The following is a 51,720-nucleotide window of genomic DNA, read 5'->3' as shown; positions in this document are numbered from 1 at the left end:
TGCTCATGTTGCTCTTGCCACTCACGATCTGGACTGCTTCCTCCGGGACTCAACCGTCCCAGTATCAGGCTGTCCAGTTCAGCGGGGGAACTTCACCGCGACTCGACTCCTTCGCCGGTTCCCGTCACGCGGACGACGACCGGCAGCCCCATGCGTAACCCGGCCACTTCGACCCGTCCGGCCACTGCGGGATCCGGGCATCCGGTCCTGCCGGGCCGAGAGTTCGCGCCCGGTCCACCAGATGCGTGCGAGGCCCGGCCGCTGGCGGGTGGGTTCCCAGGCTGAGGGATCCGCCGTGTCCGGCCCCGTGCCGGAATCAGCAGATGCTGTTCCTGTTCCTGTTCCTGTTCCTGTTCCTGCTCCCGCGGCCCGCGGCCGGACGCCGACGCCTCTGCGGGCAGTGGCCGGCCGAGACCGCGGCCCGGTTGACGGTCCGTCGCGACCCTGGCCAGGGCTGACTGACGCGCCGTCGTCACCGTCACCGCCACCGCCAAGCCCCGCGCCGGGTCGCGGCCGTGGAGACCCCGGCGGGTCCCCGCGCAAGATCGCTGATAACCAACATTTGCATGTTATTTGCCCGCCACGCCGGACGAAGATGTGTTGGTGGCGCAGGCCCGGCGGATTGCGGCGACCGGTCGTTCTTTGAAACCGGCCGGCGCGAAATGGAGATTCGCCCGCATGCCGCATACCTGGGCGAAGCTGATCGTCGTTGATGCGGGTGTGACTACGACAACTTCGTTCCCCGCGTCCGCAGACTTTCGGTTCACCGACGCCGACGACCGGTTCCGAGTGGAGGAGGGGGATCCGCTGGGAGGTTCAAGTGATTTTCTGGGTGCCGGAGAGATCTTCCTCGAGTACGGCGCGGAGCGGGTTCGTCTCCGGCACTGCTCCGAACTGTGGGTGGACTTTCTGTGGACGGTGCAGGAGATCGAATCCGATGCCATGGGGCGCTTCGGCGTTCTGCTGGGAGCGCCGGCCCTGAGCTAACTGGGTGAATCGTTCCTCCAGTCGATACCAACGGCATGCTTGCCGCGTTATCTGCCGCGTGAGAGTGGAAGTGTCAACCGGACCGGCATTCGCCGATGGCCAGCCATGGCAGGGGCATAATGCCTATGCGACGTCGTTTTACGAACTCGGGACCTACCAGGGATTCCAGGGTGCCACGGGGATAATCTCCGTCCCCCGTGACCCCGGCTGGTACTACGGAAATTTCGCAGGCCAAGACCCGCACTGTCCGGAAAGCATTGGCGCGGGCGAGGTCGGGTGGGATCCCCCACCGGATTTCACCCGGATCCAGTTCTCCGCGGAGGACGCCGGTCCCGTGCCGGACGTCGGGCAGATGCCGGACGCCGGCCGGGCCGCCGAGCGCCGGGCCATCCGTCGCCGGCGCCCCCGCGTATCCAGGATGCGGCAGTGGCCCCAGGCGCTCAGCACCGTGTTCGCAGCTCTCGCCGCTCTGACCGTCGCCACGGTGAGCGTCCTCGGATGGGTGCTCTCCTATAACCCGCTGCAGGACCTGGCATCGCTTCGCGTTTCACGGAACCTGGCGGAGCTGTGGCCCCTGGTTGTCTACGGCCCTTGGCTCGTCGCCTCGCTGTCGATCCTGCGCGCCACCCTCACGCGGCACCGCGCCACGTATTCGTGGGTCGTGGTGGTCCTCTTTTCGGCTGTCGCCACCGGCCTGTGCGTCATTCACGCCTCCAGGACATTTCCCGGCGTGGTCGTCGCCGCGCTCCCTCCACTCACCGCCGTCGTCTCGTTCCACCAACTCGTACGCCAGATCATCCTGCCCCCGCGGGCGCGGCCTGCTGCGTCCGGCCGAGAGCCCACGCACAGGGCCCGTGGATGACCGACTTCACCGCGTACGGATCGGAGCCGGGTCTGCCAGGCGGTTCCTCGGGCCCGGGCGCGACGCTCGACCGTGGAGCCGGACCGGCAAGGCCCGCAGGCGACTTGAGCGCAGGCACAACCGCCGGCCCGGCGGGATGACTGCGGATATCGGCTGCCGGGGCCGACGTTGACTCCGCCGGGCAATGGGGCAACGGAGCCTGAAGTCTGTAGTGCGGACGGGTGAAGCTGGGCACGCTTCCGAACCTTTGCCAGGTGCCGTCGTTAGCCAGGTGTCCGCGGAATGTGCGGGTAGATCCCATGTGGAGGCTCTTATGATCATTGGTAAGAAGGCGGCGTTCCTCACGGCGGCTGCGGGTGCGCTGATTCTCGCCGGTGCGAGCGGCGCCAGCGCCTGTGGCCCGGACGGCGGCCACCCCAGCCACCCCAGCCACCACGTCGGCGGCTCCGTCGAGCAGAGCAACACCTGCTCCACGGCCCCGGGTGTCCTCGCCCTGACGGGCCTCGCCCCCGACATCGAGTACGACACCAACTGCCTCAACGTCGACGCCAGCGGTGGCGGCGCCTCGGAGCAGAGCAACAACTGCTCCACGGCGCCGCAGGCCGCCACCCTCACCGGGCTGCTCGCCCCGGCGCCCGAGATCGAGTACAACACCAACTGCACCAACGTCGCCTTCTAGGCGCCGAGCGCGGCCACGGCTCCGGCCACTTGGACCGCAGAGCGCCCTCTCTGTCCACTCCCTCTGTCCGCTCGGGGGGATAGGGACGGGGGCGAAGCGCCAGCCCTGGTCAAGAGCGGAGTCGGTCCCCGGAAGCACGGCCTCCGGGGACCGAGTCCGTTTACGGGCCCACGAGCCGGCCGGCCCTCTGGCAGCTCACCAGGATCGGCATCGTCTGCCAGCACGGCTGACGGCCCCCCTGCTGCCTAGCCGCCGCCCCCACCCGGACGGCGGCGGGACCCGTCAGCGGGTACGGCCGCTCCGTCGGCAGCGGTGCGTGGTCCCTGGTGCGCCGGACTTCGCCGGCCACCTCCGTGACGTCGGTGACCGGGCGGATCCACTCGTCCGCGGACCGCCGCACCGCCTCGCCGCGCAGCCCGGCCCGGCCCGCTCGCCAGGCCGGCGGCTGGAGGTGGATCCCGCGCTCAGGGTCCCACCGGACCCGTACCGGGCTGCGGCGCAGCTCGCGCTGCCAGTCGGCCTTTGGCCGTGTGCACCCGGCCGGCACGCTGCTGCACCCCGGCGCCGTACTGGCCCGGCTGGTCACCCGCCGCCCGCTCACCGCCCCGGACGGCCGCACCCTCAGCGCCGGGGGCCGCGAGCTGGTCGACGCCCTGCACCGGCTCTACTCCTTCGGGGTGTCCGGCGCGGAAGGTTGACGCGGGCGCTCGAACCCCCGTGCCGTAGGCTCGCTCGGCGGCGCGATCGTGGCGGCGCCGATCACGAGCGGGGGCGGGAGTCCAGAGCTGATGAGCACGGCATCGAGTACATCGAGCACGGAACCGGCGAGCGCGGAGCCGCCCGGTACCGGGGCGGCTCCGGGCGACGCCGAGCGACAGGGGCGCTTCGGCGCCGCCGTGGACCGTTTCGCGCCCGCGCTCGGCGCGTACGCGGTGGTGAAGGCCACCGGCCTGACCGTCTTCCTGCTGCTGCTCTCGCACACCGGCGACTTCCTGAGGAAGGACCCGGGCCGAGGCGGCGGTGCCCAGCCCTGGGACGTGCTCGGCACCTGGGACGGCATCTGGTACCAGCGGATCGCCGAGAACGGCTACGACCCCCAGCTGATCCCGCTGCACGGCTACCCGCTCGCCACCTACTACGAGAACTCGGCCGCCTTCTTCCCGCTCTACCCGTGGCTGATGCGCCTGGTCGGCGCCGTCACCGGCCTCGGCCCCTACGGCTCGGGCATCGCGGTCTCGGTGTTGGCCTCGTTCGTCGCGGCGGCCGGCATCTTCGCCGTCGCGGAGCGGCTCGGCGGCTTCCGGGCCGGTGTGACCGCCGCGGTGATCTGGGGTCTCTTCCCGGGCTCGGGGGCCGAGTGGGCGGTCTACTCGGACTCGCTGTTCGTCGCGATCTCCGCCTGGGCCTGCTACTGCGTGATGACGCACCGCTGGCTCGCGGCCGGCCTGCTCGCCTTCGCGGCCGGCCTCAACCGGCCCACCGCCGCCGCCCTGATCGCGGCCGTCTCGATCGCCGCGCTGGTGGCCCTGGTCCGGCGGACGGACGGCGTGGCGCGACCGCTGACCGCGATGCTGATCACCCCGTGGGGCCTGCTCGGGTACGTCGCCTGGGTGGGCTACCGGATGGGCGACTGGGGCGGCTACTTCAAGCTCCAGCGCGGCGCCTGGAACCGCTACTTCGACTGGGGCGCCTCCACCTCGCGCACCTTCCTGGACGTGATCACCGGGCACTGGGACTTCTGGCAGTCCAATCCGGCGCCCGACCTCATCGCGGTGGCCCTGCTGCTCGCCCTGCCCGGGCTGCTGGTGCTGCTGCTGCGCACCCGGCCGCCGCTGGTGCTGGTGATCTACACGCTGCTGACCGTCTTCACCGCGCTGAGCAGCAACCAGATCTTCGGCAACATCTCGCGCTACCTGCTGCCCGCCTTCCCGCTCTTCATCGGCCTGGCGATCGCGCTGCGCCGGGTCCGGGTGTCCACGATGGTGGGTCTGTTCGCGATGCCGACGCTCGCGGCGGGCTGGTACGCCGGGTACGCGCTGTTCGAGCTGGGCATTCCGTAGGCCCTGCCCGCACCCACGCGGTGGCCCGGCTCCCCGGAACTATTGGTTGCGCACGGGATCATCTGCCGATAGACGGCTTTGCTACGCTCGGACGCATGACGACGACCCCGCCCGTGCGCCAGATCCGCGACCTCTCCGGCCTGCTGGACCACGCCAGCCATGTGCTGGCGACCCGGATGGCGGCCGCCTTCACCGAGCTCGGGATCACCCCGCGCGCCTACTGCGTGCTGTTCCACGCGCTGGAGACCGAGCGCACCCAGATCCAGCTGGCCGAGCTGTCGGACCTGGACAAGACCACCATGGTGGTCACCGTGGACGAGCTGGAGAAGGCGGGCCTGGCGGAGCGCCGCCCGTCCGCCACCGACCGCCGGGCCCGGATCATCTCGGTGACCGAGGCGGGCGAACGGGCCGTCGAGCAGGGCACCGCGATCGCGGACCGGGTACACCGCGAGGTTCTGGAGTCGCTGCCCGAGCCCGAGCGGACGGCCTTCGTCTCGGCGCTGACGCACCTGGTGGGCGGGCACCTGGCGGAGCCGGTGGAGAGCGACCGGACGGTTCGGCGGGCCCGCCGCTCCCGGAGCTGAGTATCCCGAAGGGGACCTTCCCGAGAAAGATAGTCCCGAACAAAACTATCTGTTAGTGTCATACCCGGTACTCGACGAACCGGGGGAGACCCGCCATGACCACGCACGCCCCGAGCGCATCCGTCCCGCTCGCACCCGCCACGACCCGGGCGGCAGCCGCCCGCCCCCGTGCCCTCGCCCTGGCGGTGCTCTGCGCGGGGATGCTGATGATCATCCTGGACGGCTCCATCGTCACCGTGGCCCTGCCGGCCATCCAGTCCGACCTCGGCTTCTCGTCCGCCGACCTGACCTGGACGGTCAACGCCTACCTGATCGCCTTCGGCGGCCTGCTCCTGCTGGCCGGCCGGCTCGGCGACCTGATCGGCCGCAAGCGGGTCTTCGTCGCGGGACTCGCCCTCTTCACCGCCGCTTCGCTGCTCTGCGCGGTCGCCACCGGCCAGGGCATGCTGATCGCCGCCCGCTTCCTCCAGGGTGTCGGCGGCGCGATGGCCTCCGCGGTCAGCCTCGGCATGATCGTCACGCTCTTCCCCGAGCCGGGTGAGCGAGGCCGGGCGATCGGCACCTTCAGCTTCGTCGGCGCGGCCGGCGCCTCGATCGGCCAGGTCCTCGGCGGCGTCCTCACCCAGGCCCTCAACTGGCACTGGATCTTCCTGATCAACCTGCCGCTCGGCCTGGCCGCCATCGTGCTCGCGGTGCGGGTGCTCGAAGCCGACCGCGGCCCGGGCCTGCGGGCCGGCGCCGACGCCCTCGGTGCGGTGCTGATCACCGCCGCCCTGATGCTCGGCATCTACACCATCGTCGGTACCGGCGAGCACGGTTGGGCCTCCGCCCGGACCCTCGGCCTCGGCGTGCTCGCCGCCCTGCTGCTGGCCGGCTTCCTGCTGCGCCAGGCCCGCGCCGCCCAGCCGCTGCTGCCGCTGCGGATGCTCCGCTCCCGTACCGTCGCCGGCGCCAACCTGGTGCAGGTCCTCGCGATCTCCGGGCTGTTCGGCTTCCAGATCCTGCTCGCGCTCTACCTGCAGGCCGTCCTCGGCTACGGCGCGGCCGCGACCGGTCTCGCGATGCTCCCGGCGGCGCTCTCCATCGGAGCGGTGTCGCTGTTCCTCTCCGCCCGGCTGAACGCCCGCTTCGGCGAGCGCAACGTCCTGCTGGCCGGTCTGGCCCTGCTGGTCGCCGCGCTGGGGCTGCTCGTCCGGCTGCCGGCCGACGCCGACTACCTCGTCCACCTGCTGCCGACCATGCTGCTGATCGGCGGTGGCGGTCTGGTGCTCTCCGGTCTGACCGCGCTGGGCATGTCGGGTGCCGGGGCGGCCGACGCGGGTACCGCCTCCGGTCTCTTCAACACCACCCAGCAGGTCGGTGCGGCTCTCGGCGTCGCCGTCCTGACCACCCTCGCGGCCACCCGGACCGAGGCGCTGACCGGCGCCGGTCACCCCGCCGCGGAGGCTCTCACCGGCGGGTTCCGGCTCGCGTTCACGGTCGCCGCCGCGCTGCTGGGACTGGCCCTGCTGGTCACGGCCGTCGTCCTGAAGCCCGCCCGGAGCACGAACTCCGCCGAGCCGCCCGCCGTGCCGGTGCTCTGACCTGCCATATCGCAGCGGGCCACCGGGGCTACCACCCCGGTGGCCCGCTGCGTTGTCACGGCGCGAACGGTGGCCGGCTGTCAAGGATTCGGAAGGGATTCCGGGGCATTTCTCATGTCCCGTTCGGGACATGTCGGCTATGCCGGTCTTCGCGGACTTGTGCCTCGGAACGAAGTGGCCGGAGATCCTCCGGATATGGGTATTAGGTGTGATCATCGCCAAATTCAGGACGGAATCCGTAGCCGTGTGGAAAGGCGGTTCGGCCTCGTCCCGTCCCGGTGCTCGCCGGAGCGCGGAGCGGGACCGGGGGGTGACGGACGAGCACGGAAGAGCACGAAAGGGCACGGGGGAGCCGCGCGGGAGGGCAGCGCGGGAGGGCAGCGCCGCAGTACCGGAGGGCAGCGCGAGGCGGCCGACGGCGAGGAGCGGCGGCGGCGAAGGAGGCGGGGGCTGCGCGGGCGGCGGCCGGCGGGGTCGGCACAACGGCCACCGAGGGGCGCGGTGCGCGAGTGCTGGGCCGGGTTCTCCGGCCGGGGGGCACTCCGCGTCGCGGCGTTCGAGCGGGCCCGTCCTCCGCCGGTCGGTCGGGATCGGTTGCCGACGGTGACCGGGGGTGGGCCGAGCCGGGTCAGGCGGCGCGTTCGGCCTGGGCCAGCGTGACGGCGAGGGAGCGCCAGACCTCGGAGGCGAGGTCGATGTTGGCCGCGTCCTGGGCCTGTTGGGCGAGTTGTTCCAGCTCCCGGATCGCGACGTCGCGCTCACCGTTCAGGATGCGCAGCTGGTTGCGCAGCATGAGGTGCCGGACGCGGTCCCGAAAGGACAGGTGCTCGGGGTGGTCGCCGAGCCGTTCGCAGAGTTCCCGGGCGGCCGGGCGATCGTCCTGGTGGAAGGCCAGGTGGGCCTGGAGGGTGAGGAACTCCTGCTGGTGGACCGGCAGGTTGAGCAGCTCGACGGCCGGGGCGGCCTCGCGGAGCCGGCGTTCGGCCTGGTCGGTGCGGCGCGGGTCCATCCGCAGGTAGAGCGAGGCGGCGGCGAGTCTCAGCCGCATCCAGAGCAGCAGTTCCTCGTTGCCGGTGCCCAGCAGGTCCATGGCCTGTTCCAGCAGCGCGGCGGCGTCGGCGTGCCGGCCCTGGCGGATGCGGATGCTGCCGGCCGTCCAGAAGGACTCGGCGCGCAGGGCGACGGGGAGTTCGTCGGCGAGCCGGAGCACCTGGTCGGTGTGGTCCACGGCCTCGACCAGCCGGCCGGTCTCCGCCTCGACGGAGATCAGGACGAGCAGGGTGCGGGTCAGGTCGCTGCGGGAGAGCTGGTGCTCGGTCGCGAGGGCGTAGGCCTCGGTGGCCATCCGGTGGGCGGCGGGGACGTCGCCGGTGGTCCTCTGACATCGCGCCAGCTGGACCCGGGCTCTGACCTGCAGATGGGGGTGCTCGATCTGGTCGCTCAGCTCGGTGAGCGACTGCAGGGTGCGCTGCTGGTCCTGGCGGGCGCCGCTCTTGCGCTGGTTCTCGGCCAGCATCCAGAGGGACTGCCAGCGCAGTGCGGGGTGGGTGGGGGCGCCCTGCCGCACGGTGTCCAGCAGCATGCGGGTGGCGTCCTCGGTGTCACTCCCGGAGACCACCATGGCGAGCGTCTCGGCGGTGCGGTCGGTCGGCTCGGCCTGGAACGAGGAGAGCGGCAGGTCCAGCTTGTCGCAGAGGTAGGCCACCGCGCGGTCGGTCGGCGGGCGGCTGCCCGACTCCAGACGGGAGAGGTAGGCGGCGGACATGCCGGGCCCTGTCAGCTGGGCCTGCGAGATGCCTCGGTTCTGCCGGATCGTCCGTAGCCGGATCCCGAAGTAGGGCTGTGGCAGGGTTTGGATGGACGTCTGGAGCATGGCGACGACACTGCCACAGCGCCACCGGCATTTGTCAAGCCCGCACCGGGGCCCCGGCAATTCTGTCAAACCGGGGCCCGGTACGCGGTGGATCAGGGCTGGTCGGAGCCGCTCACGGCCACTCGATGTCGCCCTCCTTGCCGTCGGGTACGACGATCGTGATGCCACTTCCCGCCGTGGTCGTGGAGGCGGGGTGGCCGGACAGCGTATGGAGGCTCTGGACTGCGCCGAATGCGAGGACCACCGCCAGTCCGGTGAGCGCGAGCGTGCGGCGGAGTGTGTTCATCGTGCATTCCCTAGGGTTGTTCAGCAGTGAATCCTGGCGGCGGTACGGGCCGGCTTCCCCCCGATCACTCCGCAGCGGCAAGGTAGCTCACCTCGGGTTCTTTGACAAGCATCTGCCAAAGAGATTGACAAACTTGGCAAGCGATCGAAGGGTGCTGTCTTATGAGGCGGTAGCGGAGAAGGGGGTGGGGGCAGTGACGGGGGCTGTCACGTCCGAGGTCAACAGCGTGCCGATCGCGGAGTTGAGGCCGGCCGACTCGCCGCGGCTCGCGGGCGAGGACAGCGGACATGTCGAGACGCTTGCACAGAGCGGGACGGCCTTCGACCCGATCCTGGTGCACCGGGCCACCCGGCGGGTGGTCGACGGCATGCACCGGTTGCGCGCCGCAGCCCTGCGGGGCGAGCGCCAGATCAGGGTGCGTTACCTGGACGGGCCGGAGGAGGAGATCTTCATCCGCTCGGTCGAGGCCAACGTGGCGCACGGCCTCCCGCTGACCCTGGGGGACCGCCGGGCGGCGGCCACCCGCATCCTCGGCTCCCACCCGGGCTGGTCGGACCGGGCGATCGCCCGCACCACCGGGCTGTCGCCGAAGACCGTGGGGGCGATCAGGCGGCGTTCGAGCGAGGAAAATCCTCAGTCGAGCGCCCGGGTCGGCCAGGACGGGCGGATCCGTCCGGTGGATCCCGTCGAGGGCCGCCGAGCCGCGGTCGCGCTGCTGACCGAACGGCCCGAGGCGACCCTGCGGGAGATCTCGCAGGCCGTGGGCATCTCGTCCAGCACCGCGCACGAGGTGCGCCGACTGCTGCGGCAGGGGGAGGACCCGCTCCGGCTGGCCGGCCGGTTCCCGAAGCAGGACCGTCGCGCACTCCCGGCCCGGCCCGGCCAGGGTGCGCGGTCGCGGACCCCGGAGCCCGACCGGTCGGGCATCCTGGAGCGGCTCGCGAAGGACCCGTCGCTGCGCTTCACCGAGTCCGGGCGGCTGCTGCTGCGCTGGCTGGGCACCCATGACTTCGACGCGCGGACCGGCCAGGAGCTGATCGCCGCCGTGCCGCCGCACTGCGCCGCCGCGGTGGCCGACCTCGCGAGCAGCTTCGCGCGCGAGTGGAGCCGCTTCGCCGAGGAGCTGGCCCAGCGGGCCGACCTCCCGGACGGTGGCCGCCCCAAGGCTTCTTGACGCTCGATCACGAGCGTTGCGAGGATCGACGCGCTGCTGCCGTGAGTGCGACGAGAGCCACCGGCGTGGTGGCTCTCCGCGCGTTCGTCCCGCCTTCCTCCGTGCTCGGCGCCCGCAGCGCGTCGACACCGCAGGCTCCGGACCCCGAGCCTGCGCCCTGGCCGGCCGGACCGCGACCATCCCTGCTTCCGAACACCAAAGGAGACGGCCGTGGCGCCAGCCACCGAGTCCACTGTCGACATCGCCATCGTCGGAGCCGGCCCCGCGGGCCTGTACGGCGCGTACTACGCCGGGTTCCGCGGTCTGACCAGTGCGGTCATCGACGCGCTGGAGCAGCCGGGCGGCCAGGTGGCCGCGCTCTACCCCGAGAAGCGGCTGTACGACGTGGCCGGCCATGTCGCGGTCAAGGGGCGGGAGTTGATCGACAACCTGCTGGAGCAGGCCGCGACCTTCGAGCCCCGCTACCTGCTCGGGCAGACCGCGACGACCCTCGTGCCGAACGGCACCGGGTGGGAGCTCACCACCGACGCGGGCAGCCGGATCCTCGCCGGGGCGGTGGTGATCTCCGCCGGCATCGGCCGCGTGGTGCCCCGCACCCTGCCGTGCTCGCTGCCCTACGAGGGCCGGGGCGTCGCCTACCACGTGCCCCGGCTGGAGGAGCACCGCGACCGCGACGTGGTGATCGTCGGCGGCGGCGACAGCGCGGTGGACTGGGCGCTGGCCCTGGCTCCGATCGCCCGGTCGGTCACCGTCGTCCACCGGCGCGGCAGCTTCCGGGCCCACGAGCACAGCGTGAAGCAGCTGTACGCCGCCCCGGTCCGGGTCGTCACCGACGCCCAGGTCACCGCCTGCCACGGCGCGGACCGGCTGGAGGGCGTGACCGTCGGGACCCCGGAGGGCGAACTGGCGCTGCCCGCCCAGGCCCTGGTCGCCGCACTCGGCTTCTCCTCCCAACTGGGCCCGATCGCCGACTGGGGCCTGGCGCTGGAGAACCGCCAGATCCTGGTCGACGCGGCGATGCGGACCAGCCTGCCGCAGGTGTACGCGGTCGGGGACGGCTGCACGTACGAGGGCCGGGTCCCGCTGATCTCGGTCGGCTTCGGCGAGGCCGCCACCGCGGTGAACCACGCGGCCGTGGCGCTGCGCCCCGGTGCCCAGCTGGCCCCGGAGCACTCGTCCGACTTTCCGCAGTCCGGTCCGGCCTGAGCCGACGACCGCCCCGACGCGCTCCGGCGCGTGCCGCCACACCGATGAGAGGAAGCCAATGATGACGACACCTCAGATTGAATCGGGCCAGTTCAGTGACGTGATCCCCGGAGTGGTCGACGGGACGGTCACCGCCACGCTCGACGCGGAGGGCAACGTCTCCCTCCACGTCCTGGTCGGCCGGCACGGCCGGAACTCCGAGCGGTGCGACCACATCGAGTTCATCCTCACCGAGGAGAACGCCCGGCAGCTGGGCGCGATGCTGACCACCGCCACCGCCACCGCCGCCCGGACCGGTCCGGTGCCCTGCTCGGTGGGCGTCCGGCTGAACTCCCCCTTCAGCGGGACCGAAGCGGACCTCGCCTCCGCCGGTCCGTCGGCGCGTTGAGCTACGCGCTGACGGCCTCCCAGGTCGTTCGCATGCTCGGCGACTGGCGGGCGGCCGGGCCGGCCTACGCGGACCTGGCGGAGGCGTTCCAGGTGCTGATCTCCGACGGCAGGCTGCCGGCGGGGGCCCGCCTCCCCGCCGAGCGGACCTTCGCCGCCCAGTGCGGGCTCAGCCGCAACACCGTCACGGCGGCCTACCGGATCCTGCGCGAGCGGGGGTTCCTGGCCAGCGACCGCGGCGCGGGCTCGTTCGTCCGACTGCCGGAACCCGGCCGACGGACCCGGGCCCCGTACTCCCTGGCGGCCCGCGGCGCCGGGTCGATCGACCTGGCGGTCGCCTCGCTGCCCGCCCCCGAGGCCGTCCTCGGCGCCGCGACCAGGCTGGCCGCCGGCGACCTCGGCCGGTACTCGCACCTGCTCGGCTACGACGTCGCGGGCGTGGCCGACCTGCGCCGGGTGATCGCCGAGGACTTCACCCGCCGGGGCGCCGCGACCGACCCCGGCCAGATCCTGGTCACCGCGGGCGCCGACCACGCGCTCGGCCTGATCATCCGCCTGCTGTCCCGCCCGGGCGAGGCGCTGATGACCGACAGTCCGACGTACCCCAACGTCATCGACCTGACCAGGGCGCTGGGCCGCCGGCTGCTGACCGTGGGCCTCGGCGCGGACGGCTGGAACACCGACGTCTGGAAGTCCGCACTGCGCCAGGAGGCACCGCGGCTGGCCTACCTGATGCCGGACTTCCACAACCCGACCGGCCTGGTGATGCCGGACTCCGCGCGGTCCGCGATCGTCGACGCCTCGCGCCGCTCCGGTACCTACCTGGTGGTCGACGAGGCGCTGCGCGACCTCGCGCTCGACGGCGAGGAGCTGCCCCCGCCGATGGCCTCCTACTCGACGCCCGATCACGTCATCACCATCGGCACCATGAGCAAGACCTGCTGGGCCGGCCTGCGGGTGGGCTGGATCCGCGCGTCCAAGCCGGTGATCGCCCGGCTGATCGGGCTGCGCAACCTCGTCGACACCGGCAACTCGCTGCTCACCCAGCTCATCGGGCTGCGGGTGCTGGAGTCCGCGGACAGCCTGCTGCGGGAGCGGCGGGAACTGCTGCTGGAACGCCGCCGGGTGCTGGTGAACCTGCTGGCGCGGGACTTCCCCGACTGGCGGTTCTCCCTGCCGCACGGCGGACTCTCGCTCTGGGTGGACCTCGGGGCCCGGCTGGGCTCGCCACTGGCGCAGGCGGCGGGCCGGCGCGGGCTGGAGATCCTCTCCGGCGGCCGGTTCGGCGTGGACGGCACGTTGGAGAGCCACATCCGGATCCCGTTCGTCGCCGACGAGCGGACGCTGGTCGCGGGCTGCGAGCGCCTCGCGGAGGCCTGGCGGGAGGTCGTGCTGAGCAGCCGGGGGAGCCGGCGGGCGCAGGCGGCGGCCTGATGCCGGCGGGCCGCCGTCACGGCGCCAGCGCCAGCGGCGCCCCGCCCGCCGGCGCCGGCGCGCTCGGCAGTTCGCGCATCCGCCGCAGCGGCGAGAGGAGGACCGGCAGGACGGCGAAGAGCTCGCCGATGACGCCCACCCACATCGCCTGCCGGACGCCCAGGCTCTGTCCCAGCACGCCGCCGATCAGCGCGCCCAGGGGCATCGCGCCCCAGACCAGGAAGCGCACCGTCGCCGTCATCCGGCCCAGCAGCGGCTTCGGGCAGAGCTGCTGGCGGAACGCGACCCCGGTGATCTTGAAGGTCATGAAGACCACCCAGCCCAGGGCCTGGAGCGCCAGGGCGACCGCGAACCGCCAGTCGGCCTGGTACATCGGCAGGGCCAGCAGCCACAGCACGGCGCTGGTGATCATCGCCGCGCACATCGCCGGCCCCTGGCCGAACCTGGTCACGATCCGCACCGTGACCAGGCTCCCGATCAGGCCGCCCACGGCCTCCGCGGTGAACACCAGCCCGCACAGGAACGGCGACAGGTGGAGCTCGCCGGCCAGCAGCACCAGCAGCATCGAGGCGCCGATCGTGCCGCACATGTTGGAGATCGCCGCGGTGAGGGTGATCGACCGCAGCAGCCGGTCGCCGAAGACGAACCGCAGCCCCTCGCCGATCTCGGCCCGCAGGCTCGCGTCCGGACGGATCCGCGGCCGCTCCTCGGGCCGTCTGATCCGGCTCACGAAGAGCGCCGAGAGGACGAAGCTCACCGCGTCGACCACGATCGCCACCGGCGCGGTCAGTGCCCCGACCAGCACCCCGCCCGCACCCGGCCCGCCGACCTGGATCGTGCTGCGGCTGGCCTCGATCTTGACGTTGGCCTCCACCAGCTGCCCGTCCTCCACCAGATGGGGCAGGTAGCTGCCGTGCGCCGCGTCGAAGAACGCGGTGCAGACCGACATCCCGAAGGCCACACCGTACAGCTGGAGGAGCGTCAGGCAGTCCAGCCAGGAGGCGATCGGGACGGAGGCGAGCAGCGCGGCCCGGCCCAGGTCGCCGAGGACCATCACACGCCGCCGGCGCACCCGGTCCACCCAGGCACCGGCCGGCAGGCCGATGAGCAGGAAGGCCAGGTACTCGAAGGTCACCAGCAGGCCCGCCTGGAAGGGCGTGGCGTGGAGCGTGCCGATCGCGACGAGCGGAAGGGCGATGAGCGTGACGGCCGTTCCCGCCTGGCTCACCGAGTCGGCCGCCCAGAACCGACGGAAGTCGGTATGGCGGAAGAGACTGGTGCGAGGCGCTGTCATGGCCGCCAACACCACCACCCTGGAGCCGGAACGGCCATTGTTTTAGTCTGGGCGAAAACCTCGCAGGCGGGCGGAGGACGAGGCCATGGGTGAACTGCGGTTCGGCGTGCACGACATCGTCAACATCAGGTTCGCGATCTCCCCGCTCTGGGAGACGGTCGCCAGCCTCCGGGCGGTTGCCGACCCGGGCCGGCACGTCGTCCACCTCCCCTGGATCAGACGGGCTCTGGCGCTGCGGCAGGACCGCGGCCTGACCGTCCGTACGGCGCCGCTCAGCGCCCTGCTGCTGCCGCTGCACGACGACGGGCCGGCCTTCCTGACGCCGTCTCCGCGCTGCCCGCTGGCCGAGATCGAGGAGGAGCTCGCGATCCTGCTGGCCACCCCGGCCGAGGAGGTGCGGGCCGGTCTCGGCGCCGCCTGCCCGGTGCAGCCCCGGTCGCCGTTCGGGCGTCGGATCGCCGAGGACCCGGAGCGGGCGCTGCCCGAGCTGGCCGACGCCGTGCACGCCTGGTGGCTGGCGGCGGTCAAGCCGCACTGGCCGCGGATCCGCGCCGTGCTGGAGGCGGACATCGCCCACCGCACCCGCCAGCTCGCCGAGGACGGCATCCAGCAGGTGCTGGGCGGCCTCCACCCGAGCCTGCACTGGGCGGGGGACCGCCTGGTCTCGCCGGACCTCCCGGCCGCCGGGCTGGACCTGGGCGGGGCGGGGATCACCCTCACCCCCAGCGCCTTCGCGGGCCGGTTCCACCTGCTGCCCGGCCACCGGTCGTGCCCGCCCGGCGCGGTCTACCCGTCCCGGGCGCTCGGGGTGCTCTGGGAGCGCCGGGAGAGCGCGGGCGACGGCCTGGCCCGCCTGCTCGGCCGCAGCCGGGCCCAGCTGTTGGCCTGCACCAGCTCGCCGACCACGACCACGCAGCTGGCCGCCCGCACCGGACTCAGCCTGGGCGCGGTCTCCCAGCACCTCGCGGTGCTGCGCGACGCCGGGCTGGTGACCAGCCACCGGTACCGGCGCGAGGTGAATTACACGGTCAGTGACCTGGGGACGGCCCTGTTGCAGCAGACGTAGTTCCGGGCGGTATCGCGTTGACAGACCGACCGGCCGCCCAGCATGCTCCTCTGGTGTCCCAATCGAGCCCGGCGCCCAAAAAGAGCCTGATTTCCCACCACGATTTCCGGCAACTCTGGGCCGGCCAGTCCATCAGCCAGATCGGCTCGGCGGTGACGTTGCTCGCCCTGCCGTATCTGGCGATCAAAGAGCTGGACGCCACGCCTTTCCAGGTGACACTGCTCACGATGTTCCAGTACCTCGCCTTCCTGCTGCTCGGCCTTCCGGCCGGTGCCTGGGTCGATCGAATGCGGCACCGCCGGGTGATGATCGTGGGCGATGTGGGCCGCGCGATTCTGCTCGGCTCCATTCCGGTCGCCCACGCCTTCGACGCGCTCACGCTGACCCAGCTCTACGCCGTCACCTTCGGCACCTCGGTGCTCACCCTCTTCTTCGACGTGGCCTATCAGAGCGTGCTGCCCTCGCTGGTGGCCGACGAGCAGCTCGTCGAGGGGAACGCCAAGCTGGAGGCGACCCGCAAGGTCGCCGAAGTCGGTGGGCCCGGCCTGGCCGGCGCGGTGATCAACGTCCTCAGCGCACCGCTGGCCATCGCGGTCAACTCGGTCAGCTTCCTGGGCTCCGCGCTGTTCCTGACCCGCATCCGCCGGCCCGAGCGGCGGGCGGAGCCCCGCACCGACGGCAACCTGCGCAAGGAGATGGGCGAGGGCCTGCGCTTCGTGCTCGGCCACCCGATCCTGCGGCCGATCGCCGCCACGGCGACGATCTCCAACCTGTGGGGCACCATCGGCATCTCGCTGCTGGTGGTGCTGCTGGCGGACACCCTGCACCTGTCGGCGCTGCTCGTCGGCCTGGTCTTCAGCGCCGCGGCGGTGGGCGGCATCGCCGGCGCGGTGCTGGCGGAGCGGGTCGTCGCCCGGCTGGGCCAGGGGCCGGCGATCTGGATCTGCATGGTCGCCAGCACGGTCTGCTGGTTCCTCGCCCTGCCGCTCTACCAGGACGACTGGCGGCTCGCCCTCGGCATCGTGCTGCACGGCCTGGGCTGGATCCCGTTCATCATCTACAACGTCACCCAGGTCAGCTTCCGGCAGCGGGTGACCCCCAAGCACCTGATGGCCCGGATGAACGCCACGATCCGGTTCATGGTCTGGGGCGTGGTGCCGATCGGCGCGCTCCTCGCCGGGGTGCTGGCCGAGAACTACGGGGTCCGGGCCGCGATGTGGGTGGGTGTGGTCGGCGAGCTCTTCGCCGTCCTGCCGGTCGTGATCTCGCCGCTGCGCTCCATGCGGGAGCTCCCGACCGCGCCGGAGGACGAGCTCGTGGCGGCTCCCGCCACCGTGTGACCTCCGCTTCCGTCCGGCCGTCGCCCCCGGGGCCGCGGCGGCCCCCGCTATTCGCACACTGTTTCTCCGGCCGCGCGTTTCGGCGGTGCCCGATTTAACCCGTCGGCTGTTTCTCCGACGCTCCGGTAATTCCTCGGCCCGTGGCCGGCTCGTTCCACCGAGCCGGCCACGGGCCTTTTCGCACGCCGGGCGGCCGGAGCCATGGTGCCAAGCATGATGAATTGGCACTGTCCGAGCACCGCGCCGGTTGCTAGCGTCCTTATCGACGGGGAATGCGCCATTGAGCCGCACATTCGGAGCAGTATGTGGCGCCTCCCTGGCATGGCAGCGCATTGGTACTAGGAGGAAACAAGTGGCAGCGGAAACCCTGGACCGCGAGAAGCTGGAAAACCTCGCGGCCGAGCTGATGGAGAAGCAGTTCCAGCGCGTTCCCAAGATGCGCGAGCTGCACGCCGGCGAGTGGACGGACCGGGACTTCTACATCCGTCACATCACCGAGACCGTGCTTCGCATCCGTCTGAACAACGAGGTCGACACCTACGCCCTCTTCAAGGTCGGTTCGAAGGACGACACCCTCGCCGCCCACCTCGCCAAGTACCTGGCGGAGGAGTTCGGTCACGAGAGCATGTTCACCCGTGACCTCTTCAAGTTCGGTCTGACCCAGGAGGACATCGACACCACCGATGTCTTCCCGGCGACCAAGAAGCTGATGGGCTACCTGCGTCTCGAGGCCGACTCGCGTGGCCCGGCGCCCACGACGGTCTGGGACTGGCTGGTCGAGTGGTACTCGGACCGCTACAACCCCACCATCACGAACAAGGCCGCCGAGGACTTCGGCCGCGAGTTCGTCGCGGGCACCGCGACCCACATCGAGTTCGACGAGTCGCACGACCACGACGAGCTGATGTTCCGTACGGTCGCCCGCGCGGTCGAGGTGTTCGGCACCCCGAGGCAGGCGTACCAGGACCTCGCGACCTTCGTGGAGCTCATCGGTGACTACTTCGCCGAGCTCTACGAGCTGACCGTGGGCAGCAAGCAGCCCGCCGGGGTCTGAGTGAGAACGGCACGGGCGCGGCCACCCGCCGCGCCCGTGCCGGCCGCCCCTGATCATGTCGCGCACCCGTCCGTGAGGGTTGAACACTGATGTCTGAACAACTGCCCGCCCCGCGCGGGCGCGTCCTGATCGTCGAGCCGAGCTCGTCAGGGGTCGCCCTGCTCGCGGAGGCGCACGCGCTCGGGTTCGAGACCGTCGTGGCGTCGGCGGACGTCGACGACCGTCGCCTCCCGGACGCGGCCCGCGCCCACGTCGACCGGCTGGTCGTGGTGGACACCAACGACGAGCAGGCGCTGGCCGAGGCCGCCGCCGCACTCCACGCCGAGCGCCCGCTGGCGGGCATCGTGCCCGGGTTCGAGTTCTACGTGGACACCGTGGCCCGGCTGGCCCCGGCCCTGGGCCTGCCCGGTCTGCGCGCCGACACCGCGCGGGGGCTGCGCAACAAGGCCACCATGCGCCGGCTCGTCGAGGCGGCGGGGCTGCGGGTGCCGCGGCACGCCGAGGCCACCGACGAGCAGGAGCTGCTCGCCGCCGCGGCCCACGTCGGCTACCCGGCGGTCCTCAAGCCCACCGAGTCCGCGGGCAGCATCCACGTCAGTCGGGTCGACTCGCCCGAGCAGCTCCTCGCCGCCTTCCGCAGCCTGCGCGCCGACCACCGGACCGACCTCGGCCGGGTGCTCGACGGCCCGGTGCTGCTGGAGGAGTACCTGGACGGTCCCGAGGTCAGCGTCGAGGGGTACGTCGAGGACGGCCGCGCCGTCGTCCTGGCCGTCACCACCAAGATGCTCGGCCCGGAGCCCTACTTCGTGGAGCTCGGCCAGATCATGCCGCACCCGGCGGCCCCGGAGGCCAAGGCGGCCATCGACGCCTACGTGGCCGGCGTCTGCGAGGCGCTGGGCGTCACCCGGGGGCCGTTCCACTGCGAGCTGCGGCTGCCGGCGGGGGAGCCGGTCCTGATCGAGCTCGGTGCCCGGCTGGCCGGCCACCGCATCCCGAACCTGGTGGAGGCCGTCACCGGGGTCTCCCAGGTGCGGATCATGCTCGCCGGCTACACCGGTCTGACCGCCGAGGAGGTGGGTGCCGAGTCGGCGCCGACCGCCAAGTACGTGGGCATCGCCTGCTTCACGGCCTACGGGCTGACGCAGTACCAGGACGTCGAGGGTCTGGACGAGTTGCGCGCCCATCCGGACACCCTGGAGGTGCAGCTCTACGTCCGGCCGGGGGAGCCGATCCCGCCGGCCGAGGACTTCCGCTGCTTCCTCGGCCACGTGGTCTACACGGCCGAGTCGTACGAGGACGCCGCGACGCGTTGGCACGCCGTCCGGGACGAGGTGCGCTTTGTCTAGTCGAGAGATCCCGCAGTACCTGGTCATCAACCGGTTCGACGACGAGTTCGGCGAGTACCACCGGTTCGTCGAGCCGGGCAGCTGCCGGCTGGCGTACATCACGCTGCCCTGCGGCCTGCCGATCCTGGACGAGGAGAGCGCCCTCGACCTCGTCGTGGTCGACGACCTGGAGATCGGGACCCTGCTGCCCGTCGCCCGGCGGCTCGCCGAGCTGCACGGCGGCTTCGACGCCGTCGTGGGCCCCTCGGAGTACGACGTGCTCTCCACCGCGCAGCTGCGGGTGGAGCTCGGAGTCCCCGGCTGGGACCCGGAGTTCGTGACCGCCTTCCGCGACAAGGCCCGGATGAAGGACATCGTCGGCGGTGCGGGGCTGCGGGTGCCGCGGTTCTGCCGGCTGGACGCCGGCAGCACCGCCGCCGGGATCGCGGCCGAGGTCGGGTTGCCGCTGATCCTCAAGCCCCGGGCCGGCTGGTCGGCGCGCGGCGTGGTGCTCGTCCGCGACGAGGCCGAGCTGGCCGCGCTGCTGGTCGAGCAGGGCGAGGAGCTCGACGGCTACGAGTGCGAGGAGTACGTCGAGGGCGCGATCCTGCACGTGGACGGGATCCGCCGGGGCGGCAAGTTCCACTTCGTCAGCGCGTCGGAGTACATCAACACCTGCCTGGACTTCCTGACCGGCACCCCGCTCGGGTCGGTCCTGCTCGACCCCGGGCCCCGGCTGGACCGGGTCACCGAGTTCGCCGGCGGCTGCCTGGACGCCCTGGACCTCGTCGACGGCCCGTTCCACCTGGAGCTGTTCGACACGGCCGGCGGGGAACTGGTCTTCCTGGAGGTCGGCCTGCGCCCGGGCGGCGCGGAGGTGCCCTTCGTGCACCGGGACCTCTTCGGCATCGACCTGTTCGCCGAGGCGTTCCGGGCCACCATCGGCCTGCCGCCGGCGGTGGCGGCCGAGGCGCTGCCCGTCGGGGTCGCCGGCGGCTGGGTCAGCATTCCCGAACCGCGGCCGTACCCCAGCACGGTGGTGTCCCGCACCTCGCTGCTGGACACCGTGGACGAGGTGTACGCGGAGGTCGTCCCCGAGGTCGGCACCGTCTTCGACGGCACCGGCGGGTACGAGCACATCGGCGGCCGGTTCCGGCTGCGCGGCACCGACCACGCCGCCGTGCGGCGCGCGGCGCTCGCGGTGATGGACCGCTACCGGCTGGTGGTCGAGCACGAGGGGCCGGCCGCCCGATGACCTCTGCTCTCACCAGCCCGGTCGGGATCCTGATCGCCCGGGGCGGGCCGGACATCGACGAGGTGAAGATCCGCCGGGCCACCGCCGCCCAGCTGGCGGCGGTCGGCGAGCTGACCCGCTCGGCGGGCGCCGCCCTGCCGGACCGGCCGGAGGACTTCCACGCGGAGCGGATCGAGGAGTTCTGCCTGATCGAGCAGCTCGGCACGGTGGTCGCCTGCGTCGGTGTCCACCGCACCGGCGACGGCGCCGAGTTGTACGACCTGGCGGTGGCGCCGGCCAAGCGGGGCATCGGCCTCGGGCGGCTGCTGGTGGCCGCCGTGCTGCTGATGCTCAGCGGCGAGCCGGTGACGGAGGTCCGGGTGGAGCCGGGCGGGGCACGGGAGTGGTTCACCGCGCTCGGCTTCACCGAGGCGTCGCCGACCGTCCTGCGCCGGGACACCGCCGGCGGCTACGACGCGCTGGAGACCCTGGGGCGGATCGCCGATCTCCAGATCGAGTTCCAGCGCTCGGGCAAGACGCTGCGCTGGGAGCCGTCCTCCACAGCGCTGCTGATGTTCGCCCAACGCGGCGGCCTGAAGCCCGAGTCGCTCTGCTGGGCCGGCGTGTGCGGGACGTGCGCCGTCCGGATCAAGCGCGGCACCGTCAGCTACAACACCGACCCGGGGGTCGACCCCGAGGACGACGAGGTGCTGCTCTGCATCACCCGGCCGGTCACCGACCTGGTGCTGGATCTCTGAGCGGGCCGGCGCGGGGGCGCCGGCCCGAGGTGGTAGTGGCGGGACGCCGGCTCGGGGGGCCGGCGCCCCGCCGACGGCAGTGCGGGACTCGAGTACGGAACCGAGTGCGGAGAACGTGATGACGGAGAACCGACGATGACCAACCGTGTGACCGAGGCGTACAACGCCGCCTGCAAGATCCCGGGCAACGGCCTGGTCGACGTCATGCGGACGCTGGCGGCCAACCCGGCGATCCCGACCTGGAAGCGCCCCTACCCGCCGCGCCCCAACTTCGTCGAGGAGCGCGAGATCCGTGCCTTCGCCGACGACCTGATGGCCCTGCTGGGGATGCTCACCACGCTGCCCGACCGGCTCTTCGACGGCGACCTGGACCGCTTCCTCGACGCCGTCGGCGTCCGCGGCGCCCGCGCCGAGCTGATGCGCCGCCACGCGCACCAGACCCCGGTGGTCTTCGGCCGCGCCGACGTCTACCACGACGGCGACGCCTTCAAGCTGCTGGAGTTCGGCATCGGCAGCGACCTCGGCGGCTGGGACTGGGCCGGCGAGGTGCCGCGCGGCCTGCTGGAGATCGACGCCTTCGCGACGTTCGCCGCCGAGCACGGCCTGGGCTACGTGCACACCGGCCGGGAGACGGTGCGCACCATCAAGGAGGCCGCCAAGGTCATCGCGGGCGACCGCGAGCCGGTCGTCGCGATCATCGAGGGCCCGGGCGGGCTCGACACCTTCGGGGCGGCCACCTGGTACAACGTGCACCGCGTCATGCGCGGCCTCGGCCTGGACCTCCACCTCGGCGAGCTGGACGACCTGGAGGTCAAGGACGGCCGGCTGGTGCTGGACGGCCACGTCATCGACGTGGTGTGGCGCGCCTTCGACACCGACCAGCTGCTGGAGGACCCGGCGTTCGTCGAGCTGGCCGAGCCGGTCTTCCGGGCCCACGAGGCCGGCAAGGTGCTGCTCTGGCACACCCTGCAGAGCAACCTCTTCGGCGAGAAGGGCTGCATGGCCCTGCTCTCCGACCCGTACTACGCCATCGGCTTCACGGCCGAGGAGCGCGGCGTCATCGACCGCGTACTGCCCTGGACGAGGTCCCTCCAGCGCGCGGAGGACCTGCTGGTCCCCGGTCGCCTGGACGACCTGATGGCGCGCCGCGACACCCTGATCCTCAAGCCCAACAACCTGTTCGGCGGGCACGGCGTGGTCGCCGGCTGGGAGACGGCCGAGGACGCCTGGCGGACCGCCCTCACCGAGGGCGCGGCCGCGGGCTGCGTGGTGCAGGAGCGGGTCGTCCCGCGCACGGAGTTCATGGTCGACCCGGCGACCGGCGAGGAGAAGCCCTGGCAGACCCTCTGGGGCGTCTTCTACCAGCCGGACGGCTACGCCGGCGCCCAGGCCCGGGTCGTCCCGGCCGGTTCCACCGAGGTCATCGGGCACCGCTCCATCGACCAGGTCCACACCGGTTCGGTGCTGACGTACTGAGCCGTCCGCGCCGAACCGCCGTACACAATCAGGATGGGTGAAGTGAGAACGTCGGAAGACCACGGAATGTCACACGTCATCGTGATGAACCGTTGGAAGGACACCTACGCCGACTACGCCGCCTACATCGACCACACGCGGTGTGCCGTCACGTACATCACCAGCCCGCTCGGGCGCGGAGCCGTCCCCGAGGGCGCGGCCGAGATCGTGACCCTGGACGACATCCAGGACCTCGCGCAGCTGCGCGCCGCCGTCCTGGGCCTCGCCGAGCGCCACGGCGCCCCGGACCGCCTCATCACGCTGAAGGAGGAGGACCTGGAGAACGCCGCCATCGTCCGGGCCGAGCTCGGGCTCCCCGGCATGCGGCTCGACGAGGTCCTCGCGTTCCGCGACAAGGTGGTCATGGGCGAGCGGATCGCCGCCGCCGGCCTGCCGATCCCGGCCTTCGCCGCGGTGTCCGAGGCCGAGGACATCACCGCCTTCGCCGCCGAGCACGGCTGGGACCTCGTGGTGAAGCCGCGCGACGGCAGCGGCAGTGCGGGCGTCGTGGTGATCTCCGGCCCGGAGGACCTGGCGCGCGTCGAGTTCGGCCGCTGGAAGCTCATGGTGCAGGTGCGCAACCCGCACCTGATCTGCCACGTGGACGGCATCTTCGACGGCGAGCGGCTGCTGGTCTGGCGCGGCTCGCGCTACGTCAACACCTGCCTCGACTTCGCCCACGGCACCTTCTACGGCTCCATCGAGGAGGCCGACCCGGAGCTGCACCGGATCATCGGAGAGGCCACCGAGCGGTACATGCGCGCGCTGACCGACCGGGCGACCCCGTTCCACCTGGAGCTGTTCCTGGAGGAGACCGAGTCCGGCGCCACCTGCTCCTTCCTGGAGACCGGTGCCCGGGTCGGCGGCGCGGAGACGCCGTTCCTCTGGCGCGAGGTGCACGGGTACGACCTGATGAAGGCGGCGTTCCACCTCCAGCTCGGGGTGCCGCTCCAGGAGGGCATCGACTGGGCCGCGCAGGACGTCGCCGGCTTCCTGGTGGTCCCGGCGCCCGCGCCCCGGCCGTGCCGCTTCACCCAGATCACCTCGATGGTCGGCCGGACCCCGGGCCCGTACGCCGAGTCGCTGGCCAAGGTGGGCGACGTCCTGCCGGTCGCGCACGGCTACGAGCACGTCGGCGGCCGCTTCCGGTTCCGCGGCGCCACCGCCGATGAGGTCCTGGAGTCGATCACCGAGACGTTCAAGGGCTACACCGTCGCGGCGGAGACGGTGGAAGCCGCCGCGGTGTGACGGTGGCCCGGGAGCCCGGAGTCCGGATCTCCAACAGCCGTGGCCCGCACATGTCGAGACGGCCTGTCAGGAAGGCCCCGACCTGCGTACCGTGACCGTGGCGAACGGCCGTGGGCCACCCCCCACGGCCGGATCCGAGACCGAGACCCGTGCCCGAGCACCGCGGAAGGACCACCACCTCATGCCCCCAGCGACCACTACGACGGGCCGTGCTCGCAAGGCACTTCCGGGCACCTACGGCGCCGCCGCCCTCGCCGTCGGCGCGATGATCTGCGTCCAGTCCGGCGCCGCGGTGTCCACCTGGATGTTCCCGACGGCCGGGCCGCTCGGCACCGCCTCGCTGCGGCTGGCCTTCGCGGCCGCGATCATGCTGATCTGGGCCCGGCCGCGACTGCGCGGCCGCAGCCGGCAGGACCTCCTGCTCGCGGCGGCGCTCGGCACGGTGAGCGCGGTGATGACGATCTGCTACTTCGAGGCCATCGACCGGATCCCGCTCGGGGTCTCCAGCGCGCTGGAGTTCCTCGGGCCGCTCGCCGTGGCGGTCGCCGGTCTGCGCCGCCGGATCGACGTGATCTGGCCGCTGCTCGCGGTCTGCGGCGTGCTCGCGCTCACCCAGCCGTGGAACGGCTCGGTCGATCTCGTCGGGCTGGCCTTCGGCGCCGCCTCCGGTGCGGCGCTCGGCGGCTACGTGGTCTTCACCCAGCGCGTCGGCGACCGGTTCTCCGGTGTCGACGGGGTGGCCATCTCGCTGTCCGTGGCGGCCGTGGTCGCCGCGCCGTTCGGGCTGGTGCACGCCGTGCCGGTGCTCACCCCGGGCATCCTGCTCGGCGCGGCCGGGGCGGCGGTGCTGCTGCCGGTCCTGCCGTACGTCCTGGAGATGCTCGCGCTGCGCAAGCTCACCACGGCCGCGTTCGGGACGCTGCTGAGCTTCGAGCCGGGCTTCGCCACGCTGATCGGCTTCGTGCTGCTGCACCAGACCATGAGCCTGCTCCAACTCGCGGGCGTGGTCTGCGTGGTCGCGGCCAGCCTCGGTGCCGTGCGCCGCGGCGAGCGGGTGCCCGAGCAGCCCGCCGAGCCCGTCCCGACCCCGGAGAAGGCCACCACCGGCTGACCCGCCCACCCACCGCGCGCGTCCACCCCGGGGTGGACGCGCGCGGTCGTCGTCACGGCCAGACCAGGCAGTACAGCTGGTGCCCGGCGTCGTGCAGCCGGTTCGCGAAGTCCTGCCACTCGTGCAGCATGCTGTAGATCACGAAGGCGTCCCGGGGGCCGCGCCGGTCGGGCACGGTGGACCAGATGAACGCGGCGGCGCCGAGCTCCGTCTCGTCGGCCTTGCGCAGCGGTTCGACGACGTTCTGCGGGAGCTGCACCACGGCGTAGTCGGGGTGCAGCACGACCAGCTCCAGCGGCGGGACCTGGTGCAGCGGTACGCCCTGGATGCCGGTGAGGACCATGGCGCTCATGGTCTCCGGCTTGATCTTGGTGGAGAGGTGGCCGTTGGGCGAGCCGCTCGTCTCCATCAGGTCGCCGAGCCGCCCCAGCGAGCCGAGCTCGCCCGCGTCCAGACCGAGCCCTCCGGGGCCGAGCGCGGTGGGGACTCTGGCGGCGGTGGCGCGGTCGGGTGCGCCGAAGTACTTGTACGTCACCCCCACGCGTCCCTCACCCCGCCTCTCACGACCGCGACCGCCACGCCCCGTACCCGCTCCCGTACCCCCGCGTGCGGCCTCGGCGGGGCGGCGGGGGCCACCCGCGGCCTCGTCGTAGCCGTCCTGCGCCTCGGACACTCGGACCATCCTCACCGGAATTCGCCGGAATCGACAGACCCCCGCACGTCCGGCGTCCCACCGGACGTGCTCCTTACCCGTCATGCGCCGCCGTACCCAGTCGCGGCACGCGGCAGTCCTCTTCACACCCCTGAAATACCCGGAGCTCCTGCACACCCGGAGTCCACAGTCTGACTGGTCCGTGCAGCCGGCGTCGCCAGGGGCCCCGTTGTACGGATAACCGTACAGACTTCGTCGCCCGGATCATCGTTCCAGATGATGAGGTCCGACATGCAGAGGTGAAGGACACGATTTGAGACCATGTCTCCCGTGAGCTACCCCTACGAAGCCCCCCAGTCCCAGTCGCTCTTCGACCGCGCCTCGGTCGTCACGCCCGGCGGCGTGAACTCCCCGGTGCGCGCCTTCCGCGCGGTCGGCGGTACGCCGCGCTTCATGGTGTCCGGCACCGGCCCCTACCTCACCGACGCCGACGGCCGCGAGTACGTCGACCTGGTGTGCTCGTGGGGCCCGATGATCCTCGGCCACGCGCACCCCGCGGTGATCGACGCCGTGCAGCGGGCCGTCGCGCACGGCACCTCCTTCGGCACCCCCGGCCAGGGCGAGGTCGAGCTGGCGGAGGAAATCGTCGCCCGGGTCGCCCCGGTCGAGCAGGTCCGCCTGGTCTCCTCGGGCACCGAGGCGACCATGTCGGCGATCCGGCTGGCCCGCGGCTTCACCGGCCGGGCCAAGATCGTGAAGTTCGCCGGCTGCTACCACGGGCACGTCGACGCGCTGCTGGCCGCCGCCGGGTCCGGCGTCGCGACCTTCGGCCTGCCGGACACCCCGGGCGTCACCGGCGCCCAGGCCGGCGACACCATCGTGCTGCCGTACAACGACCTGGCCGCGGTCGAGCAGGCCTTCCGGGCGCACCCGGGCGAGATCGCCTGCGTGATCACCGAGGCCTCGCCCGGCAACATGGGCGTCGTCCCGCCGCTGCCCGGCTTCAACGGCGGCCTGGCCCGGCTCTGCCGGGAGAACGGCGCGCTGTTCATCTCGGACGAGGTGATGACCGGCTTCCGGGTCTCCAAGGCGGGCTGGTACGGCCTGGAGGCGGCGAACGAGGGCTGGGCGCCGGACCTGCTCACCTTCGGCAAGGTGATGGGCGGCGGCTTCCCGGCGGCGGCCTTCGGCGGTCGCGCCGACGTGATGGGCCACCTGGCCCCGGCCGGCCCGGTCTACCAGGCCGGCACCCTCTCCGGGAACCCGATCGCCACCGCGGCCGGTCTGGCCCAGCTGCGCGGCTGCACCGACGAGGTGTACGCGACGGTGGACCGGGTCTCCGCCGAGGTGTCGACGATGGTCTCCGACGCGCTGGCCAAGGAGGGCGTGGCGCACCGGCTGCAGACCGCCGGGAACATGTTCTCGGTGTTCTTCACCGAGGCAGCCGTGACCAACTACGACGAGGCACGGACCCAGGAGGCGTTCCGCTTCAACGCCTTCTTCCACGCGATGCTCGCCGAGGGCGTCTACCTCCCGCCGTCCGCCTTCGAGTCCTGGTTCGTCTCGGCGTCCCACGACGAGCGGGCGGTCGAGCGGATCGCCGCCGCACTGCCGGCCGCCGCCCGCGCGGCCGCCGAGGCCCAGCCCGCGTAGCCGCGGCCAATCCCCAGGAGTACTGAGAAGTGAGCGCCAACGAGACCACCGTCGTCCACCTGATGCGACACGGTGAGGTGCACAACCCGGAGGGCGTCCTGTACGGCCGCCTGCCCGGCTACCGGCTGTCCGAGCTGGGCCGGCAGATGGCCGACCGGGTGGCCGAGGACCTGGCCGGCCGGGACATCACCCACGTGGTGGCGTCCCCGCTGGAGCGGGCACAGGAGACCGCCGCGCCGATCGCCACGTCGCACGGCCTGGACCTCGCGGTGGACGAGCGGCTGATCGAGGCCGACAACATCTTCCAGGGCAAGACCTTCGGGGTCGGCGACGGCTCGCTGAAGAACCCGGGCTACTGGAAGTACCTGACCAACCCGTTCAAGCCGTCCTGGGGCGAGCCGTACCTGGAGCAGGCGGTGCGGATGATGGGCGCGCTGGCCGCCGCCCGGGACGCCGCCCGCGGCCACGAGGCGGTCTGCGTCAGCCACCAGCTGCCGATCTGGATCGTGCGCTCCTTCGTGGAGCGGCGCCGGCTCTGGCACGACCCGCGCAACCGGCAGTGCTCGCTGGCCTCGCTGACCAGCTTCACCTACGAGGGCGACCGGATCGTCTCGGTCGGCTACCGCGAGCCGGCCCGTGACCTGCTGCCCGCGCACCTGGTCGGCAAGGGCGGCAGGAGCAAGCCGGTAGGTAAGAGCTTCGGCGCCTGACCGCCTTCGACCGGTCTGGTCCAGTCGCAGGTCAGAGGGGGTTCGACACGGAATGTCGGACCCCCCCGAACCTGTCCGGGACTCCATGCGAAACTTTTCACATGTCTGGCATGACGCGCCCCCGTCCCCGTCTCGCCGTAGCGGCAGCCGCCACCGCCGCCGCTGCCGCGTTCGTCCTCAACGGATGCTCCTCCTCCGGTTCGTCGGCCAGCGGTGACGGCCAGATCGGCTTCGTCTCGGCCAACGGAACCAACATCTCGAAGGCCGCGGTGGGGCACCGCCAGGACGCGCCGGACCTCTCCGGCAACACCCTGGAGGGCGCCCCGGTCAAGCTCTCGGACTACCGGGGCAAGGTCGTCGTCCTCAACGTCTGGGGCTCCTGGTGCGGGCCCTGCCGGGCCGAGGCGGACGACCTCCAGCGCGTCTGGGACAAGTACAAGGACCAGGGCGTCCAGTTCCTCGGCATCAACACCCGGGACCCGGAGCTCACCAACGCCGTCCGCTTCGAGCAGGAGCGGGGCGTCACCTACCCGAGCCTGTACGACCCGGCCGGCACCCAGCTGCTGAAGTTCCCCAAGGGCAGCCTCAACCCGCAGTCCGTGCCGACCACCATCGTGGTCGACCGGGACGGCAGGCTCGCCGCCCGGGCCATCGGCGGCCAGCTCGACGACGCCCTGGAGTCGATCATCCAGCCGGTGCTCGCGGAGCAGCAGCAGTGAGTGCCGTCGTCCGACTCGCCGACACCACCGGGACCATCCAGAGCGGGGCGCTGCTGGTGGCCGCGCCGATCGCGCTGGTGGCCGGTCTGGCCTCGTTCTTCTCGCCGTGCGTGCTGCCGCTGGTGCCCGGCTACCTGTCGTACGTCACCGGCTTCTCCGCCGCCGACCTCGCGGACGCGCGCGGGGCCCGGCGCGGCCGGATGCTGGCCGGGGCGCTGCTGTTCATCCTCGGCTTCACCGCCGTCTTCGTCTCCGGCGGCGCGCTGTTCGGCTACTTCGGCTCGACGCTGCAGGAGCACAAGCGGGTCATCTCGATCGTGCTCGGCTCGCTGACCATCGTGATGGGCCTGGCCTTCATGGGGCTGGTGCCCGGGCTGAGCATGCGTGAGCTGCGCTCGCACCGCCGCCCGGCGGTCGGCCTACTGGGCGCGCCGATGCTGGGCGTGGTCTTCGGCGTCGGCTGGACGCCCTGCCTCGGGCCGACCCTGTCCGCCGTCCAGAACCTGGCGCTCAACGAGGCCGACGCCGGTCGCGCCGCGCTGCTGATGACCGCCTACTGCCTGGGCCTGGGCGTACCGTTCGTCGTGGCCGCGGTGGCCTTCCGCCGGGCGCTGGGCGCCTTCGGCTGGGTCAAGCGGCACTACCCGCTCGTCATGCGGATCGGCGGCGGCATGCTCGTCGTGGTCGGTCTGCTGCTCGTCACCGGGGTCTGGGACTCGATGGTGAACGACATGCAGTCCTGGACCGCCGACTTCCAGATCGGAATCTGACCGTGAGCAAGACCACGACCGATACCGAGCTGCCCCCGCAGGCGGTCGAGGACGCGGCCGAGCGGCTGACCACCGCCCCGGTCGAGTCGGACGGCCCGACCGGCATGGGGGCGTTCGGCTGGCTGCGCTGGACGTGGCGCCAGCTGACCTCGATGCGGGTCGCGCTGATCCTGCTCTTCCTGCTCTCGCTGGCCGCCATCCCGGGCTCGCTGATCCCGCAGAACGGCCAGAACGAGTTCAAGGTCGAGACCTGGAAGGCCCAGCACACCACGGTCGCGCCGATCTACCAGAAGCTCCAGCTGTTCGACGTCTACAGCTCGGTCTGGTTCTCGGCGATCTACATCCTGCTGTTCGTCTCGCTGGCCGGCTGCATCGTCCCGCGCACCTGGCAGTTCGTCGGCGTGCTGCGCGCCCAGCCGCCCGCCGCGCCGCGCAACCTGACCCGGATGCCGGTCTACGCGGCCTGGCGCACCGGGGCGGACGCCGAGACGGTGAACACCGCCGCGCACCGGCTGCTGCGCCGGCGCCGGTTCCGGGCGGACCTGGCCGGTGGCGCGGTGGCCGCCGAGAAGGGCTACCTGCGCGAGGTCGGCAACCTGGTCTTCCACCTGTCGCTGTTCGCGCTGCTCGGCGGCTTCGCCTGGGCGAGCCTGGCCAGCGGCACCGGCGGCAAGCTGATGGTCGCCGGCGAGGGCTACTCCAACACGATCACCCAGCTCGACGACTTCACCGGCTCGCGGTTCTACGGCTCCCAGGACCTCGACCCGTTCTACCTGAAGCTGAACGACTTCACCTCGCGCTTCCAGACCAAGGGCGACCAGATCGGCGCCGCCCGCCAGTTCACCGCGAACGTCGAGTACTACGCGGGCAGCGACGCGGCGAAGCTGAAGCAGGGCGCGATCGAGGTGAACCACCCGCTGGAGATCGGCGCTAGCAAGGTCTACCTGATCGGCCACGGCTACGCCCCGGTGGTCACCGTGCGCAACGCCAAGGGCGACGTCGTCTACACCGGTGCGACGCCGTTCCTCCCGCAGGACGCCAACCTGACCTCCACCGGCGTCATCAAGGTCTCCGACTACGGCGACAAGGACGGCCGGCGGACCCAGATGGGCTTCTCCGGGTTCTTCCTGCCGACCGCCCCGGTGGCCTTCGACACGAACACCGGCCCGCGCTCGCTCTTCCCCGGCGACGCGGATCCGGCACTGGTGCTGAACGCCTTCGCGGGCGACCTCGGCACCGACTCCGGCCTGCCGCAGAACGTCTACCAGCTCAACACCAAGAACCTGACCCAGCTGCAGCAGGACGGCAAGATCGCCAAGGTCCGGCTGAAGCCGGGCCAGGCGTGGGAGCTGCCGGACGGCTACGGCAGCGTCACCTTCGAGGGCTACAAGCAGTGGGCGAGTTTCAACATCTCGCACCGCCCGGGCAACGCGATCGCCCTGGCCGGCGGGGTGCTGGCGATCCTCGGCCTGATCGGCTCGCTGTTCGTGCAGCGGCGCCGGATCTGGGTCCGGGCGGTGGCCCTGCCCGGCGGCGGCACCCTGGTCGAACTGGCCGGGCTGGGCCGCAGCGAGTCGGCGAAGATCGCCGAGGAGCTGGCCGAGCTGGCGGTGGACCTCCAGGACGACGCGCCCGCGACCGACGCGCCCGCGACCGACGCGCCCGCGACCGACGAGCCCGACACCCCCGGGCCCGAGACGCCCGAGCCCGACACCTCCGCCGCCCGTGAGACCGACGCGGCCGACGCGGCCGACGAGGCTCCGGCACCCGCAGACCCCGCAGTCCCTGCCGACCAGAACTCCAAGGAGTAGACGGTGCACCTCGCCTCGGCGGTCGACCCACAGCTGGCCGACCTGTCCAACAAGCTGATCTACTCGGCCATGGCCGTCTACCTGATCGCCATGTTCGCCTACATGTTCGAGTGGACCTTCGGCTCCAAGGGGGCCGTCGCCGTCCGCTCCACCGAGCAGGCCGGCGGCCTGGCCGAGACCGTCGCCGACGCCGAGGCCACGGCCAAGGGCGCCAAGAAGGTGACGGTCACCGTCGCCTCCGCGGGCGGCGGCACCACCACGCTCACCCGCACCGCACTGGCCGGCGAGGGCGCGACGGTGGTGACCAGCGGGCGCGGCGACGGTGAGGTGGACGGTCCGGGCGCGGCAGGCACCAGCGAGAAGGCGGACCTCTCCGGTCGGATCGCGGTCTCGCTCACCGCACTCGGCGCCCTGCTGCACGCGGCCGGCGTCCTCACCCGCGGCCTCTCGGTCTCCCGCTGGCCGTGGGGCAACATGTACGAGTTCTCCTGCGCCTTCGCGCTCGCCATGACGGTGGCCTTCCTGGGTCTGCTGCTCGCGAAGAAGCCGGTCCGCTGGCTGGGCCTGCCGGTCACCCTGGCGGTGCTGCTCACCCTCGGGATCGCCGTCTCGGTGCTGTACACCGAGTCCGAGCAGCTCGTCCCGGCGCTGCACTCGTACTGGCTGGCGATCCACGTCTCCACCGCGATCATCTGCGGCGGCGCCCTGTACGCGGCGTTCATCGCGACCCTGCTGTACATCGGCAAGGACTCGTTCGACAAGCGGATGGCGGCGGGCCTGGCCACGGGCCCGCTCGGCACCTCGCCGTCGGTCTGGCGCCGGCTGCCCGCCGCGTCCACGCTCGACAAGCTGTCCTACCGGATCAACGCCCTGGTCTTCCCGCTCTGGACCTTCACCATCATCGCGGGCGCGATCTGGGCCGAGGCGGCCTGGGGCAAGTACTGGGAGTGGGACCCGAAGGAGACCTGGTCCTTCATCACCTGGGTCGCCTACGCCTGCTACCTGCACGCCCGCGCTACCGCCGGCTGGAAGGGGCGCAAGGCCGCGTACCTGGCGCTGGCGGCGTTCGCCTGCTGGTTGTTCAACTACTACGGCGTGAACATCTTCGTCACCGGAAAGCACTCCTACGCGGGGATCTGACCGGGAGAAGCCACCCACGGCCCGGCGCTCCGCACGAGGGGAAGCCGGGCCGAGGTGTGACAGGGGTAGTTCGTGCCGGCCGACCCGCGCCGGCACGGGGAGGAACGAGGAGGAAATCGCGCGATGGAGTGCGACGAGGTCATGCTGACCGTCCGAATCACCGCTGCGGAGCGCACACTGCTCCGCAGACTCGCCCAGGGGCACCGCAGCGACGTGTCCGAGGTCGTGGCCGACGGCCTGCTGGACATCATCCCCACGCTCAGCTCGCCGGGGGACGCCTACCGGCTGCTGGGCGCCCTCACGGCCCCCGCGCCGTGCGCCCTGACCGTCTGGCTGCCGACGCCGCTGGCGGACCTGCTGGTGCCGGGAGCGGCCCGGATCGCTCAGGTGACCGAGGTGCGGATCGGCTCGGCGAGCGCCATGCTGGGCGCCGCGCTGCGGCTCTGGCTGGCGCAGGACCCGGGCCGGCTGGCCGCCAACCTCAGCGTGATGCACGCCGGCCGGCCGGCCGCGCTGGTCGCCGCCTGACATCCATCAGGGCGTCATCCGTCAGAGCGTAGGGCGGACGCGGGGCGGGCCGGCCACCCGTCGGCCCCGGACCCACCGGTCCGGGGTCAGCTGGCGAGCGGCAGGCCCCGCGTCCGCCCGGAGCCGGCGGGGCGGCCGTCGCGGGCCTCCTGCCGGGCCGGCTCGGTCAGCAGCCGGCACTCGGCCGCCGTGCGGCCGTCCTGGATCAGCTGGACCCGGACCGGCACCCGCCGGCCGTCCGAGCCGCTCTCGCGGACGGCCCGCACCAGGCAGGGCCGGTCCAGTTCGATGTAGCGGCTGAAGGACGACAGCAGCTCGACCGGGACCACCGGCTCCGGGTGCCGCAGCCGCTGGGCGGCCTGCCGGGCGGCCTCCAGCACCAGCATCCCGGGAACGTGGTCCGCCGCCGGGTCGAACAGCACCGGATGGCCGGGGTCGACCCGCAGCAGCCAGCTGTCGGGCGCCGGCGACGGGCCGAGCACCACATCGGCGGACCGCTCGCGGCCGACCAGTTCGGGCGCGGTGGGCGAGGTGGGCGAGGGGAGCGCCGCCGCGGCCATCACCGTGGACGCGCCGGGCAGCCGGGGGGTCGCCGTCCGGAGCCCGGGCCCGCGCAGCCGGGTGTACGCGACGGGGGAGAGTATTCGTAGCTCTCCGGAGCCGTGGCCGACCGGACGGCCGTCCCGTTCGATCTCGGCGTGGACCCGGAGCGAGGCCAGTCGGCCGTGCCGCATCCGGACGTCCTGGCAGGTGACCTTGAGCATCAGCGAGGCGGGCGCGGCGGTCACGGCGAGGCCTTCCAGGCCGGCCGGGCCGAGCGTGTAGCAGAGTTCGTCCAGCGCGAAGTGGTGTCCGAGCGGCACGCCGAAGCCGACGTGGCCGATCAGCAGACCGGCCTGGCGGACGGTCTCGGCCATCAGCAGCGGGTCGTGGTGCCGGTCGTCGGAAAGCCGGTAGAACCCGTGCAGCCGGGGCCACTGGGCGCCGAGCAGGAAGTCGTACGGGCCGGTGGCCTGCCACCCCGTGATGAGGACGTCGGAGACGCAGGAGCGGTGGACCAGGTGCCGGGAGACGGTCCGCTCGTGGAAGTCGTAGCCGGGGCCGGGGTGGGGATAGGGACCGCCGGCGTCCGGATCTACGATCAATGGCATGACTGGCCCCACTCCCGGGTCTCGGCCGACCGGCCGCGCAGACGGCCTCGGTAAAACATACAGACCACCCGGTTTGCGCTCCACTGGCGGGGTCGTCGCTGCCGAGCACTCCGCGTGATCACGGTACCCGCGTGCTGGACTGCGGGAACGTCCCGAGGGGAGAAGGTCGGACCTCCGACGGGGGCCGATCCCCCCTGGACGGCGGGGACGAGCGAGGGGCTAGATTAGATACCAACCATGCGGTTTGGGATGGCCCGTCCGCGTGTGAGGCGTCGCACCACCGACGACGGCGCCCTGACAGCAGCCGGGCGAGCCGCGATCTCGCCGAGGCCGAGGCCGGAGGGGCCGAGTGGTCAAGCAGGAACGCGCGGGTCGGACCAGGCAGGCCGTCCTGCTCGCCGCGGCGGACACCTTCGCGGACGCGGGGTTCGAGTCCGCGAGCCTGATCGACATCAGCCGCCGGGCGGGCGTCAGCAAGGGCGCGCTCTACTTCCACTTCGTCTCCAAGCAGGCGCTCGCCGACGGCGTCCGCGCCGCGGCCGGGCGTGAGATCGGCTCGGCCGCGCTCCGCGCCCTGCGCGGCGGCGGACCGGCCCTGCAGGGCCTGATCGACTTCTCGCACGAACTGGCCCGGCTGCTCCGCGAGGACGTCGTGGTCCGGGCCGGCGTCCAGCTCGGCCAGGGCGCCCGGGGCGGCGCGGACGCCTGGCACAGCCTGACCGCCGTGGTCCGGCGGTTGCTGGAACGTGCCGAGGCCGCCGGCGAGCTGCGCCCCGGGCTGGACCTGCGACCGGCGGCCGAACTGATCACCACGCTGGCGGCGGGGCTGGTGCTGCTCGCCCCCGAGGACGCCGGCCGGCTCTGCCCGGAGGCGGTGCGGGGCCTGTGGGCGGCCGCGCTGCCCGCGCTGGTCCCGGGGGACCGCTGTATCGCCTACCGCACCTGCGCGCCGTAGCGCCGCGCGCTTGCCGGGCCTGCCCGCCTTGCCCGGCCGCTTCATGGGGGGCCGCCCGCCCGCGCCTGCCGTGGGCCCCGCGCCGGCCGCTGCTCAGGCGCCGCGAGGTGCCCGCTCGGCCACGCTGAGCCGGGCGAGCGCGTGCGGCTGGACCAGTCCCGGCAGCAGCAGGGTCCAGAGGTCGGCCATCCGACGCAGCAGGTCCTGACGGCCGGCCAGCACCTGTGAGCTCAGCTGGATCCCGGTCACCGCGCCGGTGATCACCCCGGCCGCGGCCGCGACGTCCAGCCCCGGGTGGAGGTCACCGGCCTCCCGGGCCTGCTCCAGCAGCCCGCGCGCCACGTCCGACCAGCCCTGGTAGGCCTCGATCTGCGGCTGGGTGAAGCTGCCGTGCTCGATGGTCAGCCGGATGCTGCCGCGGACCAGCGGGTCGTCCAGCAGGGCGTGGGAGAAGGCGTAGCCCAGGTCGATCAGGGTCTGCACCGGGCTGTCGGAGGTAGGCTGCCAGGTGGCGAGCCAGGCGGCCTGGCCCTCGATCACGGCGAGTGCCAGCTCCTCCTTGGAGTGGAAGTGGAAGTACAGCGCCCCCTTGGTGACGCCGGCCCGCTCCAGGATCTCCGCCATGGTGGCCGCGGCGTAGCCGCGCTCGTCGAAGACTTCGGCCGCGGCGAGGAGCACCGCCTGGCGGGTCGCCAGTGCCCGGGCCTGCCTGGCCATCGCAGCCTCCCTGGATAGTTCTCGTGCGCGGCAGCGGCTGATCCTAGGGCGCCGACGGCGCGGAGATCGCATACCGTCCAGTAGGTATTCTACCGAGCCGCTCCTGGCCGGACCGGGCCCGACCGGGCCGGAACGGCGGTCCGTCGAGGGCCGGTCGACGCCGGTCGCCCGCCGGTCGGGGCCTGGAACGCCCGCCGGCCGGCGGCCCGGCGAACGCCGACGGCCGGCCACCCGGGAAGGGTGGCCGGCCGTCGGGCGTGGCGTGGTGGGCCGTCAGGCGGCCTGCTGCCAGCTGACCGGCGAGTAGTAGGCCGGACGGCGCTCCAGGCGCTGCCAGTTGGCGATCGGCTCGATCGGCGCGGCGGCGGCCGCGGCCTGCTGGGCGGCCGCGGCGCGGGCCAGCAGGACGGCGGTCAGGGCGGCGAGTTCCTCGTCGTCCAGCGAGCCGCGGACGATGCGGACGAGAGGTTCGGCGGAAGCAGTCATGATCCGGTTTCTCCCCCGGCGGATGTGTGGTGTGTGGTCGGTGGCGCGGTACCGCGGTGCTACATGGGCGGGTTGCCGTGCTTGCGGCTCGGCAGGTCCGCGTGCTTGGTGCGCAGCATGGCCAGCGAGGAGGCCAGGACCTGACGGGTCTCGGCCGGGTCGATGACGTCGTCCACGAGGCCGCGCTCGGCCGCGTAGTACGGGTGCATCAGTTCGTTCTTGTATTCCTTGATCTTCTGCGCCCGCATCGCCTCGGGGTCCTCGGCGCCGTTGATGTCCCGGCGGAAGATCACGTTGGCGGCGCCCTCGGCGCCCATGACGGCGATCTCGTTGGTCGGCCAGGCGAACGACAGGTCCGCGCCGATCGAGCGGGAGTCCATCACGATGTACGCGCCGCCGTAGGCCTTGCGCAGGATCAGCTGGATGCGCGGCACGGTGGCGTTGCAGTAGGCGTAGAGCAGCTTGGCGCCGTGCCGGATGATGCCGTCGTGCTCCTGGTCGACGCCGGGCAGGAAGCCGGGGACGTCGAGCATGGTCACCAGCGGGATGTTGAAGGCGTCGCACATCTGGACGAAGCGCGCGGCCTTCTCGCTCGCGTTGATGTCGAGCACGCCGGCCAGCGACTGGGGCTGGTTGGCGATGATGCCGGTGACGTGGCCGTCGATCCGGGCCAGTACGCAGAGCACGTTGGTGGCCCAGCGCTCGTGGACCTCCAGGTACTCGCCGTGGTCGACGATCTCCTCGATGACCTTGCGCATGTCGTACGGGCGGTTGCCGTCGGCCGGCACCAGGTCGAGCAGCACGTCGTTGCGGCGGTCCACCGGGTCGTCGTTGACGACCGGCGGCGGCATTTCGCGGTTGTTCTGCGGCAGCAGCGAGAGGAGGTAGCGGACCTCCTCGATGCAGGACTGCTCGTCGTCGTACGCGAAGTGCGAGACGCCGGACACCCCGGAGTGGACGTCGGCGCCGCCGAGCCCGTTCTGGCTGATCTTCTCGCCGGTGACGGCCTGGACGACGTCCGGGCCGGTGATGAACATCTGCGAGGTCTCGCGGACCATGAAGATGAAGTCGGTCAGGGCCGGGGAGTACGCGGCGCCGCCGGCGCACGGGCCGAGCATCACCGAGATCTGCGGGATGACGCCGGAGGCCCGGGTGTTGCGCTGGAAGATGCCGCCGTAGCCGGCCAGGGCGGTGACGCCCTCCTGGATGCGGGCGCCGGCGCCGTCGTTCAGCGAGACCAGCGGGGCACCGGCCGCGATGGCCATGTCCATGATCTTGTGGATCTTCTGCGCGTGGGCCTCGCCCAGGGCGCCGCCGAAGATCCGGAAGTCGTGGGCGTAGGTGAAGACCGTCCGGCCGTGCACGGTGCCCCAGCCGACGATCACGCCGTCGGTGTGCGGCTTCTTGGCCTCCAGGCCGAAGCCGGTGGCGCGGTGCCGGCGCAGCTGCTCCACCTCGTGGAACGAGCCCTCGTCGAGCAGCAGCTCGATGCGCTCGCGGGCGGTCAGCTTGCCCTTGGCGTGCTGGGCCTCGGTGGCCTTCTCGCTCGGGCCGCGGCGGACCTGGTCGCGCAGTTCGTGCAGCTCGGCGACCCGCCCGTGGGTGTCGGCCGGGATCTCGGGGACCTCGTCGCCGACCGGCGCCTCATGCACAACCGTCATCTCGAACCACTCCAAGGGTGAGGGAACTGTCCGACAGCCAACGTCTGCTGTGCCCCCGGCTGCGAATCACTTTCTTCACTTATGACTGTACGAGGGGCCGCACGCTGGTTTCGGCGTCGATTCCGTACAAGGTCGCGTCCGTTTAGATGTCAGGGCTGCACAGAAACCGGCCGGTGGGGCTGCGTACCCTAGGTGTCCGTTCGATTACCCGAAGCTGTCCTCACGGCTGCCGGAAGATGATCTGAACATGAGGGAACCCGCAGGTCAGGGGCGTCCTCGACGGTGTCGGCCGGGGTGTTCCGCGGCTCGCGGCCGAGCGGCGCACCTCGGCCGCGAGCCGGTCGGCGCAGTGGGTCCGGCCGCCCACCACTCGTAGGGATGCACCAAAAACGCCGCAACCCACCCGGAACCTCGCCGGGTGGGCCGTCCGGGGGAGTCGGTTCAGCTCTTACGGCCGTCCTCCGGCTCGTCCTTGCCGCGCAGCTCCTCCTCGCGGCGGCGCAGATCGGCCTCCCACTGCTTGAGCATGTCCTCGTGCTGCTTGTCGTCCTTCTTCAACGAGGCCAGGAACTCCGGGTCGTCGTCCGGCGCGAGCGGCCGGCCGCCGCGCGGGCGCTCGTGCTCCGGGTGGCCGGCGGGGCCGCCGGCCGGGTGGGTCTGCGGGGCGCCGCGCCGCTTGCCGGCCACCAGCCACGCGATCGAGCCGACCAGCGGGAAGAGCAGCACGATGATCACCCAGACCACCTTCGGCAGGTGCTTCACCTCGTCCTCGGGCGTGGTCAGGCAGTCGATGAAGGCCCACACCCAGAGGGCGAGCGGGAGTACGAAGGTCAGAATCCTCAGCACGGCGGCGATCTCCCCCGGCGACGGCGGTTGCGGCGGGCGGCCTCGAAGCGGCGGGCGGCTTCGGCGGGGCCCTTGACCGTGCCAGGCTATCGGGTGGCGGATACTGGCTCGCATGGCATACGACGATCTCCGCTCGTTTCTGCGGGCCCTCGACCGCGAGGGCGATCTCAAGCGCATCAAGGCCGAGGTGGACCCTCATCTGGAGATCGGCGAGATCGTCGACCGGGTCCAGAAGGCCAAGGGTCCGGCCCTGCTGTTCGAGAACGTCAAGGGCTCGTCGATGCCGCTGGCGATGAACGTCTTCGGCACCGAGCGCCGGCTGGCCAAGTCGCTCGGCCTCAAGGGGCCCGAGGACATCGCCGAGAAGATCGCCGGACTGCTCAAGCCGGAGCTGCCGCAGGGGTTCACCGGCTTCCGGGACGCCTTCGGCAAGCTCGCCTCGATGGCCCACGTGCCCCCGCGCAACGTCAAGGACGCCCCGGTCCAGGAGGTCGTGCTCACCGGCGACGACGTCAACCTGGACGAGCTGCCCGCCCTCTTCACCTGGCCGCTGGACGGCGGCTCCTTCTTCAACCTGGGCCTGACCCACACCAAGGACCCGGACAGCGGCATCCGCAACCTCGGCCTCTACCGCCTCCAGCGGCACGACCGGCGGACCATCGGCATGCACTGGCAGATCCACAAGGACAGCCGCAACCACTACGCGGTGGCCGCGAAGCGCGGCGAGCGGCTGCCGGTCGCGATCGCCTTCGGCTGCCCGCCGGCCGTCACCTACGCCGCCACCGCGCCGCTGCCCGGTGACATCGACGAGTACCTGTTCGCCGGCTTCGTGGCCGGCGAGCGGGTGCGGATGGTCGACTGCAAGACCGTGCCGCTGCAGGTCCCGGCCGACGCCGAGGTGGTGCTGGAGGGCTGGCTGGAGCCCGGCGAGATGCTGCCCGAGGGCCCGTTCGGCGACCACACCGGCTTCTACACGCCGCAGGAGCCGTTCCCGGCGCTGACGATCGACTGCGTGACGATGCGCCGCCGGCCGATCCTGCAGTCCATCGTGGTCGGCCGCCCGCCGACCGAGGACGGCCCGCTGGGCAAGTTCACCGAGCGGTTCTTCCTGCCGCTGCTGAAGATCATCATCCCGGACATCGTCGACTACGACCTGCCCGAGGCCGGCGGCTTCCACAACTGCGTGATCGTCTCGATCGACAAGAAGTACCCCAAGCACGCCCAGAAGACGATGCACGCCATCTGGGGCGCCCACATGATGTCGCTGACCAAGCTGATCATCGTGGTGGACTCCGACTGCGACGTGCACGACTACCAGGAAGTCGCCTGGCGGGCCTTCGGCAACGTCGACTACAGCCGGGACCTCACCGTCGTCGAAGGCCCGGTCGACCATCTCGACCACGCCTCCTACCAGCAGTTCTGGGGTGGCAAGGCCGGTATCGACGCGACCCGCAAGCTGCCCGAGGAGGGCTACACCCGGGACGGCGGCTGGCCGGAGATGGTCTCGTCCGACCCGGCCGTCGCCGCGCTGGTGGACCGTCGCTGGAAGGAGTACGGGCTCTGATGAGTACGGCTGCCGCACTCCCCGAGGTCCCGCCCGGCAAGGTCAAGGCCTTCCTGCGGCTGGTGATGATCGAGCACTCGGTCTTCGCCCTGCCCTTCGCCTACATCGCCGCGCTGACGGCCATGTTCCTCGCCGACGAGCGGGTGCACTGGGGCGAGCTGTTCATCGTCACGGTCTGCATGGTCGGCCTGCGGACCTTCGCGATGGCCGCCAACCGGATCATCGACCGCGAGATCGACGCCCGTAACCCGCGCACCGCCGGGCGCGAACTGGTCACCGGCGCGGTGTCGGTGAGGACGGCGTACGTCGGCTCGGCGGTCGCCCTGGTGGTCTTCCTCGGTGCCGCCGCGCTGCTGAACCCGCTCTGCCTGGCGCTCGCGCCGGTCGCCGTCGTGCCGATGGTGGTCTACCCGTACGGCAAGCGGTTCACCGACTTCCCGCAGGCGATCCTCGGCCTGGCCCAGGCGATGGGCCCGATCGGCGCCTGGCTCGCCGTCACCGGCACGTGGTCCTGGGACGCGGTGGTCCTGGGTGCGGCGGTGGGCATCTGGATCGGCGGCTTCGACCTGATCTACGCCTGCCAGGACGTCGCCTCCGACCGGGCGGGCGGCGTCCGTTCGGTGCCGGCGCGCTTCGGCGTCCCGGCGGCGATCCGGGGCGCCCGCGTCTGCCACGTGCTGACCACGCTGCTGCTCGGCTGGTACGCGGTGCTGACCGACGCCGGTCCGGCGTTCTGGGTCGGCCTGGTGGTGGTCGCGGGTGCGTTCGGCTACGAGCACACGATCGTGAAGCCCCATGACCTGTCGAAGCTGAACCGGGCGTTCTTCCAGACCAACGGCTTCGTCGGGATCTCGCTGTTCTTCTTCGCCCTGGTGGACCTGGTCGTGCGCGGCCTGGGGATCTGACCTCCCCGGCCGCGCACGGCCCTACTTGCCGGCGTCCTCGTCGAGGGTGTGCTTCACCAGCGCGTTGGCGTGGCCGTGGCCCAGTCCGTGCTCGGACTTGAGCCAGTTGACCAGCTCGCTGTGCCTGGTCAGCGGGGAGGAGCGGATCAGCTCCGTCCAGTGCGCGACCGGCAGGCCGTACTTCTTCTCGATCGAGGGGAAGTAGCTCGCGGGGCCCTTCACGGGTTCGGTCGTCATGGCAGTCTCCTGTCGGGGCCGCCGGCGGTGAGTCGATCACGCCGGGACGGTGGTCACGTGTCACCGGTTGGACCGGCCGGCCCGGCGAAACTCATCGGCGCAGCGGGAGTGACCTGCGTCACAGGGGCTGCCGGGGCCGCCGGTCTACGATCCGGTCGGGCCGCGGAGTCGCCGCCGGCCCCCTCGCATCGGCGGCGCAGGGCCGCCCGGACGTACGGAGAGCCCGATGACCGCCGACTTCCGCGCCGACCGGATCGGCAGCGCGCTGCGGGGCGAGAACCCCACCGTGGTGCGCCGGCTCGACGCCGGGTTCGCCGTCATGGGCGACGTCCAGTTCCTGCCCGGCTACGCGATCCTGCTCGCCGACCAGCCGGGCGTCGAGCGCCTCTCCGACCTGCCCCGCCCGCGCCGGCTCGCCTTCCTCGCCGACCTGGACCGCCTCGGCGAGGCCGTCGAACGCGCCTGCCGCGCCGCCGATCCCGCGTTCCGCCGGGTCAACCTGGAGATCCTCGGCAACACGGACCCGTTCCTGCACGCCCACGTCTGGCCCCGCTTCGACTGGGAGCCGGACCACCTGGTGCGGATGCCGGTCTGGCTCTACCCCCGGGACCACTGGCGCGACGCCCGCCACGCCCTCGGCCCGGAGCAGGACGCCGTCCGCGCCGCCATCGGCGCGGAGCTCGACGTGCTGCGCTGAGGTTCCCTCGGGCCGGGGACTTCCTCGGGCCGGGCCTACTGCGGGGCGTCGAGGTCGCGCCGGTACCGCAGGCCCGGGCGGTCGTCGAGGACGAGCTCTCCGACCACGGTGAACCCCGTCCGTTGCAGCACGGCCATCGACGCCGGGTTGTCGAGCGTGGTGACGGCGGTGAGCGCGGTCAGGCCGTACTCGGCCGTGGCCAGGCGGCACACCTCGTGGACGGCCGCCGTCGCCGCGCCCCGGCCGGCGGCTCGCTCGCCGATCCGGTAGCCGAGCTCGGCGGCCCCGGCCGCGACGTCCACCAGGTTGACCCGGCCGAGCAGTTCGCCCTGCCCGTCCACGAGGAGGTGGAAGTGGCAGGCCCCGGTGTCCTGTTCGGCGAGCAGGGCGCGGTGCCGGTCGGCGAACGCCGCGAAGTAGGCGTCCCCGCGATCGGGGACGGACCGGGCGAAGTACTCCCGGTTCTCCCGCTCGAAGGCCAGCAGGACGGGCGCGTGGTCGGCTCGGAGTCGCTCAAGTCTCGTCCTCATGCCCGGAGCCTAGGCGGGCCGGCCGAGGGTCGGCGGGTGCGGCGCCGCCGGGGCCCGGGCGGGGGCCCGAGCCGCGACCCCCGGTGCGGCCGTCACCCGGTGCTCTCCGCCGTGATGTAGTCCTCGTACTGGGCGGCCGTGAGCAGGCCGTCCAGGCCGCCGGCCGCCGGCGTGATCTCGATCATCCAGCCGTCGCCGTACGGGTCGTCGTTGACCTGCTCGGGGGCGTCGTTCAGGCTCTCGTTCACGGCGTCGACCGCGCCGCCGAGTGGCATGTAGGTCTCGCTCACCGACTTCACCGACTCCACGCTGCCGAACGGCTCAAAGTCGTCGAACCTGTCACCCGGCTTGGGCAGTTCGACGAAGACGATGTCGCCGAGCTGCTTCTGGGCGTGGTCCGTGATGCCGACCCGCAGCCGGCCGTCGGGCAGGGACCGCACCCACTCGTGGTCCTTGGAGTACTTGAGGTCGCTCGGGATGCCGGCCATGAGGGTCTCCGTGAAGTCGTCGCGGCGTCACTGGCGGTTCGTCAGTGGCGAGGAAGAGCCTGCTGCACGCCCCGGGGCCGGGCCGGGACGTTCACTCGGGGGAGTGAGTCCCGCCCGTGCCGGGGCCGGGGCCCGGGCGAGAATGGCGGCGAGCCGCTTTCCCGCCGTCGGAGGAGAACCGTGATCGGCACACTGCAGTGCATCGTGCTCGACTGTCCGGAGCCGGCCGTGCTCGCGCGGTTCTACGCGGCCCTGCTGGGTGGGGAGGTGGACCGGCCGGATCCCCGGTGGTCGCTGGACGACGCGTGGTCGACCCTGCACACCGAGGGCGGCCCGGTGCTCTGCTTCCAGGGCGTCGCCGACCACCGCCCGCCGCGCTGGCCCGACCCGGCGTACCCGCAGCAGGTGCACCTGGACGTCGACGTGGCGGACCTCGACGGCGCCGAGCGGGAGGTCCTGGCGCTCGGCGCCACCCGGCTGAGCGACGGCGACGGCTGGCGGGTCTACGCGGACCCGGCCGGTCACCCGTTCTGCCTGCTCCCGACCCGCCCCGGGGAGCGCGCCGACGCCTGAGGGGCGACCGGCCGGCGGGTGGTCTCAGTTCAGTGACAGCTCGTCACCCACGCTGAGGCGCCCCGGAGTCACCACCTCGGCCAGGGCGTCCAGCCGGCCCCCGTGGGCCTGGGCGATGGCCTTGAGGATCTCCGGGGCGTGCGGCAGGCCGGGCTGGGCGGCGGTGGTCATGACGCAGCGTTCGCTGGCCCGGACGAGGGCGAGCCGGGTGCCGGCGCCGCCGCTGACCTCGTGGCCGAACCAGTCGTCCTCGACGAACGGCGGAGTGCCGGGCGGCGTCCGCAGCAGGATGTTGGGGCGGAACCGGCGCACGTTCACGACGGCGCCGGGCGCGGCCTCGCGCACCCAGTCCAGGGTCGCCGTGGTGAGCACGCTGACCGGCAGCTGGTCGAAGTGCGAGACGGCGTCCTCGCGGGCCAGTGCGACGTCCGGGCGCTGGAGGTAGGCGCGCAGGAAGGCGGTGGGATCGGCGACCGGCCGGCCGAGCGGGTCGTACAGCTCGGGGCCGTCGAGCCGGCGGCCGAGCCGGGAGGAGAGGCGGGGCAGGCCGTCCATCCGGCGGAAGCGCCGGGTGTTCTTGCCGGAGCCCAGCTTCCCGGTGCTGTCGCGCACCGCGTAGAGGCGGTCGCCGGCCAGGCCGCGCTCGTCCACCTCGACGGAGTCGAGCCGCTCGCCGCCGGTGGACTTCACGGGGTAGCGCCAGAGCTGCTCGATCACTCCGATGATCTCTGCCATGGCGCGAAAGCGTAGCGGCGCCCGCCGGGGATGGTCTAGACCAAGTGTCGACGAGCGCTCACCCCAGTCGCGCCACCGCCCGTACCGGTGCGCCGTCGGCGGCCACCAGCCGCAGCGGGAACAGCGAGACCTCCACCGGCCGGCCGGCCCGCTGGGCCTCCAGCAGCACCCGCAGGTCGGTCAGGTTCTCGGCGATCACACCGCCGCCGGGCGCCCCGAGCAGCACCCGGTGCGCGGCCAAGGTCGGCTCCGGTGCGGCCGGTTGGTCGTGCTCGTCGGTCAGGTCGGCCAGCAGCGCGGCGACCGCCGGGTCGCCCGGGCCCGGGTCGGGCGTGCGGTCGACGCTGAGCGCGTCCACCCCGACCGTCCGCACCCCGGCGGCGACGATCGCCTCGGCCGCGGCCGTGCTGAGGCTGGGGTGGGCCAGATAGGCGTCCGTGCCCCAGTGCCGGGCCCAGCCGGTGGCCAGCAGCAGGACGGTGCCCTCGCCGGCCCGCTCCAGCGCCGGGGCGAGCAGTTCGGGCGTCACCTCCCCCCGCGGCTCAAGCCCCCGCAGGTCGGCGACGACCGCCGGGCCGGTGAACCGCTCCAGCGGCAGGCCGTCCAGGGTGGGCCAGGTGACGTCCACGTGGTACGGCGCGTCCACATGGGTGCCGGACTGCGAGCCGAGGTGCAGGGCCAGCACGTTCACCCCGGCGGTGGCCGTGGTGAGCGCGGGCGCCAGGACGACGGCCGGATCGCCGGGGTAGACCGGCATCGCGGTGGTCACCTGATGGGTGAGGTCGACGAGGGTCGCTGCCATGCCGCCCATCCTCGCAGGGGTGAACGCGGATGGGCCCGCCCCGGGGGCGGCCGTATAGAAAGGGGGCCATGGGAACAGAAAAGCGTCAGCCATGGGTGGTCGGGGTCTCGGGGGCGTCGGGCACGCCGTACGCCGCTTCCGTGATCCGGGCGCTGCTCGCGGCCGGGGAGCCGGTCGACCTCGTGGTCAGCCGGGCCGCCCGGCTCACCATCCTGGACGAGACCGGCATCTCCTTCCGGGACGCGCACTGGCGCACCGACCTCGCGGCCTGGCTGGGCGGCGACCACGGTCTCGACGATGTCCGCCACTGGTCGGCGGGGGACTTCGCGGCCGGGCCGTCCAGCGGCTCGTACCCGGCCAAGGGCATGCTGGTCGTCCCCGCGACCACCGGCGCGGTGGCCGGGATCGCGCTCGGGCTGAGCAAGGACCTGCTCCAGCGGGCCGCCAGCGTCACCCTCAAGGAGCGCCGGCCGCTGGTGGTCTGCGTCCGCGAGGCGCCACTCAACGGGGTGACGTTGAAGCACCTGGTCGAGCTGGACGCGCAGGGCGCCGTGGTGCTGCCCGCCTCACCCGGCTTCTACGCCGGTGGGTCCACCGTCCGCGAACTGGTCGATTTCGTGGCGGGCCGGGTACTGGACGCCGTCGGCGTTCCGCACACGCTGTACCGCCGCTGGGAGGGCGAGTTGGGCGCGGCCGCCCGCCCGGCCGACCTGGGGGAGTGAAGGCGTGAGCCGGGGGGAGTGGGGCGGCCGGGGGCGGGAGAGTATGTTCTCTGCGATATCCGGGTTGTTCCGCGCATGGCGCCTTTGAATCCGGATAATGATCTGTGGGTCTGGTGAGGTTCGGAAGGACGCGGACGATATATGGACACGGTGGACAGACAGCTCATCCAGGCGCTCCGGGAGAACGGCCGCGCGTCCTACGCCGAGCTGGGCCGACTGGTGGGCCTCTCCGGCCCGAGCGTCACGGACCGGATCAACCGCCTGGAGCAGGCCGGGGTGATCACCGGCTACCGCGCGACGGTCAATCCGGCCTCGCTCGGCTTCGGCGTCACGGCCCTGATCGGCCTTCAGCTCACCGACGCGGCCGACCACGAGGACGTCGCGTTCCGGCTCAAGGACCTCGGCGAGGTCGAGGACTGCTGGTTCATCGCCGGTGACGACTCGTACATGCTCAAGGTCCGGGTCTCCGACGTGGAAGGCCTGGAGTCGGTGGTCAAGCGGCTCTCCGGCACAAAAGGCGTAGCCCGTACCCGCACGACCGTCGTACTCTCCACGAAGTGGGAGAACCGGGTGAGCGAGCTCCCGATGGCCGAAGGCGAGTAACACGATGGAACTGGTCGGTCTGGAGGAGCTGCGCGCGGCCCGGCAGCGGATCGCCGGGGTCGCGGTGCGCACCCCGCTGGTCCCCGCCCCCTGGGCGGGCGACGGCGAGCGCCGGCTCTGGCTGAAGCCGGAGAACCTCCAGCCGACCGGCGCCTTCAAGACCCGTGGTGCCTACAACCGCCTCGCCGCGCTCAGCGACGAGGAGCGGGCCCGCGGCGTGGTCGCCCAGTCCAGCGGCAACCACGCCCAGGCGGTGGCGTACGCCGCCGGGCTGCTCGGGATCAAGGCCTTGATCGTGATGCCGGACACCTCGCCGGCGGTCAAGGTCGAGGGCACCCGCTCGTTCGGCGCCGAGGTGCTGCTGGTCCCGCCGGCCGAGCGCGACACCGTACCGGCCGAGCTGGCCGAGCGGCACGGCTACGTCTGGGTGCCGCCCTACGACGACCGGTACATCATCGCGGGCCAGGGCACGGTCGGCCTGGAGATCGCCGAGGACGCCCCGGCCGAGCTGGACACCGTGCTGGTCCCGGTCAGCGGCGGCGGCCTGATCTCCGGGACGGCGGCCGCGCTCAAGCTGACCCGTCCGGGCATCCGGGTGGTCGGCGTCGAGCCCGAGCTGGCCGCCGACGCCCAGGCCAGCCTGCGGGCCGGCGAGCGGCTCGCCTGGCCGGTCGCCGACACCTACCGGACCATCGCCGACGGGCTGCGCACCCCCTCCGTCGGTGAGCTGCCGTTCCGCCACCTCACCGCGTACGTGGACGACATCGTCACCGTCTCCGAGGACGAGATCCGGGCCACGGTGGCCCTGCTGGCCCGGCGCGGGCGGCTGGTCGCGGAGCCCTCCGGCGCGGTCGCCCCGGCCGCGTACTTCCACCGCGCGGCCGAGATCGGCGGCCAGGCGGTCGCCGCCGTGGTCAGCGGCGGGAACATCGACCCGGCGCTGCTCGCGGAGCTGCTCGCGGCATGACGGCGGCATAGGCGTACGCTCGTTCCGGCAACGATTCGAAGTCGGAGGAGGCGGGGCACCGCATGGACGCAGGGCTCAAGCGCGAGCTGGAGGCGAAGGTCTACGCGGGTGAGCGGCTGACCCGCGAGGACGGGATCGCGCTCTACGAGAGCGACGACCTGGCCTGGCTGGGTGGTCTGGCCCACCACGTGCGGACGCGGAAGAACGGCGATGTCGTCCACTTCAACGTCAACCGCCACCTCAACATGACCAATGTGTGCAACGCGTCCTGCGCGTACTGCTCGTTCCAGCGCAAGCCGGGCGAGAAGGACGCGTACACGATGCGCATCGAGGAGGCCGTCCGCCTCGCCAAGGCGATGGAGGTCGACTCCCTCACCGAGCTGCACATCGTCAACGGGCTGCACCCGACCCTGCCGTGGCGCTACTACCCGCGCTCGCTGCGGGAGCTGAAGGCGGCGCTGCCGAACGTCTCGCTGAAGGCCTTCACCGCCACCGAGATCCACTGGTTCGAGAAGATCAGCGGCCTGCCGGCCGACGAGATCCTGGACGAGCTGATCGACGCCGGCCTGGAGTCGCTGACCGGCGGTGGCGCGGAGATCTTCGACTGGGAGGTCCGCCAGCACATCGTCGACCACGACACCCACTGGGAGGACTGGTCGCGGATCCACCGCCTCGCCCACAGCAAGGGCCTCAAGACGCCGTCCACCATGCTGTACGGCCACATCGAGGAGCCCCGGCACCGGGTCGACCACGTGTTGCGGCTGCGCGAGCTGCAGGACGAGACCGGTGGCTTCCAGGTCTTCATCCCGCTGCGCTACCAGCACGACTTCCACGACTCCAAGGACGGCGTCGTGCGCAACAAGCTGATGGCGCGCACCGAGATGGCCACCGGTGCCGAGGCACTGAAGACCTTCGCCGTGTCCCGGCTGCTCTTCGACAACGTGCCGCACGTCAAGGTCTTCTGGGTGATGCACGGCGTCACCACCGCGCAGCTGGCGCTCAGCCACGGCGCGGACGACATGGACGGCTCGGTGGTCGAGTACAAGATCACCCACGACGCGGACAACTTCGGCACGCCGAACAAACTCGGCCGCGACGACCTGCTCGGCCTGATCCGGGACGCCGGCTTCCGCCCGGTGGAGCGCAACACCCGCTACGAGATCATCCGCGAGTACGACGGCCCGGATCTGACGCGCCGGGAGACCCCGCAGGCCATGCGCCTCTGACCGGTTCCCGACCGGTCCGCGCCGCCTCCCGAGCCGCCCGTCGGCCCGGGAGGCGGCGTTCTTCACCGGGTCCGCACAGGGCCCCGGGTTTCCCAACCGGCCCCGGGTTTGGCAGGATCAGCGCCATGTCCGGTTCCCATCGCGCCACCACGTACCCGCCGTACGAGCCGATGCGCGAGCCGGTGTACGAGGTGCCGCAGCAGTCCTACGGGGTCTACGAGCAGCCGTCGTACCAGGGCTGGGAGGCCCCCGCGGCGGCCGGCACCCACCCGAACCAGCCGTTCCACGAGGGCTTCCCGCAGCAGGACCACGCCGACCCCCGGGGCCACGGCGGCCAGGACCGGCAGGACCTCTATGCGCCCCAGTACGACCAGTACGACCAGGGCTACCAGGACCTCGGCCACCAGGACCTCTACGCGCCGCAGGACCAGCGGAGCCACCAGGGCGACCAGGGCTTCCAGGACCTCTACGCGCCGCAGGCCCGGCCCGGCGCCGAGGGCTACGACGCCTACGACCGGCCGTTCCAGCCGCACCCCGCCGAGCCCGCGCCGCCGCTCGCCGCCGCGCCGGCCCGGCCCCCGGCCCAGGCGCCCGCGGCCGACCCGGCCGCCACCACCCCGGTCGGGCCCCGCACGGCCGCCCGCGGCCACCGGCGCAAGCCCAAGAAGAAGCGCGGCGGCAAGGCCGTGACCGCCGGTACCGCACTGCTGCTCGCGGCCGCCGCCGGCTGGTACACCGTCGGCCAGGACGCCGGAAACCCGGGCGCGACCAGCGCCGGGGGCCCCGGTCCGGAGGGCGTCTCCGCCCCGGACCAGCCGTCCCCGGCAGCGGCCGCGCCGGCCGCCCAGGCCGCGAACGACCGGCACACCGAGGCTCCCGCCGCCGACCGCAGCGAGGCCCGCCCGGACGGCTCGGTGGCCGCGATACCGGGCCTGGGCGCCGCCTTCACCGCGCAGATACCGGCCGGGACCACCCAGGTCGTGCTCGCCTCCGGCCAGGACAAGGACGCCAACAAGACCGCCGTCACCCTCTGGACCCGCACCGCCGAGGGCCGCTGGCTGGCCGGCGAGACCTGGCAGGGCCACAACGCCAACAAGGGCTGGACCACCGACCACAACGAGGGTGACCTGCGCAGCCCGATCGGGGTCTTCTCGCTCACCGACGCGGGCGGCCGCAAGGCCGACCCCGGCAGCCGGCTCCCGTACGACAAGGACTCCGACTTCGTGGTCTCCGGGAGGGGGTTCGCGGGCGAGCCGCTGGCCGGTTCCTTCGACTACGTGGTCGCGATCAACTACAACCGGGTGCCCGGCAACTCGCCGCTCGACCCGCGCCGCCCCAGCGGCCCCACCAAGGGCGGCGGCATCTGGATCCACGTCGACCACGGCGGTCCGACGCACGGCTGCATCTCCGTGCCCGAGGACAAGATGGCCCAGCTGATCCGCACCCTCGATCCGGCCGCCCACCCCGTGATCGTGATGGGCGACGCAGCCTCACTGGCCGCCTGAGCGCCGTCCACTCCCCAGGCGCCGCAACGGCCCTTGTGGGCCTCCTACAGCTTCCGGGGGCGGATCCTGTAGCCGGTCGCGCCCCGCTGACCAGCGGGTAACCCGGTTGAGTGGCTGTATGAGCGGTTCTCGCATTGTGGCACTCGGTCACTACCAGCCCCCCAAGGTCCTCACCAACGACGACCTGGCGGTGCTGGTCGACACCGACGACGAGTGGATCCGCAGCCGGGTCGGGATCCGGACCCGCCACATCGCCGAGGGCGAGACCGTGGTCGACCTGGCCACCGAGGCGGCCCAGAAGGCACTGGCCAACAGCGGTCGCTCGGCCGCCGAGATCGACCTGGTGGTGGTCGCCACCTGCACCGCGGTCGAGCGCAGCCCCAACACGGCCGCCGCCGTCGCCGCCCGGCTGGGCGTGCGCGCGCCGGCCGCCTACGACATCAACACGGTCTGTTCGGGCTTCTCGTACGCGCTGGCCACCGCCGACCACGCGATCCGGGCCGGCGCGGCGAGCCGCGCGCTGGTGATCGGCGCCGAGCGGATGTCGGACACCATCGACTGGACCGACCGGACCACCTGTGTGATCTTCGGGGACGGCGCCGGCGCGGCCGTGGTGGAGGCCCAGGCGGAGGGCGCCGAACCGGGCATCGGCCCGGTGGTCTGGGGCTCGGAGCCGGAGAAGAACGACGCCGTGGTGATCACCGGCTGGGATCCGGTGATCAGCCAGCAGGGCCAGTCGGTGTTCCGCTGGGCCACCACCCAGATCGCCCCGCTGGCCCGGCGGACCTGCGAGAAGGCGGGCATCGACCCGTCCGAGCTCAAGGGCTTCGTGCCGCACCAGGCGAACCTGCGGATCATCGACGCGATCGCCGCCAAGCTGGGCGCTCCCGACGCCGTGGTCGCCCGGGACGTCGTGGTGTCCGGCAACACCTCGGCCGCCTCCATCCCGCTGGCCTTCTCCAAGATGGTCGAACGCGGCGAGCTGTCGCCCGGTGATCCGGTGCTGCTGTTCGGCTTCGGCGGCGGCCTGGCGTACGCCGGCCAGGTCGTCCGCTGCCCCTAGCGGCCCCCTAGCCACCCCCTCGCGGCCCCTGGCCGGCCCCCGGGAGCCCCGGGGGCCCCACGGGCCCGCCGGCGTCCCTTGCGGCGCCGCTACGACCCTCCCGGCCCCGGGGCGGCCCCGAACACCCCCTCACACGCACATGCCGGTGGGGGGGGGGGCCGCCCCGGGGGCCGCCACCGGCATGTCTGGCGCGGTGCGCGCCGCGTCAGCAGCCCGCGGGGGCCGCCGCTCTCCACCACGGGCT

Annotated in this window: 54 protein-coding genes; 39 read left to right on the top strand and 15 right to left on the bottom strand. The window is 72.4% G+C overall.

The window, feature by feature from the left end; translation table 11 throughout:
- The first annotated feature begins 323 nt into the window (after nt 1-323).
- The 4 genes from AB0J08_RS11375 to AB0J08_RS11360 all read left to right on the top strand — a co-directional run bounded on the left by AB0J08_RS11375 (nt 324) and on the right by AB0J08_RS11360 (nt 2,528).
- The gene (locus AB0J08_RS11375; RefSeq protein ID WP_360630600.1) at nt 324-458 is read left to right on the top strand and encodes a hypothetical protein; all 135 of its coding nucleotides are present in this window, start codon (nt 324-326) and stop codon (nt 456-458) included.
- 115 nt (nt 459-573) lie between these two features.
- Nucleotides 574-987, top strand: a complete 414-nt coding sequence (locus AB0J08_RS11370; RefSeq protein WP_360630597.1) for a hypothetical protein — start codon at nt 574-576, stop codon at nt 985-987.
- Nucleotides 988-1,045: 58 nt separating this feature from the next.
- Nucleotides 1,046-1,849 carry a DUF2637 domain-containing protein gene (locus AB0J08_RS11365; protein ID WP_360630594.1) on the top strand — a complete coding sequence of 268 codons (804 nt, stop codon included), beginning with the start codon at nt 1,046-1,048 and terminating at the stop codon, nt 1,847-1,849.
- A gap of 313 nt (nt 1,850-2,162) precedes the next feature.
- A complete protein-coding gene (locus AB0J08_RS11360; protein WP_360630591.1) occupies nt 2,163-2,528 on the top strand; it encodes a hypothetical protein in 366 nt (121 codons plus the stop codon).
- A gap of 160 nt (nt 2,529-2,688) precedes the next feature.
- On the opposite strand, the gene AB0J08_RS11355 is transcribed toward AB0J08_RS11360, so the two are convergent.
- A complete protein-coding gene (locus AB0J08_RS11355; RefSeq protein ID WP_360630588.1) occupies nt 2,689-3,075 on the bottom strand; it encodes a DUF4291 family protein in 387 nt (128 codons plus the stop codon).
- Between AB0J08_RS11355 and AB0J08_RS11350 the strand changes: the two genes are divergently transcribed.
- The 4 genes from AB0J08_RS11350 to AB0J08_RS11335 all read left to right on the top strand — a co-directional run bounded on the left by AB0J08_RS11350 (nt 3,059) and on the right by AB0J08_RS11335 (nt 6,755).
- Complete coding sequence (locus tag AB0J08_RS11350; protein ID WP_360630585.1) at nt 3,059-3,226, top strand: hypothetical protein; 168 nt, start codon at nt 3,059-3,061, stop codon at nt 3,224-3,226. The genes AB0J08_RS11355 and AB0J08_RS11350 overlap by 17 nt on opposite strands.
- A gap of 90 nt (nt 3,227-3,316) precedes the next feature.
- Nucleotides 3,317-4,588, top strand: coding sequence for a hypothetical protein (locus AB0J08_RS11345; protein WP_360630581.1), 1,272 nt, complete (start codon nt 3,317-3,319; stop codon nt 4,586-4,588).
- Nucleotides 4,589-4,683: 95 nt separating this feature from the next.
- On the top strand, nt 4,684-5,172 hold the full coding sequence (locus AB0J08_RS11340; protein ID WP_360630577.1) for a MarR family transcriptional regulator: 489 nt from the start codon (nt 4,684-4,686) through the stop codon (nt 5,170-5,172).
- Nucleotides 5,173-5,372: 200 nt separating this feature from the next.
- Entirely contained in the window at nt 5,373-6,755 is a 1,383-nt protein-coding gene (locus AB0J08_RS11335; RefSeq protein ID WP_360630637.1) for a DHA2 family efflux MFS transporter permease subunit, read from the top strand.
- 628 nt (nt 6,756-7,383) lie between these two features.
- Here AB0J08_RS11335 and AB0J08_RS11330 read toward each other — a convergent pair.
- Entirely contained in the window at nt 7,384-8,628 is a 1,245-nt protein-coding gene (locus AB0J08_RS11330) for a helix-turn-helix domain-containing protein (protein ID WP_360630574.1), read from the bottom strand.
- 112 nt (nt 8,629-8,740) lie between these two features.
- Complete coding sequence (locus AB0J08_RS11325; RefSeq protein WP_360630571.1) at nt 8,741-8,914, bottom strand: hypothetical protein; 174 nt, start codon at nt 8,912-8,914, stop codon at nt 8,741-8,743.
- Nucleotides 8,915-9,107: 193 nt separating this feature from the next.
- On the opposite strand from AB0J08_RS11325, the gene AB0J08_RS11320 reads away from it, so the two are divergent.
- The 4 genes from AB0J08_RS11320 (at nt 9,108) to AB0J08_RS11305 (ending at nt 13,115) form a co-directional block, all read left to right on the top strand.
- The gene (locus AB0J08_RS11320) at nt 9,108-10,088 is read left to right on the top strand and encodes a ParB N-terminal domain-containing protein (protein WP_360630568.1); all 981 of its coding nucleotides are present in this window, start codon (nt 9,108-9,110) and stop codon (nt 10,086-10,088) included.
- A 210-nt stretch (nt 10,089-10,298) separates the two neighbouring features.
- Entirely contained in the window at nt 10,299-11,294 is a 996-nt protein-coding gene (locus tag AB0J08_RS11315) for an NAD(P)/FAD-dependent oxidoreductase (RefSeq protein ID WP_360630565.1), read from the top strand.
- Nucleotides 11,295-11,355: 61 nt separating this feature from the next.
- On the top strand, nt 11,356-11,682 hold the full coding sequence (locus tag AB0J08_RS11310) for a hypothetical protein (protein ID WP_360630562.1): 327 nt from the start codon (nt 11,356-11,358) through the stop codon (nt 11,680-11,682).
- Nucleotides 11,679-13,115 carry a PLP-dependent aminotransferase family protein gene (locus tag AB0J08_RS11305; RefSeq protein ID WP_360630559.1) on the top strand — a complete coding sequence of 479 codons (1,437 nt, stop codon included), beginning with the start codon at nt 11,679-11,681 and terminating at the stop codon, nt 13,113-13,115. Before AB0J08_RS11310 ends, AB0J08_RS11305 begins: the two co-directional genes overlap by 4 nt.
- A 16-nt stretch (nt 13,116-13,131) precedes the next feature.
- Here the strand turns inward: AB0J08_RS11305 and AB0J08_RS11300 are convergent, their stop codons facing one another.
- Nucleotides 13,132-14,409 (bottom strand): MFS transporter, encoded by a 1,278-nt coding sequence (locus tag AB0J08_RS11300; protein WP_360630556.1) that lies wholly within the window; start codon nt 14,407-14,409, stop codon nt 13,132-13,134.
- A gap of 85 nt (nt 14,410-14,494) precedes the next feature.
- Here AB0J08_RS11300 and AB0J08_RS11295 point away from each other — a divergent pair, with 85 nt between their 5' ends.
- From AB0J08_RS11295 to AB0J08_RS11255, 9 genes are all read left to right on the top strand, one after another.
- The gene (locus AB0J08_RS11295; protein WP_360630553.1) at nt 14,495-15,475 is read left to right on the top strand and encodes an ArsR family transcriptional regulator; all 981 of its coding nucleotides are present in this window, start codon (nt 14,495-14,497) and stop codon (nt 15,473-15,475) included.
- Between the two features lie 53 nt (nt 15,476-15,528).
- Complete coding sequence (locus AB0J08_RS11290) at nt 15,529-16,815, top strand: MFS transporter (protein ID WP_360630550.1); 1,287 nt, start codon at nt 15,529-15,531, stop codon at nt 16,813-16,815.
- A gap of 352 nt (nt 16,816-17,167) precedes the next feature.
- Complete coding sequence (locus AB0J08_RS11285) at nt 17,168-17,869, top strand: hypothetical protein (protein ID WP_360630547.1); 702 nt, start codon at nt 17,168-17,170, stop codon at nt 17,867-17,869.
- 89 nt (nt 17,870-17,958) lie between these two features.
- A complete protein-coding gene (locus AB0J08_RS11280) occupies nt 17,959-19,215 on the top strand; it encodes an ATP-grasp domain-containing protein (RefSeq protein ID WP_360630543.1) in 1,257 nt (418 codons plus the stop codon).
- Nucleotides 19,208-20,449: an ATP-grasp domain-containing protein gene (locus tag AB0J08_RS11275; protein WP_360630540.1), complete on the top strand. Its 1,242-nt coding sequence runs from the start codon at nt 19,208-19,210 to the stop codon at nt 20,447-20,449. Before AB0J08_RS11280 ends, AB0J08_RS11275 begins: the two co-directional genes overlap by 8 nt.
- Nucleotides 20,446-21,186, top strand: coding sequence for a GNAT family N-acetyltransferase (locus AB0J08_RS11270; RefSeq protein ID WP_360630537.1), 741 nt, complete (start codon nt 20,446-20,448; stop codon nt 21,184-21,186). Before AB0J08_RS11275 ends, AB0J08_RS11270 begins: the two co-directional genes overlap by 4 nt.
- Before the next feature lie 135 nt (nt 21,187-21,321).
- Nucleotides 21,322-22,662 carry a hypothetical protein gene (locus AB0J08_RS11265; protein WP_360630534.1) on the top strand — a complete coding sequence of 447 codons (1,341 nt, stop codon included), beginning with the start codon at nt 21,322-21,324 and terminating at the stop codon, nt 22,660-22,662.
- A gap of 66 nt (nt 22,663-22,728) precedes the next feature.
- Nucleotides 22,729-23,949, top strand: coding sequence for a biotin carboxylase (locus AB0J08_RS11260; protein ID WP_360630531.1), 1,221 nt, complete (start codon nt 22,729-22,731; stop codon nt 23,947-23,949).
- A gap of 181 nt (nt 23,950-24,130) precedes the next feature.
- Nucleotides 24,131-25,060: an EamA family transporter gene (locus tag AB0J08_RS11255; RefSeq protein ID WP_360630528.1), complete on the top strand. Its 930-nt coding sequence runs from the start codon at nt 24,131-24,133 to the stop codon at nt 25,058-25,060.
- Between the two features lie 52 nt (nt 25,061-25,112).
- Here AB0J08_RS11255 and AB0J08_RS11250 read toward each other — a convergent pair whose 3' ends face one another.
- Nucleotides 25,113-25,601, bottom strand: coding sequence for a hypothetical protein (locus AB0J08_RS11250; protein WP_218198242.1), 489 nt, complete (start codon nt 25,599-25,601; stop codon nt 25,113-25,115).
- 432 nt (nt 25,602-26,033) lie between these two features.
- On the opposite strand from AB0J08_RS11250, the gene hemL reads away from it, so the two are divergent.
- From hemL to AB0J08_RS11215, 7 genes are all read left to right on the top strand, one after another.
- Nucleotides 26,034-27,365 carry a glutamate-1-semialdehyde 2,1-aminomutase gene (gene hemL / locus AB0J08_RS11245; RefSeq protein ID WP_360630525.1) on the top strand — a complete coding sequence of 444 codons (1,332 nt, stop codon included), beginning with the start codon at nt 26,034-26,036 and terminating at the stop codon, nt 27,363-27,365.
- A 62-nt stretch (nt 27,366-27,427) separates the two neighbouring features.
- The gene (locus AB0J08_RS11240) at nt 27,428-28,075 is read left to right on the top strand and encodes a histidine phosphatase family protein (protein ID WP_360630634.1); all 648 of its coding nucleotides are present in this window, start codon (nt 27,428-27,430) and stop codon (nt 28,073-28,075) included.
- 110 nt (nt 28,076-28,185) lie between these two features.
- A complete protein-coding gene (locus tag AB0J08_RS11235) occupies nt 28,186-28,794 on the top strand; it encodes a TlpA disulfide reductase family protein (protein ID WP_360630522.1) in 609 nt (202 codons plus the stop codon).
- Complete coding sequence (locus tag AB0J08_RS11230; protein WP_360630519.1) at nt 28,791-29,564, top strand: cytochrome c biogenesis protein CcdA; 774 nt, start codon at nt 28,791-28,793, stop codon at nt 29,562-29,564. Before AB0J08_RS11235 ends, AB0J08_RS11230 begins: the two co-directional genes overlap by 4 nt.
- Before the next feature lie 2 nt (nt 29,565-29,566).
- The gene (locus AB0J08_RS11225; RefSeq protein ID WP_360630516.1) at nt 29,567-31,375 is read left to right on the top strand and encodes a cytochrome c biogenesis protein ResB; all 1,809 of its coding nucleotides are present in this window, start codon (nt 29,567-29,569) and stop codon (nt 31,373-31,375) included.
- A 3-nt stretch (nt 31,376-31,378) separates the two neighbouring features.
- A complete protein-coding gene (gene ccsB / locus AB0J08_RS11220) occupies nt 31,379-32,515 on the top strand; it encodes a c-type cytochrome biogenesis protein CcsB (RefSeq protein WP_360630513.1) in 1,137 nt (378 codons plus the stop codon).
- A 123-nt stretch (nt 32,516-32,638) separates the two neighbouring features.
- Entirely contained in the window at nt 32,639-33,043 is a 405-nt protein-coding gene (locus AB0J08_RS11215; RefSeq protein WP_360630510.1) for a hypothetical protein, read from the top strand.
- An 86-nt stretch (nt 33,044-33,129) separates the two neighbouring features.
- Here AB0J08_RS11215 and AB0J08_RS11210 read toward each other — a convergent pair whose 3' ends face one another.
- Nucleotides 33,130-34,194 carry a ScbA/BarX family gamma-butyrolactone biosynthesis protein gene (locus AB0J08_RS11210; RefSeq protein WP_360630507.1) on the bottom strand — a complete coding sequence of 355 codons (1,065 nt, stop codon included), beginning with the start codon at nt 34,192-34,194 and terminating at the stop codon, nt 33,130-33,132.
- Nucleotides 34,195-34,543: 349 nt separating this feature from the next.
- Between AB0J08_RS11210 and AB0J08_RS11205 the strand changes: the two genes are divergently transcribed.
- A complete protein-coding gene (locus tag AB0J08_RS11205) occupies nt 34,544-35,149 on the top strand; it encodes a ScbR family autoregulator-binding transcription factor (protein WP_360630504.1) in 606 nt (201 codons plus the stop codon).
- A gap of 93 nt (nt 35,150-35,242) precedes the next feature.
- On the opposite strand, the gene AB0J08_RS11200 is transcribed toward AB0J08_RS11205, so the two are convergent.
- The 4 genes from AB0J08_RS11200 to AB0J08_RS11185 form a co-directional block, all read right to left on the bottom strand.
- Entirely contained in the window at nt 35,243-35,866 is a 624-nt protein-coding gene (locus tag AB0J08_RS11200) for a ScbR family autoregulator-binding transcription factor (protein WP_360630501.1), read from the bottom strand.
- 273 nt (nt 35,867-36,139) lie between these two features.
- Nucleotides 36,140-36,352 carry an acyl-CoA carboxylase epsilon subunit gene (locus AB0J08_RS11195; RefSeq protein WP_360630498.1) on the bottom strand — a complete coding sequence of 71 codons (213 nt, stop codon included), beginning with the start codon at nt 36,350-36,352 and terminating at the stop codon, nt 36,140-36,142.
- 59 nt (nt 36,353-36,411) lie between these two features.
- Nucleotides 36,412-38,013 (bottom strand): acyl-CoA carboxylase subunit beta, encoded by a 1,602-nt coding sequence (locus AB0J08_RS11190; RefSeq protein WP_360630495.1) that lies wholly within the window; start codon nt 38,011-38,013, stop codon nt 36,412-36,414.
- Nucleotides 38,014-38,454: 441 nt separating this feature from the next.
- The gene (locus AB0J08_RS11185; protein ID WP_360630492.1) at nt 38,455-38,859 is read right to left on the bottom strand and encodes a PLD nuclease N-terminal domain-containing protein; all 405 of its coding nucleotides are present in this window, start codon (nt 38,857-38,859) and stop codon (nt 38,455-38,457) included.
- A 112-nt stretch (nt 38,860-38,971) separates the two neighbouring features.
- Between AB0J08_RS11185 and AB0J08_RS11180 the strand changes: the two genes are divergently transcribed.
- Together AB0J08_RS11180 and mqnP are read left to right on the top strand one after the other, a co-directional pair.
- On the top strand, nt 38,972-40,423 hold the full coding sequence (locus AB0J08_RS11180) for a menaquinone biosynthesis decarboxylase (RefSeq protein ID WP_360630489.1): 1,452 nt from the start codon (nt 38,972-38,974) through the stop codon (nt 40,421-40,423).
- Complete coding sequence (gene mqnP, locus AB0J08_RS11175) at nt 40,420-41,328, top strand: menaquinone biosynthesis prenyltransferase MqnP (protein WP_360630631.1); 909 nt, start codon at nt 40,420-40,422, stop codon at nt 41,326-41,328. The genes AB0J08_RS11180 and mqnP overlap by 4 nt, the downstream gene beginning before the upstream one ends.
- Before the next feature lie 21 nt (nt 41,329-41,349).
- On the opposite strand, the gene AB0J08_RS11170 is transcribed toward mqnP, so the two are convergent.
- Complete coding sequence (locus AB0J08_RS11170; RefSeq protein WP_360630486.1) at nt 41,350-41,565, bottom strand: DUF4287 domain-containing protein; 216 nt, start codon at nt 41,563-41,565, stop codon at nt 41,350-41,352.
- A 226-nt stretch (nt 41,566-41,791) separates the two neighbouring features.
- Between AB0J08_RS11170 and AB0J08_RS11165 the strand changes: the two genes are divergently transcribed.
- The gene (locus AB0J08_RS11165) at nt 41,792-42,262 is read left to right on the top strand and encodes a diadenosine tetraphosphate hydrolase (protein WP_360630483.1); all 471 of its coding nucleotides are present in this window, start codon (nt 41,792-41,794) and stop codon (nt 42,260-42,262) included.
- 35 nt (nt 42,263-42,297) lie between these two features.
- Here the strand turns inward: AB0J08_RS11165 and AB0J08_RS11160 are convergent, their stop codons facing one another.
- The gene (locus AB0J08_RS11160; protein ID WP_360630480.1) at nt 42,298-42,792 is read right to left on the bottom strand and encodes a GNAT family N-acetyltransferase; all 495 of its coding nucleotides are present in this window, start codon (nt 42,790-42,792) and stop codon (nt 42,298-42,300) included.
- 92 nt (nt 42,793-42,884) lie between these two features.
- A complete protein-coding gene (gene gcvH, locus AB0J08_RS11155; RefSeq protein WP_360630477.1) occupies nt 42,885-43,280 on the bottom strand; it encodes a glycine cleavage system protein GcvH in 396 nt (131 codons plus the stop codon).
- 180 nt (nt 43,281-43,460) lie between these two features.
- Here gcvH and AB0J08_RS11150 point away from each other — a divergent pair, with 180 nt between their 5' ends.
- Nucleotides 43,461-43,853, top strand: a complete 393-nt coding sequence (locus AB0J08_RS11150) for a VOC family protein (protein WP_360630474.1) — start codon at nt 43,461-43,463, stop codon at nt 43,851-43,853.
- A gap of 24 nt (nt 43,854-43,877) precedes the next feature.
- Here the strand turns inward: AB0J08_RS11150 and AB0J08_RS11145 are convergent, their stop codons facing one another.
- Entirely contained in the window at nt 43,878-44,588 is a 711-nt protein-coding gene (locus AB0J08_RS11145; RefSeq protein ID WP_360630471.1) for an MOSC N-terminal beta barrel domain-containing protein, read from the bottom strand.
- Between the two features lie 58 nt (nt 44,589-44,646).
- Nucleotides 44,647-45,390 carry a cyclase family protein gene (locus tag AB0J08_RS11140; RefSeq protein WP_360630468.1) on the bottom strand — a complete coding sequence of 248 codons (744 nt, stop codon included), beginning with the start codon at nt 45,388-45,390 and terminating at the stop codon, nt 44,647-44,649.
- Between the two features lie 68 nt (nt 45,391-45,458).
- On the opposite strand from AB0J08_RS11140, the gene AB0J08_RS11135 reads away from it, so the two are divergent.
- The 6 genes from AB0J08_RS11135 to AB0J08_RS11110 all read left to right on the top strand — a co-directional run bounded on the left by AB0J08_RS11135 (nt 45,459) and on the right by AB0J08_RS11110 (nt 51,476).
- Nucleotides 45,459-46,112 (top strand): UbiX family flavin prenyltransferase, encoded by a 654-nt coding sequence (locus AB0J08_RS11135; RefSeq protein WP_360630465.1) that lies wholly within the window; start codon nt 45,459-45,461, stop codon nt 46,110-46,112.
- 141 nt (nt 46,113-46,253) lie between these two features.
- A complete protein-coding gene (locus AB0J08_RS11130; protein WP_360630462.1) occupies nt 46,254-46,715 on the top strand; it encodes an Lrp/AsnC family transcriptional regulator in 462 nt (153 codons plus the stop codon).
- Between the two features lie 4 nt (nt 46,716-46,719).
- The gene (locus tag AB0J08_RS11125; protein WP_360630459.1) at nt 46,720-47,682 is read left to right on the top strand and encodes a threonine/serine dehydratase; all 963 of its coding nucleotides are present in this window, start codon (nt 46,720-46,722) and stop codon (nt 47,680-47,682) included.
- Nucleotides 47,683-47,744: 62 nt separating this feature from the next.
- Entirely contained in the window at nt 47,745-48,908 is a 1,164-nt protein-coding gene (gene mqnE / locus AB0J08_RS11120; RefSeq protein WP_360630456.1) for an aminofutalosine synthase MqnE, read from the top strand.
- Between the two features lie 125 nt (nt 48,909-49,033).
- The gene (locus AB0J08_RS11115; protein WP_360630453.1) at nt 49,034-50,413 is read left to right on the top strand and encodes a L,D-transpeptidase family protein; all 1,380 of its coding nucleotides are present in this window, start codon (nt 49,034-49,036) and stop codon (nt 50,411-50,413) included.
- Nucleotides 50,414-50,531: 118 nt separating this feature from the next.
- Nucleotides 50,532-51,476 carry a beta-ketoacyl-ACP synthase III gene (locus tag AB0J08_RS11110; protein ID WP_360630450.1) on the top strand — a complete coding sequence of 315 codons (945 nt, stop codon included), beginning with the start codon at nt 50,532-50,534 and terminating at the stop codon, nt 51,474-51,476.
- Nucleotides 51,477-51,720: the final 244 nt, after the last annotated feature.

The organism is Kitasatospora sp. NPDC050463, from assembly GCF_040655255.1.
Lineage (GTDB): Bacteria > Actinomycetota > Actinomycetes > Streptomycetales > Streptomycetaceae > Kitasatospora.
This window is presented reverse-complemented; position numbering and strand designations above follow the sequence as displayed.

Excerpts from the sequence above, each read along its gene's own strand:
- AB0J08_RS11375 (WP_360630600.1), top strand. The coding sequence starts at position 324 with ATGCTGTTCCTGTTCCTGTTCCTGTTCCTGTTCCTGCTCCCGCGGCCC.
- AB0J08_RS11360 (WP_360630591.1), top strand. The coding sequence starts at position 2,163 with ATGATCATTGGTAAGAAGGCGGCGTTCCTCACGGCGGCTGCGGGTGCG.
- AB0J08_RS11345 (WP_360630581.1), top strand. The coding sequence starts at position 3,317 with ATGAGCACGGCATCGAGTACATCGAGCACGGAACCGGCGAGCGCGGAG.
- AB0J08_RS11340 (WP_360630577.1), top strand. The coding sequence starts at position 4,684 with ATGACGACGACCCCGCCCGTGCGCCAGATCCGCGACCTCTCCGGCCTG.
- AB0J08_RS11335 (WP_360630637.1), top strand. The coding sequence starts at position 5,373 with ATGCTGATGATCATCCTGGACGGCTCCATCGTCACCGTGGCCCTGCCG.
- AB0J08_RS11330 (WP_360630574.1), bottom strand. The coding sequence starts at position 8,628 with ATGCTCCAGACGTCCATCCAAACCCTGCCACAGCCCTACTTCGGGATC.
- AB0J08_RS11325 (WP_360630571.1), bottom strand. The coding sequence starts at position 8,914 with ATGAACACACTCCGCCGCACGCTCGCGCTCACCGGACTGGCGGTGGTC.
- AB0J08_RS11310 (WP_360630562.1), top strand. The coding sequence starts at position 11,356 with ATGACGACACCTCAGATTGAATCGGGCCAGTTCAGTGACGTGATCCCC.
- AB0J08_RS11300 (WP_360630556.1), bottom strand. The coding sequence starts at position 14,409 with ATGACAGCGCCTCGCACCAGTCTCTTCCGCCATACCGACTTCCGTCGG.
- AB0J08_RS11295 (WP_360630553.1), top strand. The coding sequence starts at position 14,495 with ATGGGTGAACTGCGGTTCGGCGTGCACGACATCGTCAACATCAGGTTC.
- AB0J08_RS11280 (WP_360630543.1), top strand. The coding sequence starts at position 17,959 with ATGTCTGAACAACTGCCCGCCCCGCGCGGGCGCGTCCTGATCGTCGAG.
- AB0J08_RS11270 (WP_360630537.1), top strand. The coding sequence starts at position 20,446 with ATGACCTCTGCTCTCACCAGCCCGGTCGGGATCCTGATCGCCCGGGGC.
- AB0J08_RS11265 (WP_360630534.1), top strand. The coding sequence starts at position 21,322 with ATGACCAACCGTGTGACCGAGGCGTACAACGCCGCCTGCAAGATCCCG.
- AB0J08_RS11260 (WP_360630531.1), top strand. The coding sequence starts at position 22,729 with ATGTCACACGTCATCGTGATGAACCGTTGGAAGGACACCTACGCCGAC.
- AB0J08_RS11255 (WP_360630528.1), top strand. The coding sequence starts at position 24,131 with ATGCCCCCAGCGACCACTACGACGGGCCGTGCTCGCAAGGCACTTCCG.
- hemL (WP_360630525.1), top strand. The coding sequence starts at position 26,034 with ATGTCTCCCGTGAGCTACCCCTACGAAGCCCCCCAGTCCCAGTCGCTC.
- AB0J08_RS11240 (WP_360630634.1), top strand. The coding sequence starts at position 27,428 with ATGCGACACGGTGAGGTGCACAACCCGGAGGGCGTCCTGTACGGCCGC.
- AB0J08_RS11235 (WP_360630522.1), top strand. The coding sequence starts at position 28,186 with ATGACGCGCCCCCGTCCCCGTCTCGCCGTAGCGGCAGCCGCCACCGCC.
- AB0J08_RS11215 (WP_360630510.1), top strand. The coding sequence starts at position 32,639 with ATGGAGTGCGACGAGGTCATGCTGACCGTCCGAATCACCGCTGCGGAG.
- AB0J08_RS11210 (WP_360630507.1), bottom strand. The coding sequence starts at position 34,194 with ATGCCATTGATCGTAGATCCGGACGCCGGCGGTCCCTATCCCCACCCC.
- AB0J08_RS11200 (WP_360630501.1), bottom strand. The coding sequence starts at position 35,866 with ATGGCCAGGCAGGCCCGGGCACTGGCGACCCGCCAGGCGGTGCTCCTC.
- AB0J08_RS11195 (WP_360630498.1), bottom strand. The coding sequence starts at position 36,352 with ATGACTGCTTCCGCCGAACCTCTCGTCCGCATCGTCCGCGGCTCGCTG.
- AB0J08_RS11190 (WP_360630495.1), bottom strand. The coding sequence starts at position 38,013 with ATGACGGTTGTGCATGAGGCGCCGGTCGGCGACGAGGTCCCCGAGATC.
- AB0J08_RS11180 (WP_360630489.1), top strand. The coding sequence starts at position 38,972 with ATGGCATACGACGATCTCCGCTCGTTTCTGCGGGCCCTCGACCGCGAG.
- AB0J08_RS11170 (WP_360630486.1), bottom strand. The coding sequence starts at position 41,565 with ATGACGACCGAACCCGTGAAGGGCCCCGCGAGCTACTTCCCCTCGATC.
- AB0J08_RS11165 (WP_360630483.1), top strand. The coding sequence starts at position 41,792 with ATGACCGCCGACTTCCGCGCCGACCGGATCGGCAGCGCGCTGCGGGGC.
- AB0J08_RS11160 (WP_360630480.1), bottom strand. The coding sequence starts at position 42,792 with ATGAGGACGAGACTTGAGCGACTCCGAGCCGACCACGCGCCCGTCCTG.
- gcvH (WP_360630477.1), bottom strand. The coding sequence starts at position 43,280 with ATGGCCGGCATCCCGAGCGACCTCAAGTACTCCAAGGACCACGAGTGG.
- AB0J08_RS11145 (WP_360630471.1), bottom strand. The coding sequence starts at position 44,588 with ATGGCAGAGATCATCGGAGTGATCGAGCAGCTCTGGCGCTACCCCGTG.
- AB0J08_RS11140 (WP_360630468.1), bottom strand. The coding sequence starts at position 45,390 with ATGGCAGCGACCCTCGTCGACCTCACCCATCAGGTGACCACCGCGATG.
- AB0J08_RS11135 (WP_360630465.1), top strand. The coding sequence starts at position 45,459 with ATGGGAACAGAAAAGCGTCAGCCATGGGTGGTCGGGGTCTCGGGGGCG.
- AB0J08_RS11130 (WP_360630462.1), top strand. The coding sequence starts at position 46,254 with ATGGACACGGTGGACAGACAGCTCATCCAGGCGCTCCGGGAGAACGGC.
- AB0J08_RS11125 (WP_360630459.1), top strand. The coding sequence starts at position 46,720 with ATGGAACTGGTCGGTCTGGAGGAGCTGCGCGCGGCCCGGCAGCGGATC.
- mqnE (WP_360630456.1), top strand. The coding sequence starts at position 47,745 with ATGGACGCAGGGCTCAAGCGCGAGCTGGAGGCGAAGGTCTACGCGGGT.
- AB0J08_RS11115 (WP_360630453.1), top strand. The coding sequence starts at position 49,034 with ATGTCCGGTTCCCATCGCGCCACCACGTACCCGCCGTACGAGCCGATG.
- AB0J08_RS11110 (WP_360630450.1), top strand. The coding sequence starts at position 50,532 with ATGAGCGGTTCTCGCATTGTGGCACTCGGTCACTACCAGCCCCCCAAG.